Below are 56829 nucleotides of genomic sequence, written 5' to 3'. Positions count from 1 at the left end.
GCGCACCACTTCTTCCACACGTTCATGGAAGGTGTCGATCACCAGTGGATGGTCACCGAGATAAGGAGCCTGCACGAAGTCCACGGCGGGATGATCTGCCGCCACACGTTCACTGTGCAGCCGGATGCGGCTCACCAGTACGCCGGAAAAAAGAAAGTAGGGGAACACCACGATGCGGCGAAAGCCCAGCTTCACCACATGGCGCAGCCCCGGTTCCACCAGCGGAAACGTGACACCGGAGTAGAGCGTTTCGCCCCAGCCGAACCCGAACCCCTCCACCAGCATGCGGGTCACCTTGCTGACGTTGGAGTTGGCATCGGGATCGGAAGAGCCGCGTCCCACCACCACCAAGAGGGTGTCGTGCAGCGGCACCGCTGGCTCACCGGCGGCGGCAGCGGCGGCATCCGCCTGCTGCAGCGCGCCACGGATGCGGGCACCCGCCGCCTCGATCATCTTGCGGTCGACACCCAGCTCGCGGCCGTAATCAATGCGCAGACCGGATTCGGCCGCATAGGTGTTCAGAACCGAGGGAATGTCGTTCTTGGCGTGGCCGGCGGCGAACAGCATTCCCGGCACGGCCAGCACATGCTCCACGCCCTGCTGGCGCAGCTGATCGAGGCCGTCGCGCAGGATTGGCCGGGCGAATTCCAGGTAGCCGTAGGCCACCGGCAGATGGGGCAGGCGTTGTTGCAGCCCGATCGCAAGCTGGGCGAATTCCTCGACGGCCAGACGGTTGCGGCTGCCATGGCCGCACACCATCACGCCGAGCTTGCCGTTGGCAGAGGCTCCCGCCAGAAGTTGCGCTGGAAGAGGAGCCATCACAAGACCTGTCTCGGGGGACCCTATCGCTCCTCCCTCCCTGCGGCGCCTCCGCCATGCTGAGGTCAACGCGCCCGGCCCGATGACTGCCACCTCCACCACCTTGCTGGGGTATGGCGCGGCGGCGCTCACCACCTTGAGCTTTTTCCCCCAGGCGATCAAAACCCTGCGCAGTGGCGATACCAGTGGCATCTCCCTGCGCATGTACACGCTGTTCACCGCAGGCATCTGCTGCTGGCTGCTCTATGGCCTGATCACCCGCGACGGGCCCCTGATCGCCGCCAACGCCATCACCCTGCTACCGGCCTCGGTGGTGCTCGAGCGCAAGCTGCAGGGGTTCAGGCGCTGTAGGCCTTCCGGGCGGGGATCGGGTAAGGGATCCGCCGATGACGCATCCGCTTCCACACCCACACGAACGCCCTGATCACCAGTTCCAGTTCGCCCCGACTCAGGCCGCTGTCCTTGAGCTGGCCATCGCTGAGGCGCGCTTCGATGATCCGGCGCACCATGGCGCAGGCCTCCTGCTCCGAGGTGCCGGGCGGCAGCGAGCGCAGTGCGGCCTCGCAACCATCGGCCAGCATCAGGATTCCCGTTTCGCGGCTCTGGGGCGTGGGCCCGCGGTAGCGGAAGCGCTGCTCGGGCACATCGGGATCCTGCTCCCGGGCTTGATGGAAGAAGTAGCCCATTCTCAGAGTCCCCTGGTGCTCGGGGATGAAATCGGCCAGCGGCCGCGGCAGGCGGTATTTGCGGGCCAGCTTGAGCCCCTCGTCCACGTGGGCCTGCAGGATCGCGGCGCTGGCGAAGGGGTCGTTGAGGGTTTCGTGAGGGTTGGCGCCCTCCGATTGGTTTTCGATGAACCATTGCGGCGCGTGCAACTTGCCGACGTCGTGATACAGGGCGCCGGTGCGGATCATGTCGACGTCCGCCTGGATCGCCCGGGCGCCCTCCTCGGCCAGCCCGCAGATCATCAAGGTGTGCTCGAAGGTGCCCGGCGCTTCCATCGACAGCCGCCGCAACAGGGGGCGCTCCAGGTCAGCCAGCTCCAGCAGCCGCGCGCGCGTGAGCAGCCCGAAGAAACTCTCGACGAGCGGTCCCAGCAGCAGGCCGCCCATCAGCAGGCCACCCATCAGCAGCGCCTCTCCCACCAGCTCTGCGCCGCTGGGCGTCACCCGTGCGCTGTTGGGCAACCGATACGACACCTGCAGCACCAGCCATTGCAGGGCCAGGGCCCCAACCGGCAGCACAAGCGCCAGCTGCACCAGCTGGGCGCGGCTGCGCTGCCGGCCTGCCAGCACCGCCGCCACCACTGCCACCAGGGCGGCCACCAGCAGGCGCTGCTCGTTGAAGCCATCGAGGGGTTGGGGCCACAGCAGGCTGGCCACCGCCAGCCAGGCCAGGCCAGCGCCAGTGCCCAGAGCCTGGGCCAGCAGCAGGGTGGGGGGCACCAGCAGCGCCAGCGGGCTGGCGGTGTTGCCGAGCCACAATTTGCAGCCCTGCACCACCAGCAGGGTCCCCAGGGCCAGCAGCGCATGGCGGGGCTCCAGGCTCGCGCGCCAGCGGCGCAGCAGCAGCACCATCACCGCACTGCCGGCGAAGGCTTCGAAGGCATGGCCCAGCCAGGCCCGTAGCAGGGGCCTCCGGTTCACCATGCCGAAGTAATCGAGCACGTCGTAGGCCTGGGGGCTGATCGGTTCCCCCTGGCGGGTGATCAGTTCACCTTTCTCCACGGTGATGCGCGGAATGCCCTGCTGGGTGAGCAGCTCTTCGATCAAGCCCTGGGTGAGGCCGGCATCGGTGCGCAGGTTGGTGCGGCCCTGCAGGTTCACCGCCAGCAGCCGGCTGCCCAGGCCCAGGCCCGGCTCCGCCAGCGGCGCCAGCTGCAGGGCGGCGGCCGCCTGTAGCTGGCTCTTGGCGATGCTGCTCACGATGCCCTGGCTGAGCATGCGCCGCTGGGCCAGCCGCAGCGCCTGCTGCCATTGCGCCAGTTGCTGCGGCGTGAGGCTGATCAGCCACGCCTGCTCCACCGGGTTCAGATTGAGCGGCCCCACCCGGTTCTGGGGGGAGGCCGCCACCAACTCCAGCTCCCGCAGTTGCCGCTCCAGGCGCTGCTGCAGCTCCCGATCGGCCTGGGGATCCACCACCTGCACGTGGGTGCGGCTGCCCAGCTGAAAACGCCGCTGCTCCAGGGCGTCGCTGTCCACGACTGTGGCGGCTTCCGGTGCCCGGGTGCTCTGCGGGGCCGGGATTCCCGGCCTCAGGCTCGGTTCCACCAGCCAGGGCCAGCTCGACACCCCCGCCACCAGCACGCACACCAGAGCCACGGCCAGCCAGTCGCGTCGGCGCCATGGACAGAGCGCCTGGCATGGCGATTCCTGCCGGAGCCATCGCTGCCAGAGCCTCTGGATGCGCCGACGCAGCAGCACACTCTCCACCTCCGAAGTGGTCAAGCTAGCGAGGACGTCAATCGTGGTCTGGCGGCATGCTGGGCCTTGAACCGTTTGTGGTGGGCATGGCGAAGCTCCTCGATGGGCGGCAACTGGCGAAGGACGTGGAGCAGCGCCTGCAGCAGGTGGTGACGGCGGGCCTGGAGCGGGCCGGTAGGCCGCCGGGGCTGGCCGTGCTGCGTGTCGGTGATGATCCGGCCAGCGGCGTCTATGTGGCCAACAAGGAGAAGGCCTCGGCCAGGGTCGGCATCGCCAGCCACGGCGCCCACCTGCCTGCCGACAGCAGCGCCGCCACGGTGCTCGCCGAGATTCAACGTCTTAACTCCGATCCCGCTGTGGACGGCATCCTCCTGCAGTTGCCCCTGCCGCCGGGGCTGGCGGAGGGGCCGCTCCTCAATGCGATCGACCCGGCCAAGGATGCCGATGGCCTGCACCCGTGCAACCTGGGTCGCCTGCTCAAGGGGGAACCCGGTCCGCGCAGCTGTACCCCCGCCGGCGTGATGGCCCTGCTGGCGCGCGCCCAGGTGCCGTTGGAGGGGGCCCGCGCCGTGGTGGTGGGGCGCAGCATCCTGGTGGGCCAGCCGATGGCGCTGATGCTGCAGGCCGCCAATGCCACGGTCACCGTGGCTCACTCGCGGAGCCGCGATCTGGCGGCGCTGTGCCGCGAGGCGGATGTGCTGGTGGTGGCGGCCGGTCGGCCGCGGCTGATCGGTGCCGAGCACGTGAAACCCGGAGCGGTGGTGGTGGATGTGGGCATCCACCGGCTGCCGCCGTCAGCGGCTGAGGGGCCCGGCGGCCGCGGCGGGCTCTGCGGCGATGTGCGCTTCGAGGAGGTGGAGCCGCTGGCGGCGGCGATCACGCCGGTGCCCGGTGGTGTGGGGCCCATGACCGTGACGATGCTCCTGGTCAACACGGTGGCCAGCTGGCGGGCGACCTTCGCCCCAGCGCTCGCTGTGGATGGGGCTGGAGCTCCGGCGGAAGATCCGCTCGCCGATCTGTTGCCATAGACGCTCAGCGGCGCCGTGGCCTGAGAGAATCCGCCGCAGTGCGCTGGTACCCATGGCCGTGGCGGTGAGCACGGATTTCGATTTCGCGGCCTACCTGGAGGCGTCCCGCCAGCGCGTGGAGCAGGCCCTCGATGCCGCCCTCGGCCCGGAGCGGCCCGAGTCATTGCGGGAGGCGATGCGCTACTCGCTGCTGGCGGGGGGCAAGCGGCTGCGGCCGATCCTCTGCCTGGCGAGCTGCGAACTGGCGGGAGGCACCAGTGCCCTGGCGCTTCCCACCGCGGTGGCACTGGAGATGATCCACACCATGTCGCTGATCCATGACGACCTGCCCGCCATGGACAACGACGACCTGCGCCGCGGACGCCCCACCAACCACAAGGTGTTCGGAGAAGCCAATGCCATCCTTGCCGGCGACGCCCTGCTGACCCGTGCCTTCGAGATGGTGGCGCTGCGCAGCCCCGGCGTGGCCCCCGAACGGCTGCTGCGGGTGCTGGGTGAGCTGTCGCTGGCGGCCGGCGCCCCCGGGCTGGTGGGCGGCCAGGTGGTGGATCTGGAATCCGAGGGCCGCCAGGTGGATCTCGACACGCTCGAATACATCCACCTGCACAAGACCGGTGCCCTGCTGCAGGCCAGTGTGCTCACCGGCGCCCTGATCGCCGGCGCCGAGGACGATCTGCTGGACGCCCTGCGCACCTATTCCCGCGGCATCGGTCTGGCCTTCCAGATCATCGACGACATCCTGGACCTCACCGCCAGCAGTGCCGTGCTGGGCAAGACGGCCGGCAAGGATCTGGCCGCCGACAAGACCACCTACCCGAAGCTGCTGGGGCTGGAGGAGTCGCGTCGCCGTGCCGATGCCCTGGTGCGGGAGTCCAAGGAGGCACTTCAGCCCTGGTTGGCCCAGGCCGGCCCGCTGGTGGCCCTGGCTGACTACATCACCAGCCGCGATCGATGATCGCTGTCCCCTCCGGAACCCCTCCCCTGTTTCAACTGCTTGGCAATGGTGTGCTGGCCTGGGCGCTGATCTCCTGCGGTCTGGCGCAATGCTCGAAGTTGCTCATCGAGCTGGTGGAGCACCGCCGCTGGCGCCCGGCGGTGCTGTTCGAAACCGGCGGCATGCCGTCCAGTCACGCCGCCCTGGTCACAGGCGCGGCGGCGGGCATCGGCTGGCAGCAGGGCTTCGATGATCCGTTGTTCGCCTTTGCCGCCACCGTGGCGTTCGTGGTGATGTACGACGCCAGCGGCGTGCGCCGGGCCGCCGGGCTACAGGCTGGTGCGATCAATGCCCTGCCGCCTGCCACCTGGCAGGACGCCGCACCAGCCAAGCCGCTGAAGGAAAACCTGGGCCATACGCGCCTGGAGGTGCTGGCCGGCAGCCTGATGGGCCCCGCCATCGCCCTCACCGGTCTGGCCCTGGTGGGTTCGCCGCTGCAGATCGCCCAGAGCTGGGGCTGGTTGCCGCTGGCTTGAGCCTTCCTGCCGCTGATGCCCAAGCCTTCACGCCTGGTCAGCGCCAGGCGGTCAAGGCCTTCGTGGCCTGGCTGGACGCTCCTGCCGATGGTCGGCCTTTCGTGCTGAGCGGCTACGCCGGAACCGGCAAGACGTACCTCTCGATGGCCTTTCTGGCGGAGGTGGAGCGTCGGGATCTCTGCTGGACCGTGGTGGCTCCCACCCACAAAGCGGTGGGCGTGCTGCGCCAGTACCTCGAGCTCAGCGGCCTGCGGCCCACCTGGTTTCCCTCCACCCTGCACCGGCTGCTGCGCCTGAAGCTGCGCCGTGACGGCGGCCGCGAGATCTGTGAGGAAACCGAGCAGACGGCGGTGGCCTTGGAGCCGCTGGCCCTGGTGCTGATCGATGAGGCCTCGATGGTGGACAGCACCCTGCTGCAGATCGCCCTGCGCTGCGCCCATCCCTACGGCACCCGGCTGGTGTTCGTGGGCGATCCCGCCCAGCTGCCGCCCGTGGGGGAACCGCTCAGCCCCGTGTTCGATCTGCAGCGGGCCGAGCTGGCCCGGCTCGAGCAGGTGGTGCGCCACCAGGGTCCGGTGCTGCGCCTGGCCACCGGCCTGCGGGAGCAGCGGCTGCCCTGCCGGTTGCCGCCTCAGCTGCCGGCCATCCGGCAGCCGGAGGGCATGGTGGCCCTGCTGGAGCGCTCCGCCTGGCTGGCGGCGGCTCAGCAGGCCCTGCGCCGCGCCGCCGAGGGGGACAACCCCGATCAGGCCCGCATCCTCTGTTACACGAACCGCAGCCTTGAGCAGCTGGTGCCCCTCGCCCGGCGCGCCATCCACGGCGAGATGGCCGACCAGCTGCCGGTGTTGCCGGGTGAAGTGCTGATCACGCGCATGGCGGTGATGGCGCCCGCCTGCCGGGAGGGGGCGGAGGGGGGCGAGGAACCGGACATGGTGTTGGCGTCGAACCGGGAGCTGGTGGTGCGCGACGTGAAGCCCGAGCGTTGCGATCTGGCGGAGTTCGGCCTGGCAGGCCGGGAGGTGCTGGAGCTGTTCGACGGGCTGACCGCGCCGGTGATCGACACCCAGCTGGTGACCGTGCAGCAGCCCGACGGGGAGCTGTCGCTGCGGTTGCTGCCGGCGGCGGGCTCCCCTGCCCGGCGGCAGCTGGAAGGGGTGCTGGCGCAGCTGCGGCAGCAGGCCAGGGCGCTGGGCAAGAAGGAAGCCCGCGGTCTCTGGCGTCGCTACTTCCTGGTGCGGGATGCCTTCGCCTCCCTGGCGCCGGCGGCCGTGCTCACGGTGCACCGCAGCCAGGGCAGCAGCTTTGGTGAGGTGTTCATCGCCGACGATGTGTTCTGGCCCTCCGATCTGCAGCTGCGCCGGCAGCTGGTGTACGTGGCGGTGAGCCGGGCCCGTACGGCGGTATGGATGGTGGCGGGAGCGGGCTCCAGCGCCGATCGCGACTGCTGGAGCCGCTGGCTGGCAGACCCCGAGGCCTGAGCCCGGCGGCTCAGACCATGCGCAGGCCTTCGATGCCCTGCCAGGCCAGGTAGGCCGCCAGCGCCAGGCTGAGGCCGCCCACCACCAGATCCCCCCGGGCGAACAGCAGCTTCTTGGCGCTCTCGAGCCGCGGCAGCATGCGCTCGCGGGCCAGGGCCACCGCCAGGAACGGCACCAGCAGCAGCAGGCTGGACGCCAGGGTGAAGACTGCGGCCATCAGCAGCTCCTGCCCGCGGCCCAGTTGAGCCGCCAGCAGCGCCGATGCCCCCTTGGCCATCAGGAACAGGTCGTCCGGGCTGACCACCTCCAGCGCCGCCCCGGCGCCGATCAGCAGCGGCAGGGGCAGGCGGCAGAAACGGTCGAGCTGGCGCGTCCAGCCTGGAGCTTCCTCCGGACCAGCACCGCGGCTGGTCGGCAGCAGCTCCCGCACCCCCAGGGTGAGCAGGGCTCCGGCCCCCATCAGATCCAGCCCCGTGCGGTGGCTGCTGCCCTGCTCCATGGTGAGCAGCAGGCCGTGGCCCAGGGTGAGCAGCACGGTCACCATCACGGCGATCGTGACGACCCAGCTCAGCACGAACAGGCCACCCCGCCGCAGGGGGTGCTCACCGAGAAGCAACAGCAGCAGCAGGCCCACATGGATCGGGCTGAGGCTGATGCCGCTGCCGTAGGCGATCAGTTCGGTCCAGAGCGAGGGGTCGTGCATCGGGGCGCCAGGGCGCGTTGGCGGTCCCGGCCAGGATGACGCACACGCCGCGCTCAGCGGCGGATCTCGAACCAGTCGTCGCCAGCGATCGGCATCAGGCTGGGGATCACCTCACTCACCAGTGCCCCGGGCGGCCCCGACTCACACCACAGCCGCAGATCCAGCAGCTGCTGGTTCGGGCCTTCCGCCTGCACCTCCACCGAACCATCGCTGCGGTTGCGCACCCAGCCCGCCACGCCGAGCGCGGCAGCGGCGCGGCAGCAGGCCTGGCGGTAGCCCACACCCTGCACATGGCCGCGCACGATCAGCTGCCAGCGCTCCCGGGAGGCCAGGGAGCCGGCGCTGCGGCGGCTGCCGCCGCCCCGGCGAACGGAGCTGTCCGCCGGGCTGCGTCGTGGAGGCGCCGGCAGATCGCCGAACACCCAGCCCAATGGAGGTGAAGCCAGCTGGCGTGAAGCGTGCGCGTCGTCCATCCTTCACTCCGCGGTGGGCAACCCCATCCCTCAAGCTGCCACAGCGGCTTGATTCCGTCCATCACACCGTTGCCGCCCGACACAGAGGCTGCCGTGGGAGTGGGGTGCAGCTCCCAGCGGTGGAATTCGTGGCCGCAGACGGATTCTCCGCAGCGTGCCACCAGCCCGTCGTGGCTGGGGGTGGCCTGCCGGTAGCCGAGCTGGAGGGCCCCGCGTCGGGCCGTGAACGGCAGCAGGCCAGCCATCGGGTAGGGCTGGCCCTCTGGATCCTCCAACGCCTGCCCCAGCAGCAGCAGGCCACCGCATTCGGCGTAGATCGGCAGGCCGGCGGCTGCGGCACGCCGCAGGTCAGCCAGGCTGCGCCGGGCGGCAGCCAGTTCCGGCGCGTGCAGCTCCGGGTAGCCGCCCGGCAGGATCACCCCCTGACAATCCGGCGGCAGCGGCGCATCGGCCAGGGGCTGCCAAAGCCGCGGCTCCACCCCCACCCCTTCAAGCAGTTCGGTGGCTTCCGGGTAGCGGAAGTGGAAGGCGGCATCGGCGGCAATGGCCACACGCACGGGCTCGGGTGCTGGGGTTTCGTGTTCGAGCCCGAGCGCCCATTGGATCGGATCGCCGCCGGAGGCGGTCTCTGGTGAACTGGCGGGGGGTGCCAGCAGGGGCAGCAGCTGCGCGAGATCAAGGTGCTGCTCGGCCAGCGCTGCCCATTCTCCGCAGGTGCGCGTGAGGTCGTGGAGCTCATGGGCGGGCAGCAGCCCCAGGTGCCGTGACGGCAGGCTCAGGCTGGGGTGGCGCGGCAGCAGGCCCAGCACCGGCATGCCGATGGCCGCAAGCGCTTCGCTCAGCAGCGCCTGGTGCCGGGCGGTGCTTACGCCGTTGAGCACCACCCCGGCCATGGTGAGGTCGCGGCGATGGTGCCGGAAACCGTTGACCAGCGCCGCGACCGATCCGGCCTGGCGGCTGGCTTCCACCACCAGCACCACCGGCAGCTGCAGCGCGACGGCCAGTTCGGCGGAGCTGCCCTCGTCGCCGGGCCCGCGGCCGTCGAACAGGCCCATGACCCCCTCCACCAGGCAGTGGTCGGCCTGACGGCCCCACCAGTGGAAACTGCGCTCCACCCATTCGGGGCCGCAGAGCAGGCGGTCGAGGTTGCGGCACGGCCGGCCGCTCACCCGGGCCAGCAACTGGGGATCGAGGTAGTCGGGCCCCACCTTGAAGGTCTGGACGCTGCGGCCGCGCTGGCGCAGCAGGGCCGTGAGCGCCAGGCTGAGCAGCGTTTTGCCGCTGCCGCTGCAGGGGGCCGCAATCAGGCAGGCCATCAGTGCCGGCCCCCCGCCGCTGGGTTCAGGACAGCCTCAGTTCGGCAGCAGCTTGGCTGCCAGCGGAGCAGCGGCGGCGAGCAGCGGCGTGGTGGAGTCGTGGCCGCCACCCAGCAGCCGCCCCATTTCCATCTCATCGGACCCGGGCACCTTCGGCACCACATCTTCCGCCAGCTCCATCCGCGCCACGCCGCCGGCCTCCAGCCGCATGCAGCCGCCGGTTTCCGAGCAGAGGATCACGCAGAGCGGCTTGCGATCGTCGGGTTCGCAGATCAGCCGCAACCCCACGATCGTGCCCGGGTGGCTGCTGGGGATCCCCACCGGCACCGGCATCAGCTTGAGGCGCACTTCCTTGCCGTCGCTGCGCTCGAAGTCGGCGCCGATGGAGTCACCGTCCATTTTGTAACTGGTCACAAAGTGCCAGCCGAGTCGGTCGGCGATCCAGGCCGCCAGCAGCAGCCCCTGCACCGGATGGCTGCCCTCCACATCGATGTCGAGGTGCACCACGTGGCTGAGCGATTCGCGCCGACCGGGCGGGTCGAACACCATCGCCAGCGACTCCCGCCAGCCGCGCAACCGCAGCCAGTTGAGGTCGTTGACGGCGGTGCTGCTGTTGACGCGCTCCTCCAGCAGATCAAGGCAGCGGCGCGGCGGGCCGAGGGCGCTGTCGATCACCAGCCGGCGCCCCGGGCTGCTGAGGGCCGCCAGCAGATCGGGCGCTTCCTCCAGCGAACCGTTCCACCACACCCAGCAGGGCAGGTCGTCGGGCACCAGGGGCTGCAGCAGGCTCAGGCCCTGCCGCAGGGCGTCGAAGTCGCCGCGCAGCACCACCACATCTCCGCAGGTGGCGCCGTTGTTGCCTTCCTCGCTGAGCGGGCAGTAGGCCGCCACAAGCGTTTCCAGGCCGGCGCTATTGCTGAGCGTGGGCGCCAGGGTGATCAGCCGGCGCGGCTGGTAGGCGCTGATCGCCGATTCCACGTGTTGGCCGCGCAGGTCTTCGCCGACGTGGTCGACCCCCGCGTGCTCGCCCAGCGCCCAGGCCAGTTCTGGTGCCAGCGGCGAGGTGCTGGGGGGAAGGCCACAGAAGTCGACCGCTTCACGGGCCGCCTCCAGCACTTCCGGACGCACCACCCCGGTCACCGGGCCTTCCAGCCGGCCCAGCCGCACCAGGTGCTGTTCCACCCAGGCCGGTTGCCATACCAGCAGGGTGAAGGTGCTGGCCCCGCTGCTGTGCCCCAGGTCGTGCTGCCAGAGCTTCTCCAGGTAGCCGGTGAGCTCGGGGGGCGGCAGTTCCACCGGGGCCTGAAGGGTTAGTTGGGGGCTCATGGAGAGAGGGGCAGGGAGGGGGGACGGGACGGACGTGGATGGTGGAGGCCGAGGCGTTCAGGGGCGGCGCCAGACCAGGTCGTCGCTGGCGAGCAGGCTGTCGGCAGCGGCGGGGCCCCAGGTGCGGGCCTCATAGGGCTGGACCGGCAGCTGCCAGGGACTGTCCTCGATCAGCTCCAGCAGGGGGGTGTAGAGGCGCCACGCCGCTTCCACCTCATCGCCGCGGGTAAACAGGGTGGGATCTCCCAGCATGGCGTCGGCGAGCAGGCGTACGTAGCCCTCATCGGAGGGTTCCCCGAACGATTCGTCGTAGGAGAACTGCATGTCGACCGGGCGGCTGCGCATGCCCGATCCAGGAGCCTTCACCTCGAAGCGGAATTCGGCGCCCTCGTTGGGCTGGATGCGCAGGATCAGCTGGTTGGCGGTTGGGCTGCCGCCGGCGGCGTCGAAGAGGTGCACCGGCGCCTCACGGAAGGTGAGCACCACCTCGCTGAGCCGCTTGGGCAGTTGCTTGCCGGTGCGCAGATAGAAGGGCACCCCCTGCCAGCGCCAGTTGTCGATGAACAGCTTCATCGCCACATAGGTTTCGGTGGTGCTGTTCGGGTTGACCCCCGGCTCCTCCCGGTAGCCCTTGATCGGCCGGCTGCGGGAGCCGCCGGGTCCGTACTGGCCGCGTACGCAGCAGTTCCAGGGCTCGGCCTCATCGGCGAGGCGAGCGGCCTGCAGCACCTTGGCCTTCTCGTTGCGGATCGCTTCCGGGTCGAAGCGGCCCGGCGCTTCCATGGTGGTGAGCGCCAGCATCTGGGTGAGGTGGTTCTGCACCATGTCCCGCAGGGCGCCGGAGCTTTCGTAGTAGCCGGCCCGCTCCTCCACCCCCACGGTTTCAGCGGCGGTGATCTGCACGCTGGAGATGAAGTTGCGGTTCCAGATCGGCTCGAAGATGGTGTTGGCGAAGCGCAGCACCAGGATGTTCTGGACCGTTTCCTTGCCCAGGTAGTGGTCGATCCGGAAGACCTGGTTTTCCTGGGCGCAGGCCTGCACGATTCGGTTGAGCTTCTCGGCGCTCCCGTAGTCACGACCGAAGGGCTTCTCGATCACCACCCGGCTGCGCTGCGGGTCGCTCAGCAGGCCGGCATCGGCGAGGGCGCGGCAGCCGCTGCCATAGAAGGTGGGCGACACCGACAGGTAGAAGGTGCGGTTGGAGCGGGTGGCCCGTAGCCGGTCGATGGCCTCGAGCCGCTGGCCCAGGCGCACCAGATGCTCAGGCACCTGCAGGTCCACCGGCTCGTAGAAGAGGCCGCTGCTGAACTGTTCCCAGGCGCTGGCGTGGTCGGCCACCTCCTCCGCCAGGGCCTCGGTCATGCGGGCGCGGAACTCTTCATCGCTCCAGGGGCGGCGGGCACAGCCCAGCACGGCGAACTCGCTGGGCAGGCGCCGCTGGCGAAACAGCTCGAACAGCGCCGGAATCAGCTTGCGGTGGGTGAGGTCGCCGCTGGCGCCGAAGATCACCAGACACTGGGGCGAGATCACCCGCTCCTGGCGCAACCCGACCCTGAGCGGATTGGTGAGGACGGCGGTCATGGGGGAAGGGCGGGCCTGATTCATCCACGAAAGCCGGGAACCGGCCACCCACGGAGTGCCCAGGCGGCTATGTGGGGGTTTCGGCAAAAAAAAAGCCCGCCCAGAGGGCGGGCCAAGCCTGCAGGAAGCAGCCGGCTCAGTAGGTTTCCACGTGCCAGCGCTCGGCTTTCTTGAGCTGGGGGCGCAGCTCCGACCAGGTCAGCCCTTTGGCTTCGGCGGCCTTGGTCATGGCTTCGTCGATGCCGGGCTCCATGCCCCGCAGACCGCACATGTAGACGTGGGTCTTGGGGTCTTCGATCATGTTGAAGATCTCTTCGCCGTGTTCGGCCACCCGGTCCTGGATGTACATACGGCCGCCCGAGGGGTTCTGCTGCTCGCGGCTGATGGCCTTGGTGTAGCGGAAGTTGTCGGGGAAGTGGCTCAGGTAGCTCTGGAAGTCGTCTTCGTAGAGCAGGTTGGCGGTGGTGGGCACGCCCATGATCAGCCAGGCCTTGCCTTTGAACTGGTAGAGGGGGTTCTTCTCACGCTCGCCGGGATCGAACATGCGGCGCAGATAGGCTCGCATCGGTGCGATGCCGGTGCCGGTGGCCAGCATGATCACGTTGGCGTCTTCGTCGGGCGGCAGGAGCATTTCCTTGCCCACGGGCCCCGTGATCCGCACCTTGGCGCCGGGCTCGATGTCACAGAGGAACGTGGAGCAGACACCGTTGATGGTCTCGCCGTCTTTCTCGTATTGCAGCTGGCGGACGCAGAGCGACACGGTTTTGTCTTCGAGGTTGTCGCCGTGGCGGGTGCTGGCGATCGAATACAGACGCAGCTTGTGCGGTTTGCCGTTGGTGTCGGTGCCATCGGGAATGATGCCGATGCTCTGGCCTTCCACGTAGTGGAGCTTGCCCTCGGAGAGGTCGAAAGTGATGTGGTTCACCCGGCCGATCGCCCCCTCGGCGAGCAGGGAATAGTTGCCGAGCACGGTGCCCACATAGGGGTCCTTCGGCTTGTAGAGGTTCACGGGCACGGCCTCGTGCTTGCCCGGTTCTTTGGCGGCGGTGGTGGTCACAGGAGCGATGGCGGGGGGGGCGACCGGGTCGGAGGGGCCGGGGTCAGGAGATGGGGTGGGGGCCTGGTCGGATTGGGTGACCGAGATCAGTCGTCCTCCCTGCTGGTTGATCAGGCGCAGCGTGGCCTGCATCCGGGACAGCGGCACCATGAAGCGACGTTCGGCCGCTCGCTCTCCGGGACCCTGCAGCCCTTCCACCACCAGGGTGAACATGCGGGCATCGGACTGGCGAAGCGCGGCGGTCGAGGTGCGCATGAAGCGACTCACTGCGGAAAAAGGCTGTCAGATCTTAGGCAACGCTCCGAAGCCACAACCGGCTCCCCAGCAGGTGCGCGGTTCCTGACGCCGACATCCGGGCATCAGGGCTAAGTTTGGTGCGCGACAACAGGTTGTCCTCTCCCCTACGTTCCCCGGCACTGGGGTGTTTCTACGTGGTGTCTTCCGCCGGTTCGCTCATCACTGCGTCAAGCCCGGCCACAGGGCAACACTCCTGCCCCCTCGACACCATCCAACAGGAGATGGAGCGCCTGCCCCAGGGGGCCCGCCGTCTGGCCGTTCAGCTGCGCATCGACCTCAAGGACGACCTGATCTGGTCGGTGCTCACGGATTACGAGAACCTCAGTCGCTTCATCCCGAACCTCTCCACCTCGCGGTTGCTGTGGCGCCGTGACGACCGGGTGGGTCTGGAGCAGGTGGGCTGTCAACAGTTCTGCGGTCTGCGCTTCTCGGCGCGGGTGGAACTGGAGCTCCAGGAAGTGCGGGAACACGGCATGCTCCGCTTCGCCATGATCCAGGGCGATTTCCGCCGTTTTGAAGGGGCGTGGCAGGTGAGCCCGGATCCGATCGGCTCCCGGCTCCTTTACGACCTCACCGTGCAGGGCCGCCCGGGCATGCCGATCGCGCTGATTGAGCAGCGCCTGCGCGAAGACCTGGCTGCCAACCTGCGGGCAGTGCAACAGGAAGCACTGCGCCGCTCGGGCCGCCTCTGAGACCACCAGGCGGTGCCTGGCTGGGCTTACAGCCGCTGATCTTCTGGCGGAAACTCACAGAAAACGGAATGCCGACTTGTTGAGCCTCAGACCCCCAGAGGATCAAGCCTTGATGCCGTCACGGAGAGAGTGTGCTCCCTACAAAGCTTGGCTTCCGGTAGTTAATGATGGCTGGCGTTGAGCAGGACGGCCCCAGCCCAAAGGCTGATGCCCTGCACTGAGCTGGATGGACTGTGCTGAGGATGTTGCCCCGAACTGAACGATTGACCGAATAAATCAGACGCTTGAAAAGGGAAACAAATCGGATTTGGCTGTATGAAAACAAAAACAGATAGAATCTAATCTTGAATGTAATAAATAAAGATCGTATTCTGACTTAAGATATACCCCCAAGGGGATTCGAACCCCTGTCGCCTCCGTGAAAGGGAGGTGTCCTAGGCCTCTAGACGATGGGGGCGAGGCCACGGGTGAAGGGCGTTCGAAGCCTCTCCATCCGACGTGTTGGACGCTACGGGTCGGAGTGGCCCTTCGTCAAGGAGGAGAAGCGACTGCCGCGTTCTGACCGTTCCACACCGGCACGGTGAAATGGAAGCAGGCCCCTTCTCCCGGCTCCGAAACCACCCAGATCCGACCGCCATGCACTTCCACGATCCGCCTGCACACGGACAGGCCCACCCCGAAGCCTGAGGTGGTGCCCGAGGTCTGGGGCAGGCGCACCCGCTCCAGGAACACCCGCTGCTGTTCGTTTCTGGGAATGCCCGGGCCGGTGTCGCAGACACTCACCTGCAGCCACTGGTTGGTGCGGTGGAGCAGCGTGAGGTGCACCTGGCCCCCGTCAGGGGTGAATTTCAAGGCGTTCTCGATCAGGTTGAGCAGCACCTGCCGCATGCGCCGCTGATCGGCAAACACGGCCGGGAGGTCGGCGGGAATGTCGGTAATCAGCTGGATGTCGCGGCCCACCCATAGCTTTTCAAGCTCCAGGATCGCCTCCGCCGCCACCGAGGCCAACCCAAGCTGCTGGGGATTGAAGAGGGCCTCCCAGCGGGTGGTCCCCACTTCCAGCAGGTCCTTGGAGAGGTGCTCGATGTCGTCCAGCCGCCGGTCGAGCACGTCGCGGCAACGCGTGGTGTCGATGTGGCCGAGCTGCAGGCTCTGCAGCGCCAGCTTGGCCGCGGTGAGCGGCGTACGCAGTTCATGGGCCACCATGCGCAGCAGGCGTTCCTGCACCCCCAGCCGCTCGATCAGGGTTTCGTTCTCCTGGCGCAGCACCAGCAATTGATCTTCCAGCTGCAGTTCCCGCTGCGTGCGGCTGCCATCCATTTCTGCGGGGCGCAGGCTCATGCCAAGGCCGCTCACCACTTCCCGCTGCTGCCAGCGGGGTAGCCAGCCCTTGAGCTGCTGCAGCACGGTGTTTCCGGCAAACACCTGGCGGGGCTTCGGTTCAAGTTTCACCAAGGCCGGGGTGGCCACGAGACGGTGGAGCTCCAAAAGCTCCGGGCGCTCGGCCGGGTGGGCCACTTCAAGTTTTACATCGAAACCGCTGTCGCTGCTCTGGAGCAGGTGCATGACGCCGCGCAGGTCGGCGGTGGCGAGATGGTACGGCGCCGCCACCAGCAGCAGTTTCAGCGGGCGACGCGGCGGCGGTGAGGCCTCAGGGGGATGGGTGGTGGGGTTAGGCCCCCCCGCAGCAGGCACCGTCTGGCTGGTCCAATACGTAATCGCCACACTATGAGTTCACCCGCAGTCCATGGCAGGGCGCTGGGCCGGTTTGGTGGACTGCGGGCGGGCGCAGGCGGTTTCGGGCGCGGGGGGCCGGCCGGAGAACCAGGCGGGTTGCGCGGGACGGCGTGGAGAGTGGGCGAGGCACGGCTGCTGCACGATTGAAGTTCATCGGCTGGTGCAGCACCATGGAGGTTCACGCGTCCTCCCCTTTGCGTCTTCTGCCCCGCTGGAGCCGGTCCCTCGTGGCGGTCCCCCTCCTGCTGCTCCCCTTCGCGTCTCTGCCCGCCGCCGCTCAAACCGCACCGGCCACGGAAGCGCAGATGCAGCTGTATACACGGATCGCGGCTGTCAACGTTTGCATCGCCCGCGGCGGCGGCGTGGACTTCGACAAGGCCGTGGCCATCGCCGGTGAAACCATCGCGCAAGTGCTCCAGGGGCTGCACGGCGGCAAGATCCAGCAGGTGGGCACCCAGACCCTCACCATTGAGGATTTGCGGCGCGGTGCCGTGAACTCCGCCGTGATCGGCGCGGTGGATCTCTGTCCGAAACAGGTGCCGCCGGATGTAGTGAAGCGGGTGGAGGCGGCCATCAAGCAGCAGGGATCTGGCGCAAGGCCGGCAGCTGGCCCGCTCGCACCTGCACCAGCTGCGCCTGCAAAGGCACCCCCGAAGTAGATGGCTGAGACGTTGGCTTTTTGATAGAGGCCAACCTCACAACTGGCGGTCGCATCCGGATGCGATTGACCCCCTGGTCAGTTGCAGTTCATTCAGGGCTTCTGGCTTTGCTGAAGGCATCCCTCCGGGGTGTTTTTCACCAACGTCGTCATGACCTTCTCGTCATCTTCTGCCCTGATGGCCGCCGGCCTGCTCAGCATGGGTTCCTTGGCTCCGCTCGCGGTCCAGGCTCAGTCGTTTGGGTTTCCTGGCCAGGCCTACCAGCAGGTGCCGGTGTATCAGCAGCAGCCGGTGTACCGCCAGGTTCCCGTCTATCGCCAGGTCCCCGTGGCCCAGACACTCCCACAGTCGGGAGTGATTCCGGTGCGGAACTTCCCCGCCCCTTATCAGGATTATCAGGGGCAGGTGAACGGCTTCAATGCACCGCAGACCTTTGAAGAAGCGCAAGCGCTGCAACAGCGCTGCTCGATCGGCCGGCTTGTGGGCGGCGTGATCGGCGGTGGCATCGGCTATGCCGCCTCCCGCGACCAGGGCCGGACCTGGGCAGTGCCGCTTGGCGCGCTGCTGGGCTCCCAGGTGGGTTGCAATGCCGGTCAGGGACGCAGTCCGCTGCCTTGGTGATCGCGGCGCTGCCTGGCACCCTTCAGGATCAGAGGGTTGTTCTTCCCTGGGTCGATGCCTGATGTGCGCCTGGCCGATTACCGGCCTTATCCCTACGCGCTGGAGCGCACGGACCTGACCGTGCGCCTCTTCCCCGACCACGGCCTGGTGGAAGCGACCCTTTCGTTCCTTCCCGCGGCGGGGGCGTCTGCAGCTGTTCAAGCCGCTTCACCGTTGGAGCTGCGGGGGGTGGGGCTGGAGCTGGAGGCTCTGGCCATCGACGGGGAACCACTTCCGCCTGCCGCCACCCACCAGGAGGAGGGGCTTCTGGTGGTGCTCCAGCCGCCGCAGCGGCCGTTCGTACTCACCAGTCGGGTGCGGATCGACCCCTACACGAACACCACCCTGGAAGGCCTCTATGCCAGCGGCGGCATGGTGACAAGCCAGTGTGAGGCCGAAGGCTTCCGCCGCATCACCTTCCACCCCGACCGACCGGATGTGCTCAGCCGCTTCCAGGTGCGGATCGAAGCGGAGCAGGAGCGCTACCCGGTGCTGCTCTCCAACGGCAATTGCCAGGCTGCCGGTGCCCTGGCCGATGGCCGCCACTTCGCGGTCTGGGACGACCCCTTCCCCAAGCCCTCCTATCTGTTCGCGCTGGTGGCCGGACGGCTTGAGGAGGTGCGCGGCAGCTTCACCACCGCCAGTGGCCGGATGGTGCAACTGCGCCTGCATGTGGAGCCTGGCGATTCCCCCTACACCGCTCATGCGATGGCCTCGCTGCAGCGGTCGATGGCCTGGGATGAGCAGGTCTATGGGCTCGAATACGACCTCGATGAATACAACATCGTGGCTGTGCGCCATTTCAACATGGGCGCCATGGAGAACAAGAGCCTGAACATCTTCAACTCCAAGCTGGTGCTCGCCGATGCCGAAACCGCCACTGATGGTGAGCTCGAACGCATCGAAAGTGTGATTGCCCACGAATACTTCCACAATTGGACGGGGAATCGCATCACCTGCCGTGACTGGTTCCAGCTTTCCCTTAAGGAAGGACTCACGGTGTTTCGCGACCAATGCTTCACCGCCGATCTGCACGGTGCCGATCTCAAGCGCATCGAGGATGTGGCGATGCTGCGCAATACCCAATTCCGGGAAGATGCAGGACCCACTGCCCACCCGATTCAGCCGAATCACTATCAGGCGATCGACAATTTCTACACCACCACCATCTATGAGAAAGGTGCGGAAGTGATCCGTATGCTGCACACATTGTTGGGTCCTGCCACCTTCATGCGCGGCATGGCGCTCTATGTGCAGCGCCACGACGGCACTGCCGCCACCACTGCCGATTTCCTGCAGGCCATGCAGGACGCCGCAACGGAAGCCTCTGCGGCCACCGCCGATGGCCAGGGCGACGATCCCTCACCGCTGCGCTTCAGTTTCGAGCAGTTCAGCCGCTGGTATCACCAGGCCGGCACCCCCGTGGTGTCGATCGATCGCCATTGGGACGGCGCCAGTGGCGCACTCGCCATGGTGCTGCGCCAGCACACCCCCGCCACCCCGGGCCAGCCGCGCAAGCAGCCGTTGGTGATTCCCCTGGCCCTGGCCCTTGTGGGTGAGGACGGCCAGGCCCTGCCCCAGACCGGTGGATCGCCCGTCGTGCTGGAGGCTGCGGAGACCCAGCTGCGCTACGAGGGGTTGCCCCCGGGACCGACGCCGCCGGCCCTCTCGGTGCTGCGGGGCTTCTCGGCGCCCGTGCGGCTCGAGCTTGCCCGGCCGACTGCCGAACTGCTGCACCTGTTCGCCTGTGACAGCGACCCCTTCGCCCGCTGGGATGCAGGCCAGACCCTGCTGCGGCAGGCCGTGCTGGCCCGGGCCGCCGGTCGCAGCGACCCGGAACTGGAATGTGGGCTTACCGCTGCCTTTGCCGCGATCCTCACCGACAGCAGCTTGCCGCCTGCCAGCCGCAGTGCCCTGCTGGCCCTTCCCGGCATGGCCGAACTGGAGGATCTGGCCCCGGAGCCGGATCCTCCGGCGCTGTTTGCGGCCCTGCTGGACCTGGAGCGGGTCTTCGGCGCTGCCGTGGAAGAGCCGTTGCTGGAAGCGCTTGCCGCCTGCCGGCTGCAGTGGGAGCAGCCCTGGCCTCAGGGGCAGGGTGAGCGGCGCCTGACCGCCACGATCTGGAGCTGGCGAGCGGCGGCCGGGGATGAGGCCGTGCGCGAGGCCGCTGCCGCTGCGGTGCAGGGACCGTCGATGACGCTCGCCAGGGCAGGGCTGCGGGCCCTGCAGGTTCACCCCTGCGAGCAACGTCGCCGCGCGCTGGAGGCCTTCTACCAACGCTGGCAGGAGAAGCCGGTGATCCTCGATGCCTGGTTCGCGCTGGAGGCCAGCGCCCCCTTCGCCGATGGGCTGGAGCGGGCGTCAGCTCTGCTGGCCCATCCGCGCTTCGACCCGGCAGCCCCCAACGCGATCCGCGCGGTGCTGGGGGGCTTTTCTGCCAACACGCCGGTGTTTCACGCGGCCGATGGCACGGGCTATCGGTTCATGGCCGAGCAGATCGTGGCGCTCGATCGGCGCAACCCGATCACGGCGTCGCGGCTCGCGAAGCTGTTCAGCCGCTGGCAGAGCTATGCGCCGGAGCGGGCCGGGCACATGCGCGCGGCGGTGGAGCAGCTGGCTGCGGCGGATCTCTCTGCCAACACCCGCGAAGTGGTGGAGCAGTGCCGTTCGCTCGGCGCCGGAGAAGGGGTGGCGGCCTGAAGGCGATCAGCGGGGCGCCGCTCCGGCGCTGGAGGCCTGTCCCTTGGCGGGGCTCTGCCCGCGACCGAAGGCCTGGCGGTGCAATCGGGTGAACGCGTCGCGCCGGAGGGAAGCTCCCTCGGGCCCGGCGTAGGTGCCCCACAGGCCTTCCCAATAGAAATAGATCACGCCATGACCACGCTGGGCCGCCAGCTCCACCTTCTGATTGAGCGTGGCCATGTCGGGAGTGCGGCCACCGAAGCCCGCCAGGATGCCGATTTCCACGGGCAGGCCCCACTGGCGGGCCTTCACCAGCGCCGGCTGATCGAGATCACGGGCGAAACCGCGCACCGAAAAGGCGTAGTTCTGAACCACCAGGTCATCCACCAGTTTGCCCAGGGCCCAGATTTCCCAGTCCTGGAGCCAGTGGTTGTAGGCGAAGCGGAACGGTCCAGGGGACAGGCTGATCACCGCCTTGTCGTTGCTGCGGCGCAGTTCCCTTCGCAGCTCCCGCAGCAGGCCGGTGAGCTGCTGGCGCCGCCAGCTCATCCATTCGCGGTTGTTGAAATCCGTGGGAGGTTCACGCCCCTTCTCCTTGCTGAACAGGGCCCGGGAGTAGGGGTCGTAGCCCAGTTCCACCGGCCAGGCGAAGTGGTCGTCGAGCTGGATGCCGTCGACACCACAGCGCTGCACGATCTCCTGGATCAGGCCGATGAAGCGGGCGCGCACGCCGGGGTGGGCCGGGTTGAGCCACACCCGCAGATCCCGGAGCGGTGAGGTTTTCAGGTTGGCGCCGTGCATGGCATAGAGGGTGGAGCCATCGCTGCGCTGCAGCACCCACTCGGGATGACGCCGCACCACCTCCGCGTCGGCGGGCTCCATCATTCCGTATTCGAACCAGGGGATCACCTGCATGCCGCGCCGCTGGGCGGAGCGGGTGATCTGGCAGATCGGATCGAGTCCCGGAGCAGCCTTCAGCAGGGCCGGTTCGGTGGGAGCAAAGCGGCTGCGGTGGAAGGTGGTGCCCCGGCTCCACACATTCGGGTAGAGGGTGTTGAACCCGGCAGCTGCCAGTTCCTTGACGGCCTGCTCGATCCGGTTGCGGTCGTAGTAGAGGAGGCTGGGGCTGTTGGTGAGCCACACTCCCACGCGCTGGCTGGAGGCGGCAGCGGGCAGCAGGCCGACGCTTTGCAGTCCTGTGGTGAGCAGGGCCGTGACCAGCACCGGCAGGGCCTTCTTCAGCCGCACCCGCAGGGGAAAGGGCGCCTCGGAGCGGTGGCGTTCGGGTGGTTTCAGCGGAACATCGAGCTCACAGAGCTTTCCTCGTGGATGCGCCAGATGGCTTCGCCCAGCATGTTGGCCACCGAAAGCACCTGCAGCTGCGGGAAGCGGCGGTCGTCGCTGATCGGGATGCTGTTGGTGACCAGCACCTCTTCGAACAGGCCGGGCTCGGAGAGCCGCTCGATCGCGGGAGGGGAGAACACCGCATGGGTGGCGCAGGCCAGCACCCGGGTGGCGCCCCGCTGGCGCAGCAGTCGGGCGCCCGCGCAGATGGTGCCGCCGGTGTCGATCATGTCGTCGATCAGGATGGCCGTCTTGCCGGCCACGTCGCCGATCACTGTGAGGCTCTCAGCCACGTTGTGGCCGGAGCGGCGCTTGTCGATGATCGCGAGCGGCGCATCGCTCATCTGCTTGGCGAAGGCCCGGGCCCGGGCCACGCCGCCCACATCCGGTGACACCACCACCACCTCGCCGAGGTCGCGGGTGCGCAGGTAATCCACCAACACGGGCGAGCCGTAGATGTGATCGCAGGGGATGTCGAAGTACCCCTGAATCTGGGAGGAGTGCAGGTCCATCGCCAGCACCCGGTCGACGCCGGATTTCACCAGCAGATTGGCCACCAGCTTGGCAGTGATCGATTCGCGGCCCGCCGTCTTGCGGTCGGCGCGGGCGTAGCCGTAGTAGGGCACCACGGCGGTGATCTGCCGGGCCGAGGCACGCCGGCAGGCATCCACCATGATCAGCAGCTCCATCAGGTGATCGTTCACCGGAGCGCAGGTGGGTTGGATCAGGAAGACATCGCAGCCGCGGATCGATTCCTGAATCTGGATATAAAGCTCACCATCGGCGAAGCGCTTGATCGCGCGCGGCCCATCGGGAACACCGAGATAGGCGCCGATCTCGCGGGCCAAGGCCTGGTTCGACGTGCCGCTGAACAGCCGCAACCGCCGGGTGTCGTGAGGGGGCTGGTCCTGCTCGACCCGATCGGCTGTCAGGAAACGGGTCACGGCGGGCGTGAGCGAGGTCGGCATGGAGCTGATGGTAGAAGCCTTCCGGTCGGATGCCGGCGAAACCTGGTGGTATGAAGAATGATGAACCACTGCCTGCCGGTCTTGTCCGAACAGCGGTCCTTGCTCACCTCTCCCCTGGTGCTGGCCGGAGCCGGCCCGGGCGGGCTGGCGGCCCTGCCCCAGGCGGCCCCGCGCCTGCAGTCGCTGCTGGCCCTGCCCGCCACAACCGAGCTCAGCCAGCTGGCCGCTCAATCGGTTGAGCCCGATCAGCTGATGGCGGCCCTCCAGGGCCACCGGGGCGGCGCTCTGGTGGCGCTCGAGCAAGACCCAGGCCGCTGGCTGCCGGTGGGCACCCGCTGGGCGGAGGTGCTCGGCGCCTGGCGGCAGCCCACCCTGCTGCTGGTGACGGCTGACGACGCCACCAGCGGGCTGGCGGCGGCCTACACCGCCCTGCTCGATCGCTCCGCCGTGCCCCTGCTTGGCCTGGTGCAGTGGGGCGGCAGCTGGGACGGGTCGGCCCGCGCCTGCGAGGGTCTGGCCTGGCTCGGTGCGCTGCAGCCAGGCGACCACGGCGCTGCCGGTGCGGAGGTGTTGCTGGAGGCCCTGAAGCTGCGCTGGCAGCGCCTCACCACCCTCTGAGCGGCCTGCGCTGATCCATCGCGATGGCCGGAGTGGGGCTACCCCGCCGGCCACAGCGGCTGCTCTGCTCCCGGCGCCACTTGCCGCAGCGTCTGGCCAGGCTCGGTGGTGGGTGCCAGCGGGAGTTTGTCGTAGCGCACGGTGTGGGCCTGCTGGATCGCCACGTTGAGCAGGCTCAGCATCTCGGTTTCCGTCAGGTTGGTGCCAACCAACGGCTGGAGCTGCCTCACCTGCTGCGCCAGTTTCGCCGTGCCGTCAGGGCGCCCCAGCTGCTCCAGCAGGCCGGCGATCACCTCCTGCTGGCGGCTGCGCCGTCCGCTGAGGCCGTCGTCCTTGCCCTTGAAGCGCACCAGCTGCTCCACCTGCGGGCCCTTCAGCACCTGCAGCCCGCCCTGAAGATCGACCCGGTAGTTCTGGGTTTTGTCGTGGTAACGGACGGCCTGATCCAGGTTCAGCTCCAGCCCGCCCAGGCCGTCCACCAGGCTGCGCAGCACCTGACGCGGCATCACCACATAGCGCTCAGGCTGGCCAGGGTCAAGGCCTACCAGCTCCCCCACCCCGCCTGCCGTGAGGGCAGGGCCGCCCAGCCGGTAAAGGGCCCCCAGACTCTGCACCTTCTTCTGACCCGGCACCTGCACAGCCAGTTCGGTGGGCACATTCAGCACCCGCATCGCCCCGCCCGGATCGGCCCGGATCAGCAGCAGCGTGTCGGCGTTGGCGGGGCCGGGGGGTGCGGCGCCGTTGGTGCTGGCATCGAGCCGGTCGGCGTCGGTGCCGATCAGCAGCACCGTGATGGGACGGATCGGCGGATCGGCCAGATCCTTGTTGAGGGCCGCTTGATCGCTGCTGACCAGGCCGGGGTCGGGCCGCGACCACACACGCTCGAACAGCACCACCGTGCCCACGGCAGCCAGAAGGGCCAGGCTCAGCTTCCACAACCGCGACCCCAACCGGGCGCGGGGGCGGCCGCCAGGCTCCGCCTGGGCAGGACCCGCAGGTGACACGTCCGAACCCCCTGCCGATCGCGCCGCACCCCGTGGGCGTGCCTTGCTCCCGCCTGCCATCGGCGCTCATGCTTGCGAAGGCTCAACTTTGCCGTAGCTCCGGCACGGAAGCCGGGCCTGCCGATAGGTTGAAGCTCCCTTGCCCCGTCAGGCTGGACGCCGCTTTGACCGCCGCCCCTCCCCTCCCTCACGAACGGGCCCGGCCCCTGCCCAAGGGCAGCACAAAACCGGCCAAGGACCTCTGCAGCGACTGCGGTCTGTGCGACAGCCGCTGGGTGGCTTACGTACGCCAGGCCTGCGCCTTCCTCCAGCAGCGCTTCGAGGCGATGGAGCAAGCCGCCCACGGCCGCAGCCGTGACCTCAGCAACGAGGACGAGCTCTACTTCGGCGTCAGCCAGCGCATGGTCACGGCCCGCCTGCAGCCCCCGATCGATGGGGCGCAGTGGACCGGCATCGTGTCGCGCATCGGCGTGCGGGCGCTGGAAACGGGCCTGGTGGATGCGGTGCTGTGCGTGCAGCAGAGCCCCGACGACCGCTTCACGCCGGTGCCGGTGCTGGCGCGCACCCCCGAGCAGGTGCTGGCGGCACGGGTGAACAAGCCCACCCTCTCCCCCAACCTGGAGGTGCTGGAGCAGTTACCCGGCAGCGGCATCCGCCGCCTGCTGGCCATCGGTGTGGGCTGCCAGGTGCAGGCGCTGCGGGCCGTGCAGGACACCCTGCCGCTGGATCAGCTCTACGTGCTCGGTCTGCCGTGCGTGGACAACGTGAGCCGCCAGGGGCTGCAGACCTTTCTGGAAAGCGCCAGCGATTCGCCCGCCACGGTGGTGCACTACGAGTTTATGCAGGACTTCCGCATCCACTTCCGCCACAGCGACGGCCGCGAGGAGACGGTGCCCTTCTTCGGTCTCGACACCCCCCGGCTCAAGGATGTGTTCGCCCCCAGCTGCCTCAGCTGCTTCGACTACGTGAACGGCGGCGCCGACCTGGTGGTGGGCTACATGGGCGCCACCTTCGGCCGTCAGTGGCTCACGGTGCGCAACGCCCGCGGCCAGGAGCTGCTCGATCTGGTGGAGGCGGAACTGGATCTGGCGCCGGTGAGCAGCCGCGGGGATCGCCGCGCCGCGGTGCAGCAGGGCATCGACGCCTACGACAAGGCGGTGCGCCTGCCCCGCTGGCTGGCTGAGGTGGTGGGCTTCCTCGTGCAGCGCGTCGGGCCTCAGGGGCTGGAGTATGGCCGCTTCTCGATCGATTCCCACTTCACCCGCAATGCCCTGTGGCTGCGGCGCCACCATCCTGAGATGGCCGAGCGCCACATCCCGGCCTTCGCCAAGGCGATCGTGGCGCGTTACCGCCTGCCGCGCACGTGAGCGACGCCGACCTTCCCCCAGGCCCCGGGACAGCGGGCCGCTGTGGTGTGCTGCTCCACCCCACGGCCCTGCCGGGCACGCCCGGCTGCGGCAGCTTCGGCGCCGCTGCCCACGCCTGGATCGACCTGCTGGCCGACCACGGCATCGACGCCTGGCAGTTGTTGCCACTGGCCCCCGCCGATGGCACCGGCTCTCCCTACAGCTCCCCCAGCGGCTTTGCGCTGAACGCCTGGTTTCTCGACGGCGACGCGCTGGTGGCCGATGGCTTTCTGGAAGCCGCCGATCTTGCCGCGCTGCCCCCCGGCCGCACCGATCGCCTCGACCTGGAGGCCTGCCCGCTCCGCTCGGCGGCCCTGGCCCAGGCGCTCGAGCGGCGCTGGCTCCAGCAGTCGGCTGAACGCCAGGCCGACTTCCAGCGCTGGTGCCAGGCGGCAGCTCCCTGGCTGGTGGAGCACTGCCGCTTCATGGTGCTGCGGGAGCTGCAGGGAGGCCTGCCCTGGTGGCAATGGCCTGTCCCGCTGGCGCAACGGCAGTGGCGGGCCCTGCGCCGCTTCGACCGGGAGCAGGCGGCGGCCCTGCGGCAGGAGGCCCTGGTGCAGTGGCACCTGGAGCGCCAGTGGCAGCAGCTGCATGACCATGCGCGCCATCGCGGCGTGCAGCTGATCGGCGATCTTCCTTTTTATGTGGCCCACGACAGTGCCGATGTCTGGGCTCGGCGCCGCCTCTTCTCGCTGCGCCGGGATGGTTCCCTCACCCAGCAGAGCGGTGTGCCGCCCGATTACTTCTCCGACACCGGCCAGCTGTGGGGGACACCCGTCTATCGCTGGTCGCTGCATCGCTTCACCGGCTTCCGCTGGTGGCTCCGGCGGCTGCAGGGGCAGCTGGAACGGCTCGATTTGCTGCGTCTGGATCACTTCCGCGCGCTGGAGTCGTACTGGGCGGTGCCCGGTGAGGCACTCACGGCCCAGCTGGGCGAATGGCGCGCTTCGCCAGGGGTGGCGCTGCTGAGGGCGTTGCGTCAACGGCTGGGTGGCCAACTGCCCCTGATCGCCGAAGACCTGGGCGTGATCACGCCTGCGGTGGAGGCTCTGCGCGACCGCTTTCGCCTGCCGGGTATGAAGATCCTGCAGTTTGCCTTCGACGGCAACGACGGCAACGCCTACCTGCCCGAGAACTACGTGGGCCGCCACTGGGTGGTGTACACCGGCACCCACGACAACGCCACCTGTATCGGCTGGTGGGACTCCCTGCCCGAGGATCAGCGCCGTCAGGTGGGTGAACGGATCGGCATGATGATCGAGGCCCCAGGCTGGCAACTGCTTGAACTGGCGCTCGCCTCGCGCGCCGAACTGGCGGTCGTGCCCCTGCAGGATCTGCTCAGCCTGGGCGATCAGGCCCGCTTCAACACCCCTGGCACGGCGGGGGAGGCCAACTGGAGCTGGCGGCTGGAGCAACCTGTGCAGCAGCTCAGTGAGCCGATCGCTGCCCTGGGCGCCCTGGCGGCCCGTTACGGCAGATCGGCGGGCGGCGCAACCGAGGGGAGTGCTGCTGGCGCTGCCGCTGAGCCCCGCGCTGCTGCCGGCGGCACGCGGTAAACCCCCGGCCGCCCGGCTTCGGCCTCCAGCGGCTGCTCGTTCCAACGCACGGCCCCGCTGCCCGCCGCCGGTGGGGGAGTGAGCTGCACCTGCAGCGGTGGCTGCATCTGCAGCACGAGGGAGCCCCGCGCCCCTTGCAGCCGGGTGCCTTCTCCCGATTCGCTGCTCAACTGGAGGCTTGTGGGCTGATCCAGCCGCAGGCGCAGCACGCCAGGACCACCCCCCGCCTGGCGCGCTTCCCGGCTCCATTGCTTCTGCGCCACCCCACGGGCCGCCTGCTGGAGGGGCCGCAGGTCGGGGTGGACCTGCAGCAGCAGGGCATTGCTGTCGGGCGGTTTCACCCGCTCCGCTTCCGTGAGCGGCGGCACGGGCCGCAGCGTGAGCTGGTTGGCCGCCGCCAGCTGCTGCTGCTGCAGATTCACGGCGTAGATCAGGCCGGCGGTCAGCAGGCCATAGAGCACCGTGCCTTGCCAGCTGGTGAATACATCGATTGAGCCCGGCGTGAAGCGCCGCAGCAGCGAGGGCTGCTTGCTGTGGTCGTCGAGTGGGTGGGCTTGCAGCGGCAGGGCGGCGTTGAGCGCACCGGGTTCCAGGCCGAGGTGCTGCTCAAGCAGCGCCAGCATCGTGCGCAGGTAAGCGGGCTCCGGCAGGCGGTCACGCCAGCCCCTCTCCAGCGCCTCGATCACCGGGGTGCTGATGCGGGTTTCGGTGGCGAGCTGGCGCAGGCTCAGCCCCTGCTCCTCCCGCTTCTGGCGCAGCAGCCGGCCGAGCTGCAGCAGGGGATCTTCGGGCGCCGGTGGGGCCGAGGCCGCCGCCGACGGCTCCAGACGCAGGCGCCGCCGCAGGGCCTGGGGAAGCAGGGAGGTGATCCGGGGGCGCGGCATCGGGGGCGGCGAAGGGTCAGTGCTGGTGTCCAGCACCGGAAGCAGGTTCGTCCCATTGTCGAGCGTCGATGGGGCGCCACTGGCCTGACGCCAGGGTGCCCAGCTGCAGATCCCCGATCGCCACCCGCAGCAAATCCAGCACCGGATGGCCCAGCAGGGCAGCGGTGCGGCGGATCTGCCGGTTTCGTCCTTCCCGCATTTTCACCTCCAGCAGCGTGCTGGCGGCCGATTGGCGCAGCCGGCGCAGCTGCACCGGCAGGGCGGCCTCACCATCGAGCGCCACGCCCCGGCGCCATTGGGCCAGCGCGGCCTCGCTCGGGTGGCCCTGCACCAGCACTCGATAGGTCTTGCCGTGGCCATGGCGGGGATGGGTCAGCCGCAGGGTGAGGGCACCGTCGTTGGTGAGCAGCAGGGCGCCGCGGCTGTCGATGTCGAGCCGGCCCACCGGGTGCAGGCCGGTGCCCTCGGTGAGGGCCGCTGGCAGCAGATCCAGCACCGTGGGCCTGCCCTGCGGGTCATGGCAACTGCTCACCACACCAGGGGGTTTGTGCAGCAACAGCGTCTGACGGGTTACGGCAGGACGCAGTGGCTGACCGTCGAGCTCCACCAGATCGGTGCTGGCATCGGCCTGATCGCCCAGACCGGCCAGCCTGCCGTTCACCCGCACGCGCCCCTGCAGCAGCAGATCCTCGGCCCGCCGCCGGGAGCAGACGCCGGCGGCGGCCAGCAGCTTTTGGAGTCGCTCCCTTGGCATGGCATCCGGCAGCGGAGGGCCCGGCGGCAGGCGCCGGCCGGGGCGGGCACAGCCGCATTCTCTCCCGCGTCGGCGGCCGCTCGCCGCTCCGCCAACTGAGGCCGGGCTGGCACGCCGCCAGCAGGCGTTGGGCTGGTGCGTAGCTAGCAGGTGCGGGGATGGTGTGCGACCGATCCATGGTGGTAAATTACGAAACACAAACGTTTCCTAACCCTGCGAAACGCCACCATGCCTTCCCCGCCCTTGGCCACGGTTGATGCTTCCAGTGCCTCCATGGCGAGCGGCGACCTGGTGCGCTCGTATCTGCGGGACATCGGCCGCGTGCCGTTGCTGAGCCATGAGCAGGAGATCACGCTGGGCCGCCAGGTGCAGGAGTTGATGAGGCTGGAGGAAACGGAGCTTGAGCTGGAGATGCGCGCCGGCGGGGTGAAACCCACGATGGAGGTGCTGGCGGCGGCGCTGGAGCTGCCGGTGCCGGTGCTGCGCCGCAAGCTGGCGAGCGGTCGGCGGGCGAAGGAGCGGATGGTGGCGGCGAACCTGCGGCTGGTGGTGAGCGTGGCGAAGAAGTACACCAAGCGGAACATGGAGCTGCTGGATCTGATCCAGGAGGGAACGATCGGCCTGGTGCGGGGTGTGGAGAAGTTCGATCCCACGCGGGGCTACAAGTTTTCGACGTATGCGTACTGGTGGATCCGGCAGGGGATCACCCGGGCGATTGCGGAGAAGAGCCGGACGATCCGTCTGCCGATCCACATCACCGAAACGCTGAACAAGCTGAAGAAGGGTCAGCGGGAGCTGAGCCAGGAGCTGGGCCGCACGCCCACGCTGAGTGAGCTGGCGGTGGCGGTGGAGCTGCCGGAGGAGGAGGTGAAGGATCTGCTGTGCCGAGCACGGCAGCCGGTGAGCCTGGAAACGAAGGTGGGCGACGGGGAAGATACGGAGCTGCTGGATCTGCTGCAGGGGGACGGGACGCTGCCGGAGGAGAGCGTGGACAGCGAATGCCTGAGGGGGGATATGCGGGCACTGCTGGAGCAACTGCCGGAGTTGCAGCGCGATGTGCTGAAGATGCGCTTCGGGCTCGATGGCGAAGAACCGATGAGCCTCACCGGCATCGCCCGCTCCCTCGGCATGAGCCGCGACAAGACCCGCAACCTCGAACGCCGCGCCCTCGACGGCATCCGCTCCCATTCCCGCCGCCTGGAGGGCTACCTGGTGGCCTGAGCCCTCACCGGCCGGAGTTGAATCGGGCACGGAAGCGGTTGTAGATGGCGTTCATCGCCAGCATCAGCAGCCCCACGCCGATGAACACCACGCCACGGAGTCCCAAATCCGCCTGGGCCATGTCGATCGCCACCAGCCGCACCAGGCAGGCCCCCAACCCCAGCAGGGCCAGCCAGCGGAACTGCTGATCGCGCAGCACGGCGCTCAGCAGGTAGATCACGAACGCCTGCAGGGCCCACAGCAGCGTGAGCAGCGATCGGTCGTAGCGGGCCGCCAGGCTCCAGGCCACGGCCACGAACATCGGGTAGTACAGCCAGCGGTTGGGAGCGGCGGCGACGCGCCGGGCGATCCAGCTCAGTAACGGCAACCCCTGCGAGGCCGCCTGCAGCGGAGTCTCCAGTTTCTTGTGCGCCAGCAGGATGAACAGCACCTCCAGTGCGATCGCCAGCACCCCCACCGTCTGCGGCTGCCCCAGCCAGCGCTCTGGAGCCGGCGGCAGTGTGTCCAGCATCGCCAGCAGGCCGAGGATGCCGCGCCAGTACACCAGCACCGCATACACGGCCAGCCGCGGCGCAAACAGGCGTTGCAGCTTCGGGATCACCAGCAGCACCGCCAGCAGCGACCAGGCCACTGGCCGCCACAGCGGACCGACCTCCACCGCGATGCCCAGAACCGAAACCAGCACCGCCGCTTCCAGCGCCAGAGGCTGAACGCCACGCCAGAGCGGCAGCGCCGTCAGGCCTGCGCCGGGGCGGAGGAACCAGACCCGCAGCGCCACCACCAGGGCGAACAGCTGGATCGGCAGGCGGGCGCTGAAGCTCACGCGGCCCAGGCTGAGCAGCTCCGGGCTGGGCAGGATCACCAGCAGGTAGGCCGTGAGGAACAGCACCAGGTAGCCCAAGGCCATCACCAGCAGCTGCAGGGCGGGCCCCCGCGACCGGCGGCGGGCGAGCTCCAGCGCACCCGCAGCCAGGGCCAGCCAGGCGGTCCCGGGCAACAGCTCCGAGATCGGTGCCAGGGCCAGATACACCCCCAGGGCGGCGGTGACTCCGAACAGATGCAGTCCGGTGGCCCTCAGCGCGGGCCGGCCACCGGCACCGGCTAGCAGCAAGGAGAGTGCGGCCAGGGGCAGGAGCCGGATCAGCAGGGGCGCCAGCGACCAGGGCGCCTGCACCACCAGCACGAGCCAGCTGGTCAGGTGTGCCATGAAGATTGCCAGCCCGCAGCCGCCGAGCAGGCCCGGCGGCCGTTGCCGGCGGGCGAGCAGCAGCAGGGCGCCCACCACCACCAGCGCCAGCGTTTCCCGCCAGGGAGCGGGCGCGCTGATCGATGTGCCCACCGCCACCAGCAACCCGCTGATCCAACCCAACGCGGCTGGCCACGGCAGCGGCACGGCGCGGCGCTGAAGCAGCAGTTGCAGCAGAGCTGCCAGCAGGCCGGCACCGATCAGCACAGCGGCGTTCTGGCCCTGCTCCAGAGCCGTGGGTGCGGTGGTCAGTGCATCGACGGCGGCGGTGATCAGCCCCGTGAACACCAGGGCAACGGCCACCAGATTCACCGCTCCCCACCCCCAGCGCCGCAGCACCGGATCGTGCTCGCTCACGGCCAGGCCGAGGAACAGCACGGTCTCCAGCCAGAGGCCGGCCACCAGCAGCGGCCCATTCACCACCAGCGGCTGCAGGCTCAGCACCGCTGCCATCGCCAGAACCTGGGCCACCAGCAGATCGCAGCGGACCAGCCAGCGCACCCCCGCCCGGCCGGCCCCCTTACCCAGCGTGTAGGCGAGGGCAGCGGCCAGGGCCAGGCCCACGATGCGCTCCGCCGCATGGGTTGGTGTCACCAGCAGGGCCAGACCTACCCCGCCCCAGCGGCTGACCAGCAGCAACAGGGGGAGGGGGCGCAGTTCTGGCGCTCTGCCGCGCGGATGGTGCTGCCACAGCGCCCCTCCGCCGAACACCACCAGGGCACCGACCAAGGCGAAGCCACGCTCCGGCTGCATGGCCTCCAGCAGCGCTCCATTGCCCGCAAGCCACCAGAGCTGGAAGCCGGCATACGCCCAGGTGACCACCAGTTGATGACGTTCCTGCCGCTGGGGCAACGGCATCGCCAGGCCCGCCACCGTCACCAGCGTGGCAAGGGCGAGGGTGATTGGGTTCTGGCTGGCGATCAGCAGGGGCACCAGGTTCACCACCACGTGCAGGGAGGCCACCGACTGGCTGGGGGCCACCCGGGCCAGCAGCAGATTCACGGCCATGCCCACCGCCAGCAGCAGCACAGCCGGACCAGGCGCTTCGATCCAACGCAGCCCCAGTTCCGGCAGGGAGCCGGCGGCGGCGCAGGCGAACAGCAAGAGAGCGCCACCGCCGCTGCGCATCCACAGGCTCAGTTCGCGCCAGGGGCTTGGGCGACCCAGCAGCAGCGAAGGGGCCGCCAAAGCGGCAGCGGTGGCCACGGTGATCAGGAAGCGCTCGAAGCCCCCGAGCCGCAGGCCCACGTTCACCACGACGAAGGTGACCCCGGCCACCACCACCATCACGCCCAGGATCCCGGTCCAGTTCTCGACCAGGAGCCGCTCCAGCTTCCCGGGCGTTCTGGGTCCGCGAGGCGACGGCGTGCGCGGCGACAGAGGCGGCGGGGGTGGGAACGCGGGCCCTGTCGGCGAGGAAGTCCCGACGTCGGCATCCATCGGCGGAACAACGACCACCGCCACATCCCCCTCCACCACATCCGCCACCACCGCGGATTCCGCCGCCGCTGGCCTCAGGCGGCTTGGACCCAGGGGCGGCGCTGACGGAACCGGTGCGCTGGGTTCCGTCTCGAGCCGCTTGCCCGCTGCCTGCCCGACTGGAGCTGGAGGCAGCGCGCCCAGCCGGGCTTCCAGCTGCTGCAGCCGGCGCTCCAGTGTGTTCAGCTGCCCCCGCTGCAGCGAATGGCTGTGCAGCCACAGCCCGATCAGCAGGATCGCCAGCAGGATCGCCAGCACCAGGAGGGGAACGCCCACGATGGACCCGGCGACTGCCCTGGTTTCTAACCCTGCCATCACAGGTTGTCCCATGCCGGGCTGATTCCGGTGGGGCGGAACAGCCAGGCCTGCGGCGCTTGGTTGGTCGCAGCAGCGACGCCATTCGACCGGCGGCAGTGGGCTGGCTGCAGGCGCGTTGCTACAGATCCGTGACCGCCCGCCTTTCTGCCCCTGCTTTTGGTGTTCGGCTGCAGCTGGCCAAGCACGACCTGGATCGCCTCGACACGCTCACCTGCTCAAGCAGCGGTGGCCTGTGGGCAGGCCTCGGGACAGTGCGGCGGATGGTGCTCGGTCCTCCCTGCGGCCAGGTGGGCCCCACTCTGGATGCCGCTCTGCTGCTGAAGTTGCCGGTGGATTTCGAGTGACTGGTACCTGCCGTTCTGCGACACCTTCAGGGCCTACAAACGCTGGTGCATCGACAGCCTGCGCGACCTGCGCGACCGCCTCGCTCTGGCGATAGGCACGTCCCATCAGCACCTGGATGCCTACCGCTCCCTGGAGGCCGAAGTGGAGCGGCGGCTGAGGCTGTATCGCCTGATCGACCATCTGCGCGGCCGGCGCGTGACCCTGTTGCCCGATCTTGAAGTGGCGCAGATCTTTGGTCTGGTGGTGCGCGACGGCAAGGCCGATGTGGGGGTGGTGGCGCGCAGCTTTGTGGAAAGCCAACCCTGCGATGAGCTCAACCCCACCCGTGCCGAGGAGGGAGGCCGGGTGATCGCCCGCGGCCTTCCCCAGCCGGCTTTGGTGGTGGCCCTGTCGCCCAAGCTCGACGATGGCGACCGGCGGGTTCTGGCCAGGCTGCTGATGGACCTGCCCGCGCAGGTGCGCACGCGCATCAGGCCAGCTAACACCCGGGTGTGATTTCGGATGATCGAACTGCTCAACTGATCCGGCAAGCCTGTTCGAGCCTGCCTGGAAACTTCAGGAACGGCCGAACCGAGGGCTGTTTCGATCAGAACGCCGGATCAGCTTTCCCGCTCCCGTCACCCGTTTCTGTCGCTGGGTCCGATCAGAAGAACTGGTCGAAGTTATCGAAATCAACGGCCTTGAAGCTGCCGTTCTCCACCTGCTCCATCAACCGCACCAGTTGGGCCCACAGCGCCCCCGCGGTGAGCAGCGAGAGCAGCAGCGCCACCAGCAGGGCGGTGCCGCTGCCGAAGCCGAACACCTGCAGCGCCCCGCCGATGAACAGCGTGACGCCGATCACCAGACCGCTGTAGGACGCCACCACCTCGCCCGAGCCCAGCGGCAGCAGCGCCAGACGGTCCTGCTTCCAGCCCTCCAGCTTGTCCTGCACCTGGCGGGAGAAGGTGAGCCCGCACAGGACGCTGATCGCCAGCCCGACGCCTGCCAGGAAGAACGGCGGCTGGCCGTAGGCGGCGTACTGGAGCAGCAGGCCCTGCGCCTCCAGGTCGTTGAAGGGGCCACCGCTGTAAGCATCGGCGTCGAGCAGGGCGCTGCCCAGGGCCAGTGCCGCTTCGCTCGGATCAGTGGGCACGAGGGTCACGGCGACGGGCCAGCGGAAGAAGGCCCGACCCTAGCGATTGGTGCGGGCGTCCCCGCCCCAGGCTCAGGCGGCTGCCGCCAGCGGGTTGAGCCGCTGCAGCATGCCCTCGGCCAGCTTGCGCGGCGAGAAGGTGCGCCGCAGGAGGCCCAGCAGTGCCTGCAGATCTTCGGTGTGCAGGCGGTTGTCACGCACCAGCATCAGCAGCAGGCGCTGGCGCAGGCTGCTGCCCCGCGGGCCGAGCAGCAGGCGCAGACCGGCGCCGGCCACAGGCAGCAGGTCGGGGTTGGCGTCGTCCTGCTCCACCACCGCCAGCAGGCTTTCCAGCCGCTCCAACTGCAGGCGGCCGCTGGCATCGAACAGCACCTCCAGCAGCTTTTCGCGCAGTTCGCTGGTGTCCCCGGCCAGCAGGCGCCGCGCCACATAGGGATAGGCCACGCGGATGATCTTGAAATCGGGGTTCAACCGCAACGCCAGACCCTCCTGACTCACCACCGCACGGATGATCAGGGCGAAGCGGGCCGGCACTCGGAACGGGTAATCGAACATCAGCTCCGAGAAGCGATCGGTGATCGCCTTGAAGTTGAAGGAGCCCACGTTCTCGCCCAGCTGGCCGCCCAGCACCGCCTCCAGTGCCGGCACGATCGGCGTGAGATCAGCATCGGGCCGCAGGAAGCCGAGCGCCTGGAAATCGCGGGCCAGCGCCTGGAAATCGCGGTTGATCAGGTGCACCACCGCGGCGGTGAGGGTGAGCCGGTCGGCATCGCTGATCGAATCCATCATGCCGAAATCGACATAGGCCACATGGCCCATGGCGCCCGTTTTGCCGGTGAGCGCGAACAGGTTGCCGGGATGGGGATCGGCGTGGAAATAGCCGAATTCGAGCAGTTGCTGCAAGCCCGCCGTGACACCGGTGCGGATCAGGGCGGTGGGATCAAGGTGGTGGGCTTCCAGTTCCAGCCGGTTCTGCAGCTTGATGCCGTTGATCCAGCTCGTGGTGAGCACACGCCGGCTGGAGAGCTGCCGCTCCACCTTCGGCACGGTCACGGCCGGATTGGAGGCGAACAGGTCGGCGAAACGCTCGGCATTGTCGGCCTCGCAGCGATAGTCGATCTCCTCGAACAGGCTGCGGCCGAACTCATCGATGATGTCGCCGAGGCCGAAGCCGAGGTTCAACGGCAGGAACGGGGCCGCCAGCACGCCGAGGCTGCGGATGATCACCAGGTCGCGGCGCAGCTGATAGGCGAGGTTTGGGCGTTGCACCTTCACGGCCACCCAGTGCCCGCCTGGCAGCTCGGCCTTGTAGACCTGGCCCAGGCTGGCGGCCGCCACCGGATAGGACGGAAAGGTGGTGAACAGCTGATCGGCAGGGGCGCCCAGTTCCTGCTCGATCAGGGCGAGGGCCACGGCGTGGGAGAAGGGTGGCAGGTTGTCCTGCAGCTGGGTCAGTTGATCGAGCCAGTCGCGTCGCACCAGGTCGGGCCGGGTGGAGAGGGCCTGGCCCACCTTGATGAAGCAGGGGCCGAGTGAGGTGAGGGTGGTGAGAATGCGGCGGCCCAGGCGCTTCTGCACCTCCCGGTCGTTGCTGTTGCCCTGCACGGTGAGCACCACCGCCAGACCCAGCAGTTGCCAGAGCACCCCCACCAGCCGCGCGATCAGGATCCAGGGCCGGCGCAGCAACCAGCGGCGGTCGCTCCGGGGGTCGTAGCGGAGCGGCGGCCCGGGGTCCTGCGGGCGGCCGGGAACGGCGGCTGCGGTGGTCCCGTTGGCCGCTGGCGCAGCGGTGCCGGTTGGGGCCGCAGCGGTGGCGGGCGCGAGCGAAGTGGAAGTGATAGCCGGTGCCCCTGCGCGGCAGGGGAGTGTCGACGGCCCACTCTAGGAACAGTTTTCTGCCCTTCATGTCTCTGATCGGCGCTCTGCGCGGGCAGCCCTCCGCTCTGGCACTGCACCTGCCGGCCCATGGGCGTGGCCGCGGGCTGGCCGCCGATCTGGCGCTCCTGTTGCGCGATCGCCCCGGCCGCTGGGACCTGCCCGAACTGCCGGCCATCGGCGGACCGCTCGAAGCGGAAGGGGCGGTGGCCGCCGCCCAGGTCCGCACTGCCGCGCTGTGCGGCGCCGACCGCTGCTGGTTCGGCGTCAACGGCGCCAGTGGCCTGCTGCAGGCCGCCCTGCTGGCGTTGGCCCCGCCCGGCGGGCGGGTGCTGCTGCCGCGCAACCTGCACCGCAGCCTGCTGCACGGCTGCGTGCTCGGCCAGCTGCAGCCGGTGCTGTTCGATCTGCCTTTCGAGGCCGCCACCGGCCTCTGGCAGGCCCCCACCCCCGCCGGCCTGGAGCAGGTGCTGCAGCAGGCGGGGCCCCTGGCGGCGGTGGTGCTGGTGCACCCCACCTACCAGGGGCTGGAGGGGGATCTGGCCGGTCTGATCGCCGTGGCCCATCGCCGGGGGTTGCCGGTGCTGGTGGATGAATGCCATGGGGCCGATCGCGCCGCTGCCCTGGCCGCCGGCGCCGACCTGGTGGTGCAGTCGTTGCACAAGGGCGCGGCAGGACTGGCCCAGAGCGCCGTGATCCTGCTGCAGGGCGAGCGAGTGTCGGCCCTGGCGCTGGAGCGCTCCCTGGGCTGGTTGCAGACCTCCAGCCCCAGTGCCCTGTTGCTGGCCTCGGCGGAGGCCGCCCTGCGCCAGCTGCACGCACCCAGCCAGGCCGAGCGCCGCTGCCGGCAGCGGGCGTTGGCGGTGGCGGCGCGGCTGCGCCAGCGGCTGCAGGCGGAGGGGTTGCCGTTGGTGGCCAACCAGGATCCGCTGCGGCTGGTGCTCCACACCGCCGCCATGGGAATCAATGGACTCGACGCCGACCAATGGTTGATGGCCCGCGGCGTGATCGCCGAGTTGCCCGAGCCGGGTGCACTCACCTTCTGCCTCGGCCTGGTGCCGCCGCCGGCCGTGGTGTGGCGCTTGCCCCGCCACCTGCTCGCCCTGTGGGCGGCGCTCGGGGCGGAGCCGCTGGCCTCCTTCACGCCGCCGCCGCTGCCGCTGGTGGCCGAACCCGAGCTGCCGGTGGGGGAGGCCTGGCGCGCGCCCCGGCAGGCGGTGCGGCTGGCGGCGGCGGCCGGTCGTCTGGCGGCCGAACCGCTGTGCCCCTATCCCCCCGGCATCCCCCTGCTGATTCCCGGCGAGCGCATCGATGCCGCCCGGGCGGAGTGGCTGTGCCAGCAGCGCCTCCTATGGCCTGACCAGATCGCTGATAGCGTGAATGTTGTGGCCTGAAGGGCGCTGCGGATGGGCGCTGGGGAGCAGGAGCAGGCGGCGGGCGCTGGCTTCCAGTGGGATTTCGTCACCCCCGGCCTTCCCGACAGCGTGTTTGAAGGGGCGCCAGGCTTCAGTCCCACGCCGATGGAGCTGCGCGTGATGCTGCTGGCCCATCTGCGCCCCCGCACCCACTCGGTGGTGTGGGACGTGGGCGGCGGTACAGGCGCCCTGGCGCTGGAGATCGCTCGGCTGATGCCCGCCGGTGAAGTGCATACCCTCGAGCGCGATCCAGAGGCGATCGAGCTGCTGGAGTGCAACCGCCGCCGCTTCGGCATCCCCAACCTCCACATTCATGCCGGCCAGGCTCCTGAGGATCTCGGCCTGCTGCCCCCCCACCCCGACCGGGTGCTGCTGGAGGTGGGCCGGCCGCTGGCCGCCGTGCTCCAGTCCGTCTGGACGGCGCTGCAGCCGGGGGGACGCCTGGTGATCAGCACCGCCAGCCTTGAGGGCCTGGTGGATGCCACCGACACGCTCAGCCAGCTGAAGGCGCGCGATGTGCAGGTGGTGCAGGCCACGGTGCACCGCATGCAGCGCCGCGGCAGCCAGGCGCGGCTGGCTGCCGCCGAACCGCTGTTCGTGATCGCCGCCGAGCGTCTCGGGTGAACGCGTCGTCCCGTCCTCCCACCTCGAAGCGGCGCCTGTTCAGCGGACTCGCTGCGGGCGCCTTCGGCCTGGTGGTGGTGGCGCTCGGCGGCTGGTGGTTCACCCTGGCGGTGGGGGTGATCGTGCACCTGGGCCTGCTGGAGTTCTTTCGTCTGGCGCAGTTCAAGGGCATCCGCCCGGCCACCAAAACCACATTGGTGGTCTGCCAGGTGCTGCTGGTGGCCACCCAGTGGGCCAGTGGCGGCGGGCTGGCCTCGGATCTGGCGGCGGCGGTGCTGCCGGTGTCGGGGGCGGCCATCTGCGGCTGGCTGCTGCTGCAGCCGATCACGGGCACCATCGCCGACATCGCTGCTTCGATCTTCGGGCTCTTCTACCTGGGCTTCCTGCCCAGCCATTGGCTGCGCCTGCGTGATCTCAGTGATGCCGTGCTGGCGCCCCATCTGGTGGGAGCCGGCTGGCCGTTCTCCTCCGGGATGGCGCTCACCCTGATTGCCTGTCTGATGGTGGTGGCCACCGACATCGGCTCCTACATGATCGGTCGCCGCCTCGGGCGGCATCCGCTCTCGCCGATCTCCCCCGGCAAGACGGTGGAAGGGGCGCTGGGAGGAGTGGCCTGCTCGTTGCTGGTGGGGGTGATCGGTGGGCTCTGGCTGGGCTGGCCCTGGGGGTGGGCCGTGGGCGGCGGGCTGGGCGCGATCGTGTCTCTGTTCGCCCTGGTTGGTGATCTCACCGAATCGATGATGAAGCGGGACGCGGGGGTGAAGGATTCCGGTGATGCCATCCCCGGCCACGGCGGCATCCTCGATCGCATTGACAGCTACCTGTTCACCCCAGCGGTGGTCTTCTACTACGTGACCCTGGTGGTGCCGCTGCTCAGCCGCCCGGCCTTACTGCCTTGAGCTTGCTGCCCTGATGCACTGGCCTGAGCTGCTGCTCCGCGGCAGTCCCTGTGGCCTCGAGCTGTGCCATGAACCACGCCCCCTGGCCTGCTCCAGCTCAGGGCTGCACGCGGGCTTCTCCCTGCAGCTGGAGCATGCCGCCCTCAAGGTTGGCGGTGGTGATGCGGATGTTCGGGTCCATCGGCAGGCTGGCCCGCAGCTCCCCGTCGACAGCGTGGATCTCCACCCGCCCATCCACGGCCACGGGCCTGGTTTCCAGCTCCATCAGGCGGTTCTCCCCCATCGCCCGCGCGGCCAGGATCAAGGTGTCGCGGGCGATGCGCAGCTCCACCAGCGGCCCCAGCCCCAGCAGCTGCTCTCCCAGCAGATCGCTGAGCTCACGCCAGCGCGGTTTGCTCAGGGAGTGAGTAAGCCCGGTGGCGGTGAAGGCCACCCTGCCGCGGATGCCGAAGGGGTGGTCGAGGGTGAGCGACTGGGCGCGCACCAGCCGCCCCAGCTTCACCCGCAGCGGATCGCTGCGCAGTTCCACCAGTTCAAACTGCAGGCCGTCGTACACCACCCGCCGCGCCATCAGCGTCACGCCCTCCAACTGGCCGCGCAACAGCTGCAGAGCGCTGCCGTGCAGCTGCAGCTCCAGGCTCTCCACGGCCTCGCACTGGCTGCGGATCCAGAACTGCAGACCAGCCGCTAGAAGTTGCAGCACCGGTCCGCCGGGGGCTTGGGGTTCGGAGCTGGTCATGGAGCCTGCAAGGGGATGGCTTCTCTAACAGAGGCCAGGCGTGAGCCAGGCGGCAGCCACCCGATCGCTCTGGTCGAGATGGGGCAGGTGGCCGCAGTCGGCCAGTTCCTTCACTCGGTCCCCCAGCAACGCCAGGGCGGCTTTTTTCTGCGGGGCCCGCAGAATGCGGTCATCAGCGCCCCAGAGCACCTCCAGCGGCTGCCTGGGCAGCGGTTCGCCGCAACCAGCGAAACCACCGCTGCGGGCGAAGCGGCGCAGGGAATCGGCCCATCCCGGTGTGGCCAGATGCAGGGAGGCGATCTCCTCTTCCGCGGGCCCCACGCTGGCGGCTGGGTCGGCGAAGGCCGTGCGGCAGAGGCTGCGGCGCACGCCCGGCAGGCCGAGAAAGCGCACCCCGAGGGCATCGAGCAGCGGCGGCAGGGGCATGGGCCGGCCGGTGAGGCCTGCGGGGGCGAGCAGCAGCAGCCGCTGGATGCGCGTGGGTTGGCGCCGGCTTAGTTCCACCGCCACGGCCCCGCCCATCGAGGCTCCGATCAGGCCGAGTGGCTGGGGGCCAAGGCGTGCAGCGGCTTCCGCCAGCAGGGCCTCGAGATGGGTGAGCACGCCGCGGGGGCTGTAATCGCCATCGGCGGGCCGGGGCGTGAAGCCGAAGCCGAACAGATCGGGAATCAAGAGCGTGGCGCCACCGGCCAGCAGCGGCGCGAGCCGCCGGAACTCCAGAAAGCTGCTGTCGAAGCCGTGCAGCAGCAGCAGCGGCGGGCCCTCCCCCAGCACCGCCACCGGGAAGGGCCGCGCCCAGCCCGGCAGGTCCCACCACTGCACCGCCGCTGCCAGCTGACGGCCCTGCGGATCGAGCAGGTTGCGGGCCGCCGCTTCCACCAGCGCCCGGCCGTCAGGCTGCGGAAGGGTCAACGGTTGGCGTCGGCGCTGGCCGACTGCTCGATGGCGGCATCGGTGGTCACCAGCGCGCCCAGCAGGTCAGCCGGGCTCACGGCAAAGGGCAGCCGGTGCAGATCAGATCCCGGCTGACAGGCGAAGGCGCACACCCGTTGCAGATCGCTGAGCGGTGAGTCCGCCAGCCCCAGCTGCGCCAGGGTGACCGGCAGCGAGAGCTGGCGGAAGAAGCTCAGCAACTGGCGCCGCGCCTGGGAAGCGAGGCGGTTGCCGCCCACCAGCTCCTCCAGGCGCAGCTGCACCAGGATGCCGAAGCCCACCTTCTCCCCATGCAGGCGGCCATGGCTCGCCTCCAGCTGGGTGAGGCCGTTATGCACCGCATGGGCGCCCACGGTGCGGCAGCGGGCACCACCCAGGCCGCCGATCACGCCGGCGGTGAGCCCGCAGGCCTCAGCCACACGCGCCCAGGCTTCACCGCCCGGGTGGGCCATGGCCTCCTGGCCTTCCAGCAGCAGCTGATCCCGCAGCACGCGGGCCATCTGCACCGCCTGGTGCACGAGGCCGTCGGTGCTGGTGGCGCTGCTCACCGACGCTTCGTACCACTTGGCCATGGCGTCGGCCAGTCCGCTGGCCAGGGTGCGGGGCGGTGCCTGCAGGATCAGACGGTGATCGAACACCAGCAGAGCGGGAGAGCGCTCAAGGCTCACATCGCAGGTGAAGGCTCCGCCGGGGGAATAGAGGTTGGCCAGGGCGGTCCAGCCGGCGCAGGTGGCGGCGCTGGTGGGCACGGTGATGCAGGGCAGCCCGAGCCGATCGGCCAGCAGCTTGCCCGCGTCCATCACCTTGCCGCCCCCGGCTGCTACCACGGCATCGATTGGGTCCGCCGCCATTGGATCAGCATTCGCCGCCGCGACGTCCGCCTGAAGCCGCTGCAGATCCTTTTCGCAGCAATCGAACTGCAGCTGAGCGGGTAGGGGATCAAGCCCGAGCCTCCGCAGATCAGCGGCCAGCGACTCGCGTAGAGCAGCGGTGGCGCGGCTGCGGCCGAGGAACAGGGGACGTCGGCAGAGGGCGGCGATGGCCGGCAGGGAGGCTTCCCAGGCACCTTTGCCCCGCAGCACGCGGGCCGGGGCGATCAGGTGTTCGCTCAAGCTGATGCTCATCTGATCAATCTAGTCGGCCGATTTTGGGCATCGAGCGGCAACGCGACCCGGGCACCTGCGCGGCGTGCGGTGGCACGAGCAAGAAAAAGCGGGAGTTCATTGAACTCCCGCTGTCGAATGGACCGTGTGAAACCGCCGCTGATTCAGGCGCTGGCGGCAGCCAGTTCGGGCTCGGGTGTGATCGCCTGGTGGCGGATCACCACCTGCTTGTCGTCGTCGACATCGACGATCGCTGCATCGCCATCCTTGAGGCGGCCAGAGAGGAACTCCTCGGCCAGAGAATCCTCAAGCAGGCGCATCACGGCGCGGCGCAGCGGGCGGGCTCCGTAACTGGGGTTGTAGCCCTCTTCGACCAGGCGCTCTTTAAAGGCCTCGGTGACGGAGAGGCCAATGCCTTTCTCCTGCATCCTGCCGAACACTTCGCGCAGCATGATGTCGGCGATCACCTTCACTTCGTCACGGGTGAGTTGACGGAAGACGATGATCTCGTCGAGACGGTTGAGGAACTCAGGGCGGAAGTACTGCTTCAGCTCTTCGTTCACCAGGGAGCGGATGCGGTTGTACTGGGTTTCTTCGGCAGCGGCGCCGGAGAATTCGAAGCCGAGGCCCCCACCCCCTTTCTCGATCACCTTCGAACCGATGTTCGAGGTCATGATGATCAGGGTGTTCTTGAAGTCGACCGTGCGGCCTTTGGAATCGGTGAGGCGGCCATCTTCCAGCAGCTGAAGCAGCAGGTTGAACACATCGGGGTGAGCCTTCTCGATTTCGTCGAAGAGCACCACGGTGTAGGGCCGGCGGCGCACCGCTTCGGTGAGCTGGCCACCTTCGTTGAAGCCGACATAACCCGGAGGCGAGCCGATCAGCTTGCTGACGGTGTGGCGCTCCATGAACTCCGACATGTCGAGCCGGATCATCGACTCTTCGCTGCCGAAGAAGTAAGCCGCCAGAGCCTTGGTGAGCTCGGTTTTGCCCACGCCGGTGGGGCCGGAGAAGATGAAGCTGGCGATTGGGCGGTTGGGGTTCTTGAGCCCCACCCGGGCGCGGCGGATGGCCTTGGACACAGCCTTGACGGCTTCGTCCTGGCCGATCAGGCGCTGGTGGAGGGTTTCCTCCATGTTGAGCAGCTTCACCGATTCGCTTTCGGTGAGCTTCTGAACCGGCACGCCGGTCCAGGAGGCCACGATCTGGGCGATGTCCTCTTCGGTGACCACCGGGCTGCGATCGCCGCCGGCACCGGCAAGCGGCAACTCGATAGAGCCGGTGGCTTCGGTGGTGATGGCCTCGCCGCCTTCGGCTGCCGTGGGCTCTTCGTCGCGACGGGCCTGGAGGATGGATCGGATCTGCTCACGCAGTTCCACTTCCTTGTCGCGCAGTTCACCGGCCTTGGTGAAGTCTTGCTCGCGGACGGAATCTTCTTTCTGCTTCTGCACCGAGCGCAGTTGCTTGTCGAGTTCCTTGGCGGCCGGCGGCAGCTTCGAGTTGAGCAGGCGCACGCGGCTGCCGGCTTCATCGACGAGGTCGATCGCCTTGTCGGGCAGGAAGCGGTCGGAGATGTAGCGGTCGCCCAGAGTGGCGGCGGCCACGAGGGCTTCGTCGCTGATCTTCAGGCGGTGGTGCTGTTCGTAGCGCTCGCGGAGGCCACGCAGGATCTCGATGGTGTCGAGAACGGTGGGTTCGCCCACCATCACCGGCTGGAAGCGGCGTTCAAGGGCCGCATCGCGCTCGATGTGCTTGCGGTATTCGTCGAGGGTGGTGGCGCCGATGCACTGCAGCTCGCCCCGGGCCAGGGCGGGCTTGAGGATATTGGCCGCATCGATCGCGCCCTCAGCGGCGCCGGCACCGATCAGGGTGTGGACTTCGTCGATCACCAGGATCACGTTGCCCGCGCTCCTGATCTCTTCCATGATCTTCTTGAGGCGCTCCTCGAACTCGCCCCGGTACTTCGTGCCCGCCACCAGCAGGCCAATGTCAAGCGTGAGCACGCGCTTGTCTTCAAGGATGTCCGGAACCTCGCCGAGGGTGATGCGCTGCGCCAACCCTTCAGCGATGGCGGTTTTACCCACGCCGGGCTCGCCGATCAGCACAGGGTTGTTCTTGGTGCGGCGGCCGAGGATCTGCACCACCCGATCGATTTCGTTCTGACGGCCCACCACCGGATCCAGCTTGCCTTCGGTGGCGAGCTGGGTGAGGTTGCTGCCGAATTCATCGAGGGTGGGGGTTTTGGTGGACCCCTTGCTGCCGCTGCCGGCGGCCACTTCGGCGGTTTCGCCGAGCATGCGGATCACCTGGGTGCGCACCTTGGCGAGATCGACGCCGAGGTTCTCAAGCACCCGGGCGGCGACTCCCTCGCCCTCCCGGATCAGGCCGAGCAGCAGGTGCTCGGTGCCGATGTAGTTGTGGCCCAGCTGGCGGGCTTCCTCGAGCGAGAGCTCCAGCACACGCTTGGCACGGGGCGTGAAGGGAATCTCCACGGCCACGAAGCCGGAGCCGCGGCCGATGATCTTTTCGACCTCCACCCGGGCGTCCTTGAGGTTGACCCCCATGGATTTCAGGACCTTGGCCGCCACGCCGGTGCCTTCGCCGATCAGGCCCAGCAGGATCTGCTCCGTGCCCACGAAGTTGTGGCCCAGCCTGCGGGCCTCTTCCTGGGCCAGCATGATCACCTTGATGGCTTTCTCGGTAAACCGCTCGAACATGGGCGGGACCTGATGCAAGTGCACCCAACCTATCAGGGCTGAGAGGGTGTTTGTGATCTTCGGCTGGAGATGTCCAGATCCATTGCTGCACCATGGATCAGCCCCGCTGATAGGCATATCTGGCCGGCCATAACTGTTGGTGCTTTCACATCAACGAAGGGCGGCAATCCGTACCTCGTCAAGCACTCATTCGCCGCTGAAACCCAGCGGTGGCGGTGGCGTTACCGCGATCTCCACCAGTGGCAGGCATTTGATCAGAGCGTCCTCACCATTGCGGTAGTAACGGCAACGCCGTCCCTGGCTGCGGAATCCGAGGGCGGCATAGAGCGCCAGGGCGGCAGTGTTGCCGGCGGCCACCTCCAGGGTGGCCTGCTGAGCTCCCTGCTGCCGGGCCTTTTGCAGCAGGGCCGTGAGAACACGCCGGCCCCGGCCGCGCCGCCGGCCGTCGGGGTGCACCGCCACCACCATGATCTGCAGCTCATCGACCACCAGCCAGCCGCTGGCCATGGCCTCCAGCCCCCTTGGCCCTTCGAGGCCGAGGCAGAGCCGGCCGTCGCTCTCCAGTTCGGTCTGCCACTGATCCGAGTCCCACAGCCCGCCCAGAGCCAGCCGGTCAAGCGCGAGACAGGCCTCCAGATCCGCTGGCATCAGCCTGCGCGCCGGCGCCTGGGCGTCTGCGCCGGTGGCGCCTGCAGCAACATCCGGAGACATCCTTACGATTGACGCTGATCCGGACCCTTCCCAGGATGCCCCCCACCAGTGCGATCGGTGCCACCAGCGGCGCCACAGCCGGCACCGCGGAGCCCCATCCCCTGCTGGCCGGCGCCATCGAAGCGGCCAGCCCGAACCGCAACCTGGTGCCGATCAGCACCACCTGCGCGCCCGATGGAGCCCTGGTGGTGGGCGGCTGTCTCCTGAGTGACCTGGCCCGTACCTACGGCACACCGCTTTACGTGCTCGACGAAGACACGCTTCGTGCCAGCTGCCGCGCCTACCGCGAGGCGCTCGACACCTTCTACCCCGGCCGCTCGCTGGCGCTCTACGCCTCCAAGGCCAACAGCAGCCTGGCGATCACCGCTGTGGTGGCCTCCGAGGGCCTTGGCCTGGATGCCGTGTCGTCCGGTGAACTGCTCACGGCGCTCGGCGGTGGCATGCCACCGGAGCGGATCGTGCTGCACGGCAACAACAAATCGGTGGAGGAGCTGGCGCTGGCGGTGGAGCACGGGGTCACCGTGGTGGCCGACAACTGGCGCGATCTGGAGCTGCTCGCCACGATCGCCACCGCGGAGCGGCCGGCTTCCCTGATGCTGCGGTTCACGCCCGGCATCGAGTGCCACACCCACGAGTACATCCGCACCGGCCACCTCGACAGCAAGTTCGGCTTCGACCCCGATCAGCTCGAGCAGGTGCTGCGCCAGCTGGCGGAATGCCCCTGGGCCCGCCTCACCGGCCTGCATGCTCACATCGGTTCTCAGATCTTCGAGCTGCAGCCCCACCGCGACCTGGCGGGCGTGATGGCCGACGCGTTGGCTCTGGCCCGTTCGCTCGGCCACCCCTGCACCGATCTGAACGTGGGCGGGGGCCTGGGCATCCGCTACGTGGTCAGCGACGATCCCCCGACGATTCAGGCCTGGGTGCAGGGCGTGGCCCAGGCCGTGGCGGCCGCCTGCCTGGAGCGGGATCTGGAGCTGCCGCGGCTGTTGTGCGAGCCGGGCCGTTCCCTGGTGGCCACCGCCGGCCTCACTCTGTACACGATCGGCAGCCGCAAGGAGATCCCCGGCATTCGCACCTACGTGTCGGTGGATGGGGGCATGAGCGACAACCCGCGGCCGATCACTTATCAGTCGGCCTACACCGCCGTGCTGGCCGATCGGCCTGCCGGCGCCGCTGAGGAAACGGTCACGCTGGCCGGCAAGCACTGCGAATCCGGCGACGTGCTGCTCAAGGAGCTGGCCCTGCCCGCCTCCGCCCCCGGCGACGTGCTGGTGGTGCTCGCCACTGGCGCCTACAACGCTTCGATGGCCTCCAACTACAACCGCATCCCCCGCCCTGCCGCCGTTCTTGTGCAGGGGGGGCGGGCCGAACTGGTACAGCGGCGGGAGCGACCGGACGAGCTGCTGCGCTACGACGTCCTGCCGGAGCGGTTGACGCCGGTACCCTGAGCCCAGATTGGCTGGGGGCTGCGGGTGATCTGGCTGAAGCTCCTCGACGTGCGCCTGATCCTCGACATCGTGCTGGCCTCCTCGCTGGGGGTGCTGCTGCTGGCGAGGGTGCGGGAGCCGCGCACCCTGTGGCTGCTGCGTGGCTGGCTGTTCCTCGTGGCGCTGGTGTGGGTGGTCCAGCGCATCGCCGTGCTGCCGCTCACCACACGCCTGCTGGAAGCAGTGGTGCTGGGGTGCAGTCTGGCGCTGGCGATCCTCTGGCAGGGGGAGCTGCGGCGCCTGATGGAGCTGCTCGGCACCGGCCGGCTCGATGTGCTGCTCGGCAGCCAGGCGGCTGATGCGGCGGTGTCAGGTTCTGTGGCGGTGCTCACCGAAGCGGCGGGCTGCTTGTCGCAGCATCGCCGTGGTGCACTGATGCTTGTGGATCTCGGCAGTGATCTCCGTCCCGAAGACTTCCTCAATCCCGGCATCGCCATCGATGCGGTGCTCTCGGTGGATCTGATCCTCAATCTGTTTGCGGCCGACACCCCGCTCCACGACGGCGCCCTGCTGGTGCGCGGCAACCGCATCCTTTCGGCGGGGGTGATCCTGCCCTTGTCCCGCCAGGGCCTCACCCGCTATGGCACCCGCCACCTGGCGGCCCTTGGCATCACTGAGCGTTTCGACCGCTGCCTCTGCATCGTGGTGTCCGAGGAAACGGGCACCCTGTCACTGGCGCGCCATGGCCGGCTGGAGCGACCGATCACCAGCAGCCGGCTGCGCGAGCTGCTCAGCCTCGCCCTGGCCCAGCCCACCACCAAGCCCACGCCGAAGTCCGGCCATGGCTCGGTGGTGGCGCTGCCCACGGGTCGTAGCGTGTCGAAGGACACGCCAGAGTCACGCGCATGAGTCGCTCCCCGGCGACCACTCCCCTGATCCAGGCGAATCCGCAGCCCTTGAGGGCCGTGCCGTCCGTGCTGGATCCCAGCCGCCTGCCGGCCCACGTGGCGGTGATCATGGACGGCAACGGCCGCTGGGCCCGCCAGCGCAACCTGCCGCGGGTGATGGGGCACCGCGAGGGCGTTGAAGCCCTGAAGCGCACCCTGCGCCTCTGCAGCGACTGGGGCATCGGTGCGCTCACGGCCTATGCCTTCTCCACCGAGAACTGGAACCGCCCCGGCGAGGAGGTGAGCTTCCTGATGACCCTGTTCGAACGGGTGCTGGCCCGCGAACTGGAGGCCCTTGACCGCGAACAGGTGCGCATCCGCTTCCTTGGCGATCTCGAGCAACTGCCCCATGGGCTGCAGGAACTGATCGCCTCGGCCACGCGCCGCACGGCTGAGAACACCGGTATTCACTTCAACGTGTGCACCAATTACGGCGGCCGCAGCGAGCTGGTGCAGGCGGCGCGGCGTCTGGCCGATCAGGTGGCCCGCGGCGAGCTTGATCCGGCCAGCATCGACGAGCAGTCCTTCGCCGCCGAACTGCAGACCGCCGATGAGGTGGATCCGGATCTGCTGATCCGCACCAGCGGCGAATACCGGATCAGCAACTTCCTGCTCTGGCAGCTCGCCTACGCCGAGATCCACATCACCGATGTGCTCTGGCCCGACTTCAACGAAGACGCCCTGCTGCGGGCCCTCGGCGATTATCAGAACCGCCAGCGGCGCTTCGGTGGCGTCGCACCGCTCACCGCCTGATCCTTCCCCCTTCCCCTGCCGCCTTGATCGCTTCCCCCACCCTCTCCAGCGGCACCGCCCTTGCGGCCGAAGCCTCCGCAGCCACATCCGCGTCCGAAGCCGCGCCTGACGCCACGCCGGTCTTCGTTCGCCACGACTGGAGCCGGGACGAGATTCAGGCGTTGCTGGAAGCCCCGCTGATGGAGTTGCTCTGGCGCGCCCAGCAGGTGCATCGCAGCGCCAACCCCGGCTATCACGTGCAGCTGGCCTCACTGCTGAGCGTGAAGACCGGCGGCTGTGAGGAGGACTGCGCCTATTGCCCCCAGTCGATGCACCACAGCGCCGATGTGACCGGCCAGCCGGAGCGCGATGTGGAGCCGGTGCTCGCCCGGGCCCGGGCGGCGAAGGAGGCCGGTGCCGACCGCTTCTGCATGGGCTGGGCCTGGCGGGAGATCCGCGAGGGTGCGCCGTTCGAGGCCATGCTCGCCATGGTGCGCGGGGTGCGGGAGCTGGGCCTGGAGGCCTGTGTCACCGCCGGCATGCTCACCGACACTCAGGCCGCCCGGCTGGCCGAGGCGGGCCTCACCGCCTACAACCACAACCTCGACACCAGCCCGGAGCACTACCACCGGATCATCACCACCCGCACCTACCAGGAGCGGCTGGAAACGCTGGAGCGGGTGCGCCGAGCCGGGATCACCCTCTGCTGCGGCGGCATCATCGGCATGGGGGAAACCAGCAACGACCGGGCCGGCCTGCTGCAGGTGCTCGCCAGCCTTGATCCCCATCCCGAGAGCGTGCCGATCAACGGGCTGGTGGCGGTGGAGGGCACCCCACTGGAAGAGCAGCCGCCGCTGGATCCGCTCGACCTGGTGCGCATGGTGGCCACCGCCCGCATCCTCATGCCCCACAGCCGGGTGCGGCTGAGTGCCGGTCGCACAGCGCTGAGCCGCGAGGCGCAGATTCTTTGCCTGCAGGCCGGCGCCGATTCGATCTTTTACGGTGACACCCTGCTCACCACCGGCAACCCTGATGTGGAGGCCGATCGTGCCCTGCTGGCGGCGGCCGGTGTGCGCGCCCAGTGGAGCGAGCCGTCGGTTGGGGAATCCGAGCAGGCCGCCGGCCGGGTGGTGGCTCCTGGCTGAGTCTGCGCTGCCGTTCCGGGTGGCGGCCTTCTACCGATTCACCCCCATCCCCCAGCCCGCTGAACTGCGCCGGCAATTGCTGCAGGTCGGCCAGGCGGCGGAGCTGCGGGGCACGGTGCTGGTGGCGGCTGAAGGGGTGAACGGCACCATCTGCGGCAGCGCCGCCGGTGTGGAAACGCTGCTGGAGCTGCTGCGCTGCCAATCCGGCCTGGCCGGTCTGGAGGCCAGAACCTCCTGGTGTGGGGCGCAGGCCTTTCATCGCCTCAAGGTGCGGCTGAAGCGCGAAATCGTCACGATGGGCTGCGCTGCGGTGCAGCTGACGCCCCCGCCCGCAGAGGAAACGGCCACGCCGGCCTCCAGGCCCGGCACCCCCGTCCTGCCCCAGGCATGGCAGGAGCTGATCGCCGATCCCACCACGCTGGTGATCGACACCCGCAACAGCTATGAAGTGGCGCTCGGCAGCTTCACCGGGGCGATCGATCCGGGTCTGGAGAGCTTCCGGGAGTTCCCCCTCTGGGTGGATCAGCAGCTGGCTCCCCTGGTGGAGGCCCGCCGCCCGGAGCGTCTGGCCCTGTTCTGCACCGGCGGCATCCGCTGCGAGAAGGCCACCGCCTACCTGCGACAGCAGGGCTTCGAGGGGGTGCACCACCTGCAGGGGGGCATCCTGCGCTATCTGGAGGAGGTGCCGACCGAGCAGAGCCACTGGCAGGGTGAGTGCTACGTGTTCGACCAGCGGGTGGCTCTGAATCACCGGCTTGAACCCGGTGGCTTCAGCCTCTGCCACGCCTGTGGTCTGCCGCTTTCGCCTGCGGATCGCCAGCTCGACAGCTACGTGCAGGGGGTGAGCTGCCGTCACTGCCGCGATCGCTTCAGCGACGCCGACCGCGCCCGCTTCGCCGAGCGCCAGCGGCAGAGCACGCTGGCCGCCAGCCGCGGGGGCCGGCACATCGGGGCCAGGGCGGGCGGCTCCCCCTGCCCATGAATTGCGGCCTGCCGGTGCTCTACAGCTTCCGCCGCTGCCCCTATGCGATCCGGGCGCGGCTGGCGATCGAGCGGGCCGGCCTGCTGGTGGAGCTGCGTGAAGTGCGGCTGGCGGCCAAGCCGCTGGAGCTGCTTCAGGCCTCACCCAAGGGCACGGTGCCGGTGCTGGTGCTGCCGGATGGCCGGGTGATCGAGCAGAGCCTGGAGATCATGGCCTTGATGCTGCACCAGCATGATCCCGACGACTGGCTGTTGCGCCGTGGCGGTACCCCCGGCTTCGCTGCGGCTGCTGCGCCTGCGGCGGAGGCGCAACGGGAGATGGCCGCGCTGATCCGCTGCAACGACGAGGTGTTCAAGCACCACCTGGATCGCTACAAGTACGCCAGCCGCCACCCTGAAGCCGATCCGCTGGTCCACCACGAGGCGGCCCTGCAGGTGCTCGGCGACTGGAACCGGCGGCTGGAGCAGGCCGCCGGTGCTGATGGGGTCGCCTGGCTGCTCGGGCCCAGGCCATCGCTGGCCGATCTGGCTCTGCTGCCCTTCGTGCGCCAGTTCCGCCTGGCGGATCCTGCGGGGTTCGATGCCCTGCCGGGCCTGGCGGCGCTGCAGGCCTGGCTGGGCCGCTTCCTCGCCAGCGCCCCCCTGGCGGCGGTGATGGCCCCGCAGGAGCCCTGGAGCGACGACGCTCCTGGCCGACCCTTCCCTGCCGGGCGTCTGGTTCATCACCTGGCCCTGGCTGCCGACTGGCAGGACGCCTGCCGTGCGGGCGTCTACCGCCGCTCCACCCGCGGCCTCAGCCTGCAGCAGGTGGGCTTCATCCATGCGTGCTTCGCCCATCAGCTGGCGGCCACCCGGGCCCGCTTCTACGCCGATGGCCCCGAACTGGTGCTGCTCTCGATCGATCCCGCTCGGCTCACGGTGCCGCTGCGGCTGGAGTCCTCAGCCGGCAGCGCGGAGCTGTTCCCCCACATCCACGGCCCGCTGGCCCTCGACGCGGTGGTGGCGGCGGAGCCATTGGATCTTCAGCTGGCGGCCTCACCGCGCACGGCAGTGCGGCAAGCGGCATGAGCAGCGCGGCGCCTTCCCTCGAACCACTGCCGTCGCTGGACGACCTGGAGCGCTGGGCGGCGGCCAAGGGCCTGCTGCTGCGCCTGCAGGTGGACCGGCGCCTGGGGGTGTGGACGCTGCGGGTGGGGGTGGCCTGCATCCGGCCGGAGGGCCCGCCTGCGCTGGTCGGTGAGCTCAAGGGCTGGGCGCTGCCCACCGCCGCCGGTCTGCAGCTCGACACCATGCGTGTGGTGCAGGCACCGCCGGCGGTGGGCCCGCTGATCTGGGCGGCCACGTTCGCCTGGGCGCTGGAGGCCACCCCCTGCCGGCGCGCCCGCCTGTTGGCGATCCGCGATGAGGAACGCCAACATCGCCGCCTGGTGCGGTATTTTCGCCGCCTCGGCTTCACGCCCCAGCGGGAGCTGGCCGCCGGCGTGGGCGACCTGCCCCTGCGGCTGGTGTGGGGCGGCTCCGGCCTGTTGATGTCAGGCCGTTGCGAGGAAGGGCTGCGGCGATCCGCCCGCCTGGCTCAGCGGCTGGCGATGTGACGGATGAGGTCTACGCATTTGCAGGAGTAGCCCCATTCGTTGTCGTACCAGGCCACCACTTTCACGAAGGTGTCGGTGAGGGCGATGCCCGCATTGGCATCGAACACCGAGGTGCAGGTTTCGCCCACGAAATCCGCTGACACCACCTCATCCTCGGTGTACCCCAGCACCCCTTGCATCGGCCCTTCCGCCGCCGTCCGCATCGCCTCTTTGATGGCGTCGTAGGTGGTGGGGGTGGACAGATTCACGGTGAGATCCACCACGGACACATCGGGGGTGGGCACCCGGAAGGCCATGCCGGTGAGCTTGCCGTTCAGGGCTGGAATCACCTTGCCCACCGCCCGGGCCGCTCCGGTGGAGGACGGGATGATGTTCTGCCCGGCACCTCGCCCGCCGCGCCAGTCTTTGACGGAAGGGCCGTCCACGGTTTTCTGGGTGGCCGTGGTGGCATGCACGGTGGTCATCAGGCCGGAGCTGATGCCGAAGCTGTCGTGCAGCACCTTGGCGATCGGTGCCAGGCAGTTCGTGGTGCACGAGGCATTGGAGACGATGTCCTGACCGGCGTAGCTGGTGTGATTGACCCCCATCACGAACATCGGGGTGTCGTCTTTCGAGGGAGCGGAGAGCACCACCTTGCGCGCGCCGGCTTCGATGTGGGCCCTGGCCGTGGCATCGGTGAGAAACAGGCCGGTGGCCTCCAGCACCACCTCGGCCCCCACCGCCCCCCAGGCCAGGGCTTTCGGATCCCGCTCGGCGCTGACCCGTACCGGGTGGCCGTTCACAATCAGGTTGTTGCCGTCGATCTCCACATCCCCCTTGAAGCGACCATGGGTGGAGTCGTAGCGGAGCATGTAGGCGATATAATCGATATCCATCAAATCGTTGATGCCGACAACACAGATGTCTTCGGTTTCAAAGGCACGGCGAAACACAAGCCTGCCAATTCGCCCGAATCCGTTGATGCCGATGGTGATGGTCATGGAAGAAGCCTCTGGCGTGATGCCGCGTGTGACTCCCGCAAGGTTGCTTCCTTGCAGGCGATCTGACGACACTGTGCGGGTGTTGGATGCATCGCCATCCAATCCTTACAGGGCGTTGGGAGGGCTCTGCAACGGCTGACAGGGTTTGTCGTGAATGGTTGGCCAGCGCGTTGCCCTGTGGCAAGCGAGTGTTGGGCACAAGGGCGCACCGATGATTCGCATGTGGTCAGCGAGTTTCTTCCGAATGATTTCCCCTTTGCCGCTGATGCCGCCTGTCCGCTTTTGCTTCAGCGATCACCTGTCCGCCTCCGGTCCGCTGAGCGACTGGTCCGTGAGGCGTGGCGGGTGCACCCAAGAGGCTTGCTGATGGTGTTGGTGGGTGAATCCGGAACAAAGGATGTGAACTGGCACCGCATCTGGCACGGATTGCAACCGCTCTGGTAACACAAATGGTGGTTGGAGCGGGCTGGTTGCCAGGAATCCACCAGATCTCCTGTGAGACCCCACGGCCAGCGAAGGGCTCACTGCCCCTGGGGAGCAGATGATCAGGCCGCAGATGAAGCAGGTAGGCGCAAGTGGCGAGCTCAAGCGTCTCTCATGAAAATCTTGCCATGCTCACATTCTGCTCCAATGATGTTGAGGTTTGAAGTTGTCTTGGTGGCCCATACATGCAGTGCGAACGTGTTCTTTGATGCACGCTTCTTCACCTGCTCGCGAGAAGATCTGGTTTCACAGTTCTGAATCACTGGAGCGAAGGTCGATGGGGCCGCTGGGTCTTTCTGAGATGAAGGTGGCCGTCATCGGCGGCGGTGTGGCTGGTCTGGCACTGGCCCGCTCCCTCTGCCGCGGCGGCGCCGGCGGCGGTGAGCGGATCAACGTGTTCGAGCGCTCCACCACCATGGACCGCCAGGGCTTCGGCTTCCTTGTGCTGGAGAACGGCCAGCGCGCCCTGCAGTCGCTCGGCATTGATGTGTTGGCCAGTGGTATCGGCCATGCGCTTGAGCGGGTCTCGATACTTTCCTCCTGCGGGCGCTCGATTGCCCAGCACCCCGTCACCCACACCATCGCGGTCGACCGCCCCTCGCTGCTGCGGGCACTGGCTGACGGACTGCCCCGCGGGGTGATTCAGTTCAATCACCGCTTTGAAGCCTTCGAGCACGACCGCGACCGCATGCTCTCGGCCTCCTTCGCCTGCGGCGGTCAGGCCACGCTGGTGCGCCACAGCGCTGATGTGTTCGTGGGCGCTGATGGGGTCAACTCCCGCTGCCGTGCCCACCTCACCGCCGATCGCCCCTCGGTGCCGCCGCGCCGCGCCCGGGTCAACGAGATCGTCGCCTGTGTCCATCTGCCGGCGGTGGCGGCCACCCTGGGCCACCGCTTCGTCAAGGTGCTCGATCCCAGCGGCGGGTTTGCGGTGGGGCTGGTGCCCCTGGCCAAGGGGCGGGTGATCTGGTTCGTGCAGTTCGACAGCCACCGTTTCGCGCCCCCGGCGCCTGGCGCCATCTCCTCCTTCCTCGACACCCACCTGCGCAGCTTTCCGCAGTTCGTGCGTGAAACGATCGAGGCCACCCATCCCTCCCTGCCCCATCTCTGGCAGCCGCTCGACATCGATCCCCCGCCCCGTCTGGCACGGGGCAACCTGGTGCTGGCGGGCGACGCGGCCCATCCGTTGCTGCCCTTCACCAGCCAGGGCGCGAATACGGCGCTGGAGGATGCGGTCTGCCTCTCCGAGCAGCTGCTGGCCTGCCGGCTGCCTATGGATCTCAACCGGGCCCTGAGCACCTACCACCACCAGCGCCATCCGTCGCTGAAGCGCTACCTGCACGCTGGGCGCACGATGGCGGCTCAGTTCGTGCGTCCCCCGGCCGAGGTGGAGAGTACGTCTTTGCCACTGGCGAAATGAATGGGGCTGAAGGCGTCCGTTTCGACGATGACGCCGTTCCTTTCGAACTGCTGCGTGAGCGGGCCTACAACATGCGCTGGGCGGAGCAGGCCGAAGGGGTGATTCCGCTCACCGCCGCCGATCCCGACTTTCCCGCAGCACCGGTGATCAGGGAGGCCGTGATCCGCTACGCCAGCGGCGGAGTGTTCAGCTATGGCCCGGCGGGGGGGCTGCCCTCCTTCCGCGCCGCCGTGGCCACCTACCTGCGCCAGGAGCGTGGGGCCGATGTGAGCGCGGCTGGGGTGATCGCCGTGGACAGCGCCGCCGCGGGCCTGGCCATGGTGGCCCTCCAGTGGCTCCGCCCGGGGGATGAGGCGGTGGTGTGGGATCCGGCGGATTTCCTCTTTGCCCACACCGTGCGCGCCGCGGGGGCCACGCCGCTGTTCTGGAGCCTCGACCGCCATGCTCCACTTGATCTTGAGGCGCTCGACAGGCTGATCAGCCCGCGCACGCGCCTGTTCTGCCTCTGCAACCCCCACAACCCGCTGGGCCGCTGCTTCCGGCGCGATGAGCTTGAGGCACTCGGCCGTTTCTGCCTGGAGCGCGGCATTCGCGTGCTCAGCGATGAGATCTGGAGCGAGGTGGTGTACCCGCCGGCGGTGTTCACCAGCTGGCTGGCGCTTGAGCCGGCCCTGGCGGCCCAGGGTGCCGTGGTGCATGGCTTCTCGAAATCCTTTGCCCTGGCAGGCCTGCGGGTGGGCTATGTGGCCATGGCCGATGCCGAGGCCTGTGCCCGCATGCTGGCGGCCAGTGAGCAGCCCGCCACGGTGGCAGGGGTGGCCACCCTCAGCCAGGTGGCGGCGGAGGCGGCCTATTCCCCGGAGGGGCTGCGCTGGTTGCAGGCCTTCCAGCAGCATCTGCTGGAGCGCCGCAATCAGGCCATCACGCTGCTGCGGGCCATGCCCGGCGTTGAAGTGGAAACGCCCGATGCCACCTACGTGGCGCTCGTGCGGGTGCCGGGCGGGGAGAGGGGTGTGGAGCCCCTGACAGAGTGGCTGCTGCAGCGGCATCGGCTGGCCGTGGTGCCCGGCAGCCCCCGCTGGTTCGGGGCAGGGGCAGCGGGCCACATACGCCTCTGCTTCGCCACCTCTGCGGGAGTGCTGGCCGAAGGTCTCGATCGGCTGGCACGGGGCCTGCGGGAATGGCCACGCCTGGGTGTGTCAGTCGTTGAGGATCCTGCGATTAGTCTGTTGCAATGCGCACCGGGCCGGCGGGACGGCAATGGATAAGCTCAGATTCTTATCAATGAACCTGGAATGAAGCTGGAGTGATTCAAGGCTGCCTGCACCGCTTTCCCCTCATTAGCAGCCACCTTCTCAGAGGGTCCGCAGCTTCACCGAGCTACTCCTCCAACAACTTCCATGGTGATGCCGTGTCCTCTTCTCGCC

50 protein-coding genes and 1 tRNA gene (1 of these 51 running past the window's edge) are annotated in these 56829 nt (G+C 68.8%); 27 read left to right on the top strand and 24 right to left on the bottom strand.

Annotation, left to right across the window (positions count from 1 at the left end):
* Positions 1-819, bottom strand: the 5' portion of a protein-coding gene (locus tag KBZ19_RS03005; protein WP_255099718.1) for a sirohydrochlorin chelatase. It extends 408 nt beyond the left edge of the window; only the first 819 of its 1227 coding nucleotides appear in the window; it begins with the start codon at positions 817-819; its stop codon lies off the left edge, out of view.
* Positions 820-901: 82 nt separating this feature from the next.
* On the opposite strand from KBZ19_RS03005, the gene KBZ19_RS03000 reads away from it, so the two are divergent.
* Entirely contained in the window at positions 902-1243 is a 342-nt protein-coding gene (locus KBZ19_RS03000; protein ID WP_255099717.1) for a SemiSWEET family sugar transporter, read from the top strand.
* Here KBZ19_RS03000 and KBZ19_RS02995 read toward each other — a convergent pair.
* Positions 1158-3266 (bottom strand): HDIG domain-containing metalloprotein, encoded by a 2109-nt coding sequence (locus KBZ19_RS02995; RefSeq protein WP_255099716.1) that lies wholly within the window; start codon positions 3264-3266, stop codon positions 1158-1160. The genes KBZ19_RS03000 and KBZ19_RS02995 overlap by 86 nt on opposite strands.
* A gap of 62 nt (positions 3267-3328) precedes the next feature.
* Between KBZ19_RS02995 and folD the strand changes: the two genes are divergently transcribed.
* Genes folD through KBZ19_RS02975 form a run of 4 tightly spaced genes read left to right on the top strand, consistent with a single transcriptional unit; the run spans position 3329 to position 7218 of the window.
* Complete coding sequence (gene folD, locus KBZ19_RS02990; RefSeq protein WP_094510471.1) at positions 3329-4270, top strand: bifunctional methylenetetrahydrofolate dehydrogenase/methenyltetrahydrofolate cyclohydrolase FolD; 942 nt, start codon at positions 3329-3331, stop codon at positions 4268-4270.
* Between the two features lie 52 nt (positions 4271-4322).
* Positions 4323-5225 (top strand): geranylgeranyl diphosphate synthase CrtE, encoded by a 903-nt coding sequence (gene crtE, locus KBZ19_RS02985; protein ID WP_255099715.1) that lies wholly within the window; start codon positions 4323-4325, stop codon positions 5223-5225.
* Positions 5222-5740 (top strand): divergent PAP2 family protein, encoded by a 519-nt coding sequence (locus tag KBZ19_RS02980; RefSeq protein WP_255099714.1) that lies wholly within the window; start codon positions 5222-5224, stop codon positions 5738-5740. The genes crtE and KBZ19_RS02980 overlap by 4 nt, the downstream gene beginning before the upstream one ends.
* Entirely contained in the window at positions 5737-7218 is a 1482-nt protein-coding gene (locus tag KBZ19_RS02975) for an AAA family ATPase (protein ID WP_255099713.1), read from the top strand. The genes KBZ19_RS02980 and KBZ19_RS02975 overlap by 4 nt, the downstream gene beginning before the upstream one ends.
* 10 nt (positions 7219-7228) lie before the next feature.
* Here KBZ19_RS02975 and KBZ19_RS02970 read toward each other — a convergent pair whose 3' ends face one another.
* The 6 genes from KBZ19_RS02970 to petH all read right to left on the bottom strand — a co-directional run bounded on the left by KBZ19_RS02970 (position 7229) and on the right by petH (position 13929).
* Positions 7229-7921, bottom strand: coding sequence for a GAP family protein (locus KBZ19_RS02970; RefSeq protein ID WP_255099712.1), 693 nt, complete (start codon positions 7919-7921; stop codon positions 7229-7231).
* Positions 7922-7974: 53 nt separating this feature from the next.
* Positions 7975-8223, bottom strand: coding sequence for an acylphosphatase (locus KBZ19_RS02965; protein ID WP_233132726.1), 249 nt, complete (start codon positions 8221-8223; stop codon positions 7975-7977).
* 2 nt (positions 8224-8225) lie between these two features.
* Entirely contained in the window at positions 8226-9710 is a 1485-nt protein-coding gene (locus KBZ19_RS02960; protein WP_255099711.1) for a cobyrinate a,c-diamide synthase, read from the bottom strand.
* Positions 9711-9746: 36 nt separating this feature from the next.
* Positions 9747-11036 carry a glucose-6-phosphate dehydrogenase assembly protein OpcA gene (locus KBZ19_RS02955; RefSeq protein WP_094510393.1) on the bottom strand — a complete coding sequence of 430 codons (1290 nt, stop codon included), beginning with the start codon at positions 11034-11036 and terminating at the stop codon, positions 9747-9749.
* Positions 11037-11093: 57 nt separating this feature from the next.
* Positions 11094-12617: a glucose-6-phosphate dehydrogenase gene (zwf, locus tag KBZ19_RS02950; protein ID WP_094510394.1), complete on the bottom strand. Its 1524-nt coding sequence runs from the start codon at positions 12615-12617 to the stop codon at positions 11094-11096.
* Between the two features lie 136 nt (positions 12618-12753).
* Positions 12754-13929: a ferredoxin--NADP reductase gene (gene petH / locus KBZ19_RS02945; RefSeq protein WP_255099710.1), complete on the bottom strand. Its 1176-nt coding sequence runs from the start codon at positions 13927-13929 to the stop codon at positions 12754-12756.
* Between the two features lie 263 nt (positions 13930-14192).
* On the opposite strand from petH, the gene KBZ19_RS02940 reads away from it, so the two are divergent.
* The gene (locus tag KBZ19_RS02940) at positions 14193-14663 is read left to right on the top strand and encodes an SRPBCC family protein (RefSeq protein ID WP_255099709.1); all 471 of its coding nucleotides are present in this window, start codon (positions 14193-14195) and stop codon (positions 14661-14663) included.
* Positions 14664-15047: 384 nt separating this feature from the next.
* Here KBZ19_RS02940 and KBZ19_RS02935 read toward each other — a convergent pair.
* A tRNA-Glu gene (locus tag KBZ19_RS02935) sits at positions 15048-15120 on the bottom strand.
* A 74-nt stretch (positions 15121-15194) separates the two neighbouring features.
* Positions 15195-16274, bottom strand: coding sequence for a histidine kinase (locus KBZ19_RS02930; protein ID WP_399220077.1), 1080 nt, complete (start codon positions 16272-16274; stop codon positions 15195-15197).
* A 353-nt stretch (positions 16275-16627) separates the two neighbouring features.
* On the opposite strand from KBZ19_RS02930, the gene KBZ19_RS02925 reads away from it, so the two are divergent.
* From KBZ19_RS02925 to pepN, 3 genes are all read left to right on the top strand, one after another.
* Positions 16628-17059 carry a cAMP phosphodiesterase gene (locus KBZ19_RS02925; RefSeq protein ID WP_233132727.1) on the top strand — a complete coding sequence of 144 codons (432 nt, stop codon included), beginning with the start codon at positions 16628-16630 and terminating at the stop codon, positions 17057-17059.
* A 150-nt stretch (positions 17060-17209) separates the two neighbouring features.
* Positions 17210-17680, top strand: a complete 471-nt coding sequence (locus tag KBZ19_RS02920) for a hypothetical protein (protein ID WP_255099708.1) — start codon at positions 17210-17212, stop codon at positions 17678-17680.
* 54 nt (positions 17681-17734) lie between these two features.
* Entirely contained in the window at positions 17735-20419 is a 2685-nt protein-coding gene (pepN, locus tag KBZ19_RS02915) for an aminopeptidase N (RefSeq protein WP_255099707.1), read from the top strand.
* A 6-nt stretch (positions 20420-20425) separates the two neighbouring features.
* Here the strand turns inward: pepN and KBZ19_RS02910 are convergent, their stop codons facing one another.
* Together KBZ19_RS02910 and KBZ19_RS02905 are read right to left on the bottom strand one after the other, a co-directional pair.
* Entirely contained in the window at positions 20426-21640 is a 1215-nt protein-coding gene (locus KBZ19_RS02910) for a glycoside hydrolase family 10 protein (RefSeq protein ID WP_399220095.1), read from the bottom strand.
* 50 nt (positions 21641-21690) lie between these two features.
* Positions 21691-22686: a ribose-phosphate pyrophosphokinase gene (locus tag KBZ19_RS02905; protein WP_094510475.1), complete on the bottom strand. Its 996-nt coding sequence runs from the start codon at positions 22684-22686 to the stop codon at positions 21691-21693.
* Between the two features lie 123 nt (positions 22687-22809).
* Here KBZ19_RS02905 and KBZ19_RS02900 point away from each other — a divergent pair, with 123 nt between their 5' ends.
* On the top strand, positions 22810-23328 hold the full coding sequence (locus KBZ19_RS02900) for a hypothetical protein (RefSeq protein WP_255099706.1): 519 nt from the start codon (positions 22810-22812) through the stop codon (positions 23326-23328).
* Positions 23329-23366: 38 nt separating this feature from the next.
* On the opposite strand, the gene KBZ19_RS02895 is transcribed toward KBZ19_RS02900, so the two are convergent.
* On the bottom strand, positions 23367-24332 hold the full coding sequence (locus KBZ19_RS02895) for an LCP family protein (RefSeq protein WP_255099705.1): 966 nt from the start codon (positions 24330-24332) through the stop codon (positions 23367-23369).
* Positions 24333-24496: 164 nt separating this feature from the next.
* Between KBZ19_RS02895 and KBZ19_RS02890 the strand changes: the two genes are divergently transcribed.
* Together KBZ19_RS02890 and malQ are read left to right on the top strand one after the other, a co-directional pair.
* Complete coding sequence (locus tag KBZ19_RS02890; protein WP_094510403.1) at positions 24497-25699, top strand: Coenzyme F420 hydrogenase/dehydrogenase, beta subunit C-terminal domain; 1203 nt, start codon at positions 24497-24499, stop codon at positions 25697-25699.
* Positions 25696-27294 carry a 4-alpha-glucanotransferase gene (malQ, locus tag KBZ19_RS02885; protein ID WP_255099704.1) on the top strand — a complete coding sequence of 533 codons (1599 nt, stop codon included), beginning with the start codon at positions 25696-25698 and terminating at the stop codon, positions 27292-27294. The genes KBZ19_RS02890 and malQ overlap by 4 nt, the downstream gene beginning before the upstream one ends.
* Here the strand turns inward: malQ and KBZ19_RS02880 are convergent.
* Both KBZ19_RS02880 and KBZ19_RS02875 read right to left on the bottom strand, forming a co-directional pair.
* Positions 27207-28178 carry a helix-turn-helix transcriptional regulator gene (locus KBZ19_RS02880; RefSeq protein ID WP_094510476.1) on the bottom strand — a complete coding sequence of 324 codons (972 nt, stop codon included), beginning with the start codon at positions 28176-28178 and terminating at the stop codon, positions 27207-27209. The genes malQ and KBZ19_RS02880 overlap by 88 nt on opposite strands.
* 16 nt (positions 28179-28194) lie before the next feature.
* Entirely contained in the window at positions 28195-28932 is a 738-nt protein-coding gene (locus tag KBZ19_RS02875; protein ID WP_255099703.1) for a pseudouridine synthase, read from the bottom strand.
* Positions 28933-29160: 228 nt separating this feature from the next.
* On the opposite strand from KBZ19_RS02875, the gene KBZ19_RS02870 reads away from it, so the two are divergent.
* On the top strand, positions 29161-30153 hold the full coding sequence (locus KBZ19_RS02870; protein WP_255099702.1) for an RpoD/SigA family RNA polymerase sigma factor: 993 nt from the start codon (positions 29161-29163) through the stop codon (positions 30151-30153).
* 4 nt (positions 30154-30157) lie between these two features.
* Here the strand turns inward: KBZ19_RS02870 and KBZ19_RS02865 are convergent, their stop codons facing one another.
* Positions 30158-33154, bottom strand: a complete 2997-nt coding sequence (locus KBZ19_RS02865) for a hypothetical protein (RefSeq protein ID WP_255099701.1) — start codon at positions 33152-33154, stop codon at positions 30158-30160.
* 98 nt (positions 33155-33252) lie between these two features.
* Here KBZ19_RS02865 and KBZ19_RS02860 point away from each other — a divergent pair, with 98 nt between their 5' ends.
* The gene (locus KBZ19_RS02860) at positions 33253-33540 is read left to right on the top strand and encodes a hypothetical protein (RefSeq protein WP_255099700.1); all 288 of its coding nucleotides are present in this window, start codon (positions 33253-33255) and stop codon (positions 33538-33540) included.
* 142 nt (positions 33541-33682) lie between these two features.
* Complete coding sequence (locus KBZ19_RS02855; protein WP_255099699.1) at positions 33683-34036, top strand: hypothetical protein; 354 nt, start codon at positions 33683-33685, stop codon at positions 34034-34036.
* A gap of 148 nt (positions 34037-34184) precedes the next feature.
* Here the strand turns inward: KBZ19_RS02855 and KBZ19_RS02850 are convergent, their stop codons facing one another.
* Positions 34185-34682, bottom strand: coding sequence for a hypothetical protein (locus tag KBZ19_RS02850; RefSeq protein ID WP_369802994.1), 498 nt, complete (start codon positions 34680-34682; stop codon positions 34185-34187).
* Between the two features lie 63 nt (positions 34683-34745).
* Positions 34746-36359, bottom strand: a complete 1614-nt coding sequence (locus KBZ19_RS02845; protein WP_233132834.1) for an AarF/ABC1/UbiB kinase family protein — start codon at positions 36357-36359, stop codon at positions 34746-34748.
* A 218-nt stretch (positions 36360-36577) separates the two neighbouring features.
* Between KBZ19_RS02845 and KBZ19_RS02840 the strand changes: the two genes are divergently transcribed.
* From KBZ19_RS02840 to KBZ19_RS02830, 3 genes are read left to right on the top strand one after another with little or no spacing between them, the layout of a single operon-like run.
* Positions 36578-37942, top strand: coding sequence for an aminotransferase class I/II-fold pyridoxal phosphate-dependent enzyme (locus KBZ19_RS02840; protein WP_255099698.1), 1365 nt, complete (start codon positions 36578-36580; stop codon positions 37940-37942).
* A 12-nt stretch (positions 37943-37954) separates the two neighbouring features.
* Complete coding sequence (gene cbiT / locus KBZ19_RS02835) at positions 37955-38587, top strand: precorrin-6Y C5,15-methyltransferase subunit CbiT (RefSeq protein WP_094511044.1); 633 nt, start codon at positions 37955-37957, stop codon at positions 38585-38587.
* Positions 38584-39486, top strand: a complete 903-nt coding sequence (locus KBZ19_RS02830) for a phosphatidate cytidylyltransferase (RefSeq protein ID WP_094511043.1) — start codon at positions 38584-38586, stop codon at positions 39484-39486. Before cbiT ends, KBZ19_RS02830 begins: the two co-directional genes overlap by 4 nt.
* 97 nt (positions 39487-39583) lie before the next feature.
* Here the strand turns inward: KBZ19_RS02830 and KBZ19_RS02825 are convergent, their stop codons facing one another.
* The 5 genes from KBZ19_RS02825 to KBZ19_RS02805 form a co-directional block, all read right to left on the bottom strand.
* Positions 39584-40225, bottom strand: a complete 642-nt coding sequence (locus KBZ19_RS02825) for a DUF2993 domain-containing protein (RefSeq protein ID WP_255099697.1) — start codon at positions 40223-40225, stop codon at positions 39584-39586.
* A 24-nt stretch (positions 40226-40249) separates the two neighbouring features.
* Entirely contained in the window at positions 40250-41137 is an 888-nt protein-coding gene (locus tag KBZ19_RS02820) for an alpha/beta fold hydrolase (RefSeq protein WP_255099696.1), read from the bottom strand.
* Positions 41134-42282 carry an iron-containing alcohol dehydrogenase family protein gene (locus KBZ19_RS02815; RefSeq protein ID WP_255099695.1) on the bottom strand — a complete coding sequence of 383 codons (1149 nt, stop codon included), beginning with the start codon at positions 42280-42282 and terminating at the stop codon, positions 41134-41136. Before KBZ19_RS02815 ends, KBZ19_RS02820 begins: the two co-directional genes overlap by 4 nt.
* 143 nt (positions 42283-42425) lie before the next feature.
* Entirely contained in the window at positions 42426-44978 is a 2553-nt protein-coding gene (locus tag KBZ19_RS02810; RefSeq protein WP_255099694.1) for an ATP-dependent Clp protease ATP-binding subunit, read from the bottom strand.
* A gap of 186 nt (positions 44979-45164) precedes the next feature.
* Entirely contained in the window at positions 45165-45689 is a 525-nt protein-coding gene (locus KBZ19_RS02805; protein ID WP_255099693.1) for a GNAT family N-acetyltransferase, read from the bottom strand.
* Positions 45690-45724: 35 nt separating this feature from the next.
* Between KBZ19_RS02805 and lysA the strand changes: the two genes are divergently transcribed.
* The 7 genes from lysA to KBZ19_RS02770 are packed head-to-tail and all read left to right on the top strand — an operon-like array spanning position 45725 to position 52519.
* A complete protein-coding gene (gene lysA / locus KBZ19_RS02800) occupies positions 45725-47140 on the top strand; it encodes a diaminopimelate decarboxylase (protein WP_094511039.1) in 1416 nt (471 codons plus the stop codon).
* 24 nt (positions 47141-47164) lie between these two features.
* Complete coding sequence (gene cdaA / locus KBZ19_RS02795) at positions 47165-48028, top strand: diadenylate cyclase CdaA (protein WP_094511038.1); 864 nt, start codon at positions 47165-47167, stop codon at positions 48026-48028.
* Positions 48025-48819 (top strand): isoprenyl transferase, encoded by a 795-nt coding sequence (locus KBZ19_RS02790; protein ID WP_094511037.1) that lies wholly within the window; start codon positions 48025-48027, stop codon positions 48817-48819. Before cdaA ends, KBZ19_RS02790 begins: the two co-directional genes overlap by 4 nt.
* 23 nt (positions 48820-48842) lie before the next feature.
* The gene (bioB, locus tag KBZ19_RS02785; RefSeq protein WP_255099692.1) at positions 48843-49943 is read left to right on the top strand and encodes a biotin synthase BioB; all 1101 of its coding nucleotides are present in this window, start codon (positions 48843-48845) and stop codon (positions 49941-49943) included.
* A gap of 19 nt (positions 49944-49962) precedes the next feature.
* A complete protein-coding gene (locus KBZ19_RS02780; RefSeq protein ID WP_255099691.1) occupies positions 49963-50925 on the top strand; it encodes a rhodanese-related sulfurtransferase in 963 nt (320 codons plus the stop codon).
* The gene (locus KBZ19_RS02775) at positions 50922-51992 is read left to right on the top strand and encodes a DUF952 domain-containing protein (RefSeq protein ID WP_255099690.1); all 1071 of its coding nucleotides are present in this window, start codon (positions 50922-50924) and stop codon (positions 51990-51992) included. The genes KBZ19_RS02780 and KBZ19_RS02775 overlap by 4 nt, the downstream gene beginning before the upstream one ends.
* Positions 51989-52519 (top strand): hypothetical protein, encoded by a 531-nt coding sequence (locus KBZ19_RS02770; RefSeq protein ID WP_094511034.1) that lies wholly within the window; start codon positions 51989-51991, stop codon positions 52517-52519. Before KBZ19_RS02775 ends, KBZ19_RS02770 begins: the two co-directional genes overlap by 4 nt.
* Here KBZ19_RS02770 and gap read toward each other — a convergent pair.
* The gene (gene gap / locus KBZ19_RS02765; protein ID WP_255099689.1) at positions 52501-53499 is read right to left on the bottom strand and encodes a type I glyceraldehyde-3-phosphate dehydrogenase; all 999 of its coding nucleotides are present in this window, start codon (positions 53497-53499) and stop codon (positions 52501-52503) included. The genes KBZ19_RS02770 and gap overlap by 19 nt on opposite strands.
* Positions 53500-54283: 784 nt before the next feature.
* Here gap and KBZ19_RS02760 point away from each other — a divergent pair.
* Together KBZ19_RS02760 and KBZ19_RS02755 are read left to right on the top strand one after the other, a co-directional pair.
* Positions 54284-55402, top strand: coding sequence for an NAD(P)/FAD-dependent oxidoreductase (locus KBZ19_RS02760; protein WP_158217438.1), 1119 nt, complete (start codon positions 54284-54286; stop codon positions 55400-55402).
* Complete coding sequence (locus KBZ19_RS02755; protein ID WP_094511031.1) at positions 55399-56670, top strand: pyridoxal phosphate-dependent aminotransferase; 1272 nt, start codon at positions 55399-55401, stop codon at positions 56668-56670. Before KBZ19_RS02760 ends, KBZ19_RS02755 begins: the two co-directional genes overlap by 4 nt.
* Positions 56671-56829 lie beyond the last annotated feature (159 nt).

The organism is Synechococcus sp. L2F, assembly GCF_024345695.1.
GTDB lineage: Bacteria > Cyanobacteriota > Cyanobacteriia > PCC-6307 > Cyanobiaceae > MW101C3.
This window is presented reverse-complemented; position numbering and strand designations above follow the sequence as displayed.

What these genes read in the sequence shown, in the direction of transcription:
- lysA (WP_094511039.1), top strand. Translation starts at nt 45,725, where the DNA reads ATGCCCCCCACCAGTGCGATCGGTGCCACCAGCGGCGCCACAGCCGGC.
- KBZ19_RS02980 (WP_255099714.1), top strand. Translation starts at nt 5,222, where the DNA reads ATGATCGCTGTCCCCTCCGGAACCCCTCCCCTGTTTCAACTGCTTGGC.
- KBZ19_RS02940 (WP_255099709.1), top strand. Translation starts at nt 14,193, where the DNA reads ATGGAGCGCCTGCCCCAGGGGGCCCGCCGTCTGGCCGTTCAGCTGCGC.
- KBZ19_RS02755 (WP_094511031.1), top strand. Translation starts at nt 55,399, where the DNA reads ATGAATGGGGCTGAAGGCGTCCGTTTCGACGATGACGCCGTTCCTTTC.
- pepN (WP_255099707.1), top strand. Translation starts at nt 17,735, where the DNA reads ATGCCTGATGTGCGCCTGGCCGATTACCGGCCTTATCCCTACGCGCTG.
- KBZ19_RS02805 (WP_255099693.1), bottom strand. Translation starts at nt 45,689, where the DNA reads ATGTCTCCGGATGTTGCTGCAGGCGCCACCGGCGCAGACGCCCAGGCG.
- KBZ19_RS02810 (WP_255099694.1), bottom strand. Translation starts at nt 44,978, where the DNA reads ATGTTCGAGCGGTTTACCGAGAAAGCCATCAAGGTGATCATGCTGGCC.
- KBZ19_RS02760 (WP_158217438.1), top strand. Translation starts at nt 54,284, where the DNA reads ATGAAGGTGGCCGTCATCGGCGGCGGTGTGGCTGGTCTGGCACTGGCC.
- KBZ19_RS02920 (WP_255099708.1), top strand. Translation starts at nt 17,210, where the DNA reads ATGACCTTCTCGTCATCTTCTGCCCTGATGGCCGCCGGCCTGCTCAGC.
- folD (WP_094510471.1), top strand. Translation starts at nt 3,329, where the DNA reads ATGGCGAAGCTCCTCGATGGGCGGCAACTGGCGAAGGACGTGGAGCAG.
- cbiT (WP_094511044.1), top strand. Translation starts at nt 37,955, where the DNA reads ATGGGCGCTGGGGAGCAGGAGCAGGCGGCGGGCGCTGGCTTCCAGTGG.
- petH (WP_255099710.1), bottom strand. Translation starts at nt 13,929, where the DNA reads ATGCGCACCTCGACCGCCGCGCTTCGCCAGTCCGATGCCCGCATGTTC.
- zwf (WP_094510394.1), bottom strand. Translation starts at nt 12,617, where the DNA reads ATGACCGCCGTCCTCACCAATCCGCTCAGGGTCGGGTTGCGCCAGGAG.
- KBZ19_RS02955 (WP_094510393.1), bottom strand. Translation starts at nt 11,036, where the DNA reads ATGAGCCCCCAACTAACCCTTCAGGCCCCGGTGGAACTGCCGCCCCCC.
- KBZ19_RS02970 (WP_255099712.1), bottom strand. Translation starts at nt 7,921, where the DNA reads ATGCACGACCCCTCGCTCTGGACCGAACTGATCGCCTACGGCAGCGGC.
- KBZ19_RS02825 (WP_255099697.1), bottom strand. Translation starts at nt 40,225, where the DNA reads ATGACCAGCTCCGAACCCCAAGCCCCCGGCGGACCGGTGCTGCAACTT.
- KBZ19_RS02815 (WP_255099695.1), bottom strand. Translation starts at nt 42,282, where the DNA reads ATGAGCATCAGCTTGAGCGAACACCTGATCGCCCCGGCCCGCGTGCTG.
- KBZ19_RS02870 (WP_255099702.1), top strand. Translation starts at nt 29,161, where the DNA reads ATGCCTTCCCCGCCCTTGGCCACGGTTGATGCTTCCAGTGCCTCCATG.
- KBZ19_RS02960 (WP_255099711.1), bottom strand. Translation starts at nt 9,710, where the DNA reads ATGGCCTGCCTGATTGCGGCCCCCTGCAGCGGCAGCGGCAAAACGCTG.
- KBZ19_RS02775 (WP_255099690.1), top strand. Translation starts at nt 50,922, where the DNA reads ATGAATTGCGGCCTGCCGGTGCTCTACAGCTTCCGCCGCTGCCCCTAT.
- KBZ19_RS02840 (WP_255099698.1), top strand. Translation starts at nt 36,578, where the DNA reads ATGTCTCTGATCGGCGCTCTGCGCGGGCAGCCCTCCGCTCTGGCACTG.
- crtE (WP_255099715.1), top strand. Translation starts at nt 4,323, where the DNA reads ATGGCCGTGGCGGTGAGCACGGATTTCGATTTCGCGGCCTACCTGGAG.
- KBZ19_RS02875 (WP_255099703.1), bottom strand. Translation starts at nt 28,932, where the DNA reads ATGCCAAGGGAGCGACTCCAAAAGCTGCTGGCCGCCGCCGGCGTCTGC.
- KBZ19_RS02880 (WP_094510476.1), bottom strand. Translation starts at nt 28,178, where the DNA reads ATGCCGCGCCCCCGGATCACCTCCCTGCTTCCCCAGGCCCTGCGGCGG.
- KBZ19_RS03000 (WP_255099717.1), top strand. Translation starts at nt 902, where the DNA reads ATGACTGCCACCTCCACCACCTTGCTGGGGTATGGCGCGGCGGCGCTC.
- KBZ19_RS02790 (WP_094511037.1), top strand. Translation starts at nt 48,025, where the DNA reads ATGAGTCGCTCCCCGGCGACCACTCCCCTGATCCAGGCGAATCCGCAG.
- gap (WP_255099689.1), bottom strand. Translation starts at nt 53,499, where the DNA reads ATGACCATCACCATCGGCATCAACGGATTCGGGCGAATTGGCAGGCTT.
- KBZ19_RS02770 (WP_094511034.1), top strand. Translation starts at nt 51,989, where the DNA reads ATGAGCAGCGCGGCGCCTTCCCTCGAACCACTGCCGTCGCTGGACGAC.